55 protein-coding genes (1 of these 55 running past the window's edge) are annotated in these 54,497 nt (G+C 64.6%); 26 read left to right on the plus strand and 29 right to left on the minus strand.

The window, feature by feature from the left end; all coding sequences use genetic code 11:
• Window positions 1–215: 215 nt before the first annotated feature.
• The 3 genes from hemP to ACVOLV_RS05120 all read left to right on the plus strand — a co-directional run bounded on the left by hemP (window position 216) and on the right by ACVOLV_RS05120 (window position 3,782).
• Entirely contained in the window at window positions 216–410 is a 195-nt protein-coding gene (gene hemP / locus ACVOLV_RS05110; RefSeq protein ID WP_282273037.1) for a hemin uptake protein HemP, read from the plus strand.
• 150 nt (window positions 411–560) lie between these two features.
• A complete protein-coding gene (locus tag ACVOLV_RS05115) occupies window positions 561–2,765 on the plus strand; it encodes a TonB-dependent hemoglobin/transferrin/lactoferrin family receptor (RefSeq protein ID WP_481553458.1) in 2,205 nt (734 codons plus the stop codon).
• Window positions 2,766–2,855: 90 nt separating this feature from the next.
• On the plus strand, window positions 2,856–3,782 hold the full coding sequence (locus tag ACVOLV_RS05120) for a DUF6607 family protein (protein WP_481553459.1): 927 nt from the start codon (window positions 2,856–2,858) through the stop codon (window positions 3,780–3,782).
• A gap of 167 nt (window positions 3,783–3,949) precedes the next feature.
• On the opposite strand, the gene ACVOLV_RS05125 is transcribed toward ACVOLV_RS05120, so the two are convergent.
• Window positions 3,950–4,303, minus strand: coding sequence for a DMT family protein (locus tag ACVOLV_RS05125; protein WP_303748945.1), 354 nt, complete (start codon window positions 4,301–4,303; stop codon window positions 3,950–3,952).
• 163 nt (window positions 4,304–4,466) lie between these two features.
• Here ACVOLV_RS05125 and ACVOLV_RS05130 point away from each other — a divergent pair, with 163 nt between their 5' ends.
• The 10 genes from ACVOLV_RS05130 (at window position 4,467) to ACVOLV_RS05175 (ending at window position 12,471) form a co-directional block, all read left to right on the plus strand.
• Complete coding sequence (locus ACVOLV_RS05130; protein WP_057630720.1) at window positions 4,467–5,180, plus strand: response regulator transcription factor; 714 nt, start codon at window positions 4,467–4,469, stop codon at window positions 5,178–5,180.
• A gap of 136 nt (window positions 5,181–5,316) precedes the next feature.
• Window positions 5,317–6,579: a sensor histidine kinase gene (locus ACVOLV_RS05135; RefSeq protein WP_481553460.1), complete on the plus strand. Its 1,263-nt coding sequence runs from the start codon at window positions 5,317–5,319 to the stop codon at window positions 6,577–6,579.
• A 147-nt stretch (window positions 6,580–6,726) separates the two neighbouring features.
• A complete protein-coding gene (locus ACVOLV_RS05140) occupies window positions 6,727–7,107 on the plus strand; it encodes a diacylglycerol kinase (protein ID WP_481553461.1) in 381 nt (126 codons plus the stop codon).
• A gap of 54 nt (window positions 7,108–7,161) precedes the next feature.
• Window positions 7,162–7,911, plus strand: coding sequence for a TerC family protein (locus ACVOLV_RS05145; RefSeq protein ID WP_481553462.1), 750 nt, complete (start codon window positions 7,162–7,164; stop codon window positions 7,909–7,911).
• Window positions 7,912–8,177: 266 nt separating this feature from the next.
• Complete coding sequence (locus ACVOLV_RS05150) at window positions 8,178–8,810, plus strand: LemA family protein (protein ID WP_481553463.1); 633 nt, start codon at window positions 8,178–8,180, stop codon at window positions 8,808–8,810.
• A gap of 10 nt (window positions 8,811–8,820) precedes the next feature.
• Complete coding sequence (locus ACVOLV_RS05155; protein WP_481553464.1) at window positions 8,821–9,723, plus strand: TPM domain-containing protein; 903 nt, start codon at window positions 8,821–8,823, stop codon at window positions 9,721–9,723.
• Window positions 9,723–10,214 (plus strand): TPM domain-containing protein, encoded by a 492-nt coding sequence (locus ACVOLV_RS05160; RefSeq protein ID WP_481553465.1) that lies wholly within the window; start codon window positions 9,723–9,725, stop codon window positions 10,212–10,214. The genes ACVOLV_RS05155 and ACVOLV_RS05160 overlap by 1 nt, the downstream gene beginning before the upstream one ends.
• Window positions 10,215–10,280: 66 nt before the next feature.
• Window positions 10,281–11,189 carry a prolipoprotein diacylglyceryl transferase gene (gene lgt, locus ACVOLV_RS05165; protein WP_481553466.1) on the plus strand — a complete coding sequence of 303 codons (909 nt, stop codon included), beginning with the start codon at window positions 10,281–10,283 and terminating at the stop codon, window positions 11,187–11,189.
• Window positions 11,186–11,980, plus strand: a complete 795-nt coding sequence (locus tag ACVOLV_RS05170; protein ID WP_481553467.1) for a thymidylate synthase — start codon at window positions 11,186–11,188, stop codon at window positions 11,978–11,980. Before lgt ends, ACVOLV_RS05170 begins: the two co-directional genes overlap by 4 nt.
• A complete protein-coding gene (locus tag ACVOLV_RS05175) occupies window positions 11,980–12,471 on the plus strand; it encodes a dihydrofolate reductase (RefSeq protein WP_481553468.1) in 492 nt (163 codons plus the stop codon). The genes ACVOLV_RS05170 and ACVOLV_RS05175 overlap by 1 nt, the downstream gene beginning before the upstream one ends.
• Before the next feature lie 194 nt (window positions 12,472–12,665).
• On the opposite strand, the gene ACVOLV_RS05180 is transcribed toward ACVOLV_RS05175, so the two are convergent.
• From ACVOLV_RS05180 to ACVOLV_RS05225, 10 genes are all read right to left on the minus strand, one after another.
• Window positions 12,666–13,307 (minus strand): DUF1287 domain-containing protein, encoded by a 642-nt coding sequence (locus tag ACVOLV_RS05180; RefSeq protein WP_481553469.1) that lies wholly within the window; start codon window positions 13,305–13,307, stop codon window positions 12,666–12,668.
• Window positions 13,304–14,365 (minus strand): symmetrical bis(5'-nucleosyl)-tetraphosphatase, encoded by a 1,062-nt coding sequence (locus tag ACVOLV_RS05185; protein WP_481553470.1) that lies wholly within the window; start codon window positions 14,363–14,365, stop codon window positions 13,304–13,306. The genes ACVOLV_RS05180 and ACVOLV_RS05185 overlap by 4 nt, the downstream gene beginning before the upstream one ends.
• A complete protein-coding gene (gene apaG, locus ACVOLV_RS05190) occupies window positions 14,365–14,748 on the minus strand; it encodes a Co2+/Mg2+ efflux protein ApaG (RefSeq protein ID WP_481553471.1) in 384 nt (127 codons plus the stop codon). The genes ACVOLV_RS05185 and apaG overlap by 1 nt, the downstream gene beginning before the upstream one ends.
• 49 nt (window positions 14,749–14,797) lie before the next feature.
• Window positions 14,798–15,604, minus strand: coding sequence for a 16S rRNA (adenine(1518)-N(6)/adenine(1519)-N(6))-dimethyltransferase RsmA (rsmA, locus tag ACVOLV_RS05195; RefSeq protein WP_481553472.1), 807 nt, complete (start codon window positions 15,602–15,604; stop codon window positions 14,798–14,800).
• Window positions 15,601–16,581: a 4-hydroxythreonine-4-phosphate dehydrogenase PdxA gene (gene pdxA, locus ACVOLV_RS05200; protein ID WP_481553473.1), complete on the minus strand. Its 981-nt coding sequence runs from the start codon at window positions 16,579–16,581 to the stop codon at window positions 15,601–15,603. The genes rsmA and pdxA overlap by 4 nt, the downstream gene beginning before the upstream one ends.
• A gap of 3 nt (window positions 16,582–16,584) precedes the next feature.
• Window positions 16,585–17,946 carry a peptidylprolyl isomerase gene (locus ACVOLV_RS05205; protein ID WP_481553474.1) on the minus strand — a complete coding sequence of 454 codons (1,362 nt, stop codon included), beginning with the start codon at window positions 17,944–17,946 and terminating at the stop codon, window positions 16,585–16,587.
• On the minus strand, window positions 17,943–20,372 hold the full coding sequence (gene lptD, locus ACVOLV_RS05210; RefSeq protein ID WP_481553475.1) for an LPS-assembly protein LptD: 2,430 nt from the start codon (window positions 20,370–20,372) through the stop codon (window positions 17,943–17,945). Before lptD ends, ACVOLV_RS05205 begins: the two co-directional genes overlap by 4 nt.
• A 96-nt stretch (window positions 20,373–20,468) precedes the next feature.
• Window positions 20,469–21,392, minus strand: a complete 924-nt coding sequence (locus tag ACVOLV_RS05215; protein WP_481553476.1) for a histone deacetylase family protein — start codon at window positions 21,390–21,392, stop codon at window positions 20,469–20,471.
• Between the two features lie 58 nt (window positions 21,393–21,450).
• Window positions 21,451–22,005 carry a cob(I)yrinic acid a,c-diamide adenosyltransferase gene (locus ACVOLV_RS05220; protein WP_481553477.1) on the minus strand — a complete coding sequence of 185 codons (555 nt, stop codon included), beginning with the start codon at window positions 22,003–22,005 and terminating at the stop codon, window positions 21,451–21,453.
• Between the two features lie 14 nt (window positions 22,006–22,019).
• A complete protein-coding gene (locus ACVOLV_RS05225) occupies window positions 22,020–22,601 on the minus strand; it encodes a hypothetical protein (protein WP_481553478.1) in 582 nt (193 codons plus the stop codon).
• Window positions 22,602–22,717: 116 nt separating this feature from the next.
• Between ACVOLV_RS05225 and ubiH the strand changes: the two genes are divergently transcribed.
• Both ubiH and ACVOLV_RS05235 read left to right on the plus strand, forming a co-directional pair.
• Window positions 22,718–23,929 carry a 2-octaprenyl-6-methoxyphenyl hydroxylase gene (ubiH, locus tag ACVOLV_RS05230; protein WP_481553479.1) on the plus strand — a complete coding sequence of 404 codons (1,212 nt, stop codon included), beginning with the start codon at window positions 22,718–22,720 and terminating at the stop codon, window positions 23,927–23,929.
• The gene (locus tag ACVOLV_RS05235) at window positions 23,926–25,104 is read left to right on the plus strand and encodes a UbiH/UbiF family hydroxylase (protein WP_481553480.1); all 1,179 of its coding nucleotides are present in this window, start codon (window positions 23,926–23,928) and stop codon (window positions 25,102–25,104) included. Before ubiH ends, ACVOLV_RS05235 begins: the two co-directional genes overlap by 4 nt.
• A gap of 151 nt (window positions 25,105–25,255) precedes the next feature.
• On the opposite strand, the gene ACVOLV_RS05240 is transcribed toward ACVOLV_RS05235, so the two are convergent.
• The 9 genes from ACVOLV_RS05240 to ACVOLV_RS05280 all read right to left on the minus strand — a co-directional run bounded on the left by ACVOLV_RS05240 (window position 25,256) and on the right by ACVOLV_RS05280 (window position 35,567).
• Window positions 25,256–25,657 (minus strand): EF-hand domain-containing protein, encoded by a 402-nt coding sequence (locus ACVOLV_RS05240; protein ID WP_481553481.1) that lies wholly within the window; start codon window positions 25,655–25,657, stop codon window positions 25,256–25,258.
• Window positions 25,658–25,747: 90 nt separating this feature from the next.
• Window positions 25,748–26,470, minus strand: coding sequence for a hypothetical protein (locus ACVOLV_RS05245; RefSeq protein WP_282273369.1), 723 nt, complete (start codon window positions 26,468–26,470; stop codon window positions 25,748–25,750).
• A gap of 62 nt (window positions 26,471–26,532) precedes the next feature.
• Window positions 26,533–27,438 (minus strand): SMP-30/gluconolactonase/LRE family protein, encoded by a 906-nt coding sequence (locus ACVOLV_RS05250; RefSeq protein WP_481553521.1) that lies wholly within the window; start codon window positions 27,436–27,438, stop codon window positions 26,533–26,535.
• A gap of 250 nt (window positions 27,439–27,688) precedes the next feature.
• Window positions 27,689–28,744 carry a 23S rRNA (cytidine(2498)-2'-O)-methyltransferase RlmM gene (rlmM, locus tag ACVOLV_RS05255; protein WP_481553482.1) on the minus strand — a complete coding sequence of 352 codons (1,056 nt, stop codon included), beginning with the start codon at window positions 28,742–28,744 and terminating at the stop codon, window positions 27,689–27,691.
• A gap of 161 nt (window positions 28,745–28,905) precedes the next feature.
• Window positions 28,906–29,466, minus strand: coding sequence for a nucleoside deaminase (locus ACVOLV_RS05260; protein ID WP_481553483.1), 561 nt, complete (start codon window positions 29,464–29,466; stop codon window positions 28,906–28,908).
• Window positions 29,467–29,734: 268 nt separating this feature from the next.
• Window positions 29,735–32,011, minus strand: a complete 2,277-nt coding sequence (locus tag ACVOLV_RS05265; protein WP_481553484.1) for a TonB-dependent receptor — start codon at window positions 32,009–32,011, stop codon at window positions 29,735–29,737.
• A gap of 237 nt (window positions 32,012–32,248) precedes the next feature.
• Window positions 32,249–32,989 carry an acetoacetyl-CoA reductase gene (gene phbB / locus ACVOLV_RS05270; protein WP_481553485.1) on the minus strand — a complete coding sequence of 247 codons (741 nt, stop codon included), beginning with the start codon at window positions 32,987–32,989 and terminating at the stop codon, window positions 32,249–32,251.
• Between the two features lie 31 nt (window positions 32,990–33,020).
• A complete protein-coding gene (locus ACVOLV_RS05275; RefSeq protein WP_481528420.1) occupies window positions 33,021–34,349 on the minus strand; it encodes a CitMHS family transporter in 1,329 nt (442 codons plus the stop codon).
• Window positions 34,350–34,391: 42 nt separating this feature from the next.
• On the minus strand, window positions 34,392–35,567 hold the full coding sequence (locus ACVOLV_RS05280) for an OprO/OprP family phosphate-selective porin (RefSeq protein ID WP_481553486.1): 1,176 nt from the start codon (window positions 35,565–35,567) through the stop codon (window positions 34,392–34,394).
• Between the two features lie 186 nt (window positions 35,568–35,753).
• Between ACVOLV_RS05280 and ACVOLV_RS05285 the strand changes: the two genes are divergently transcribed.
• The 3 genes from ACVOLV_RS05285 to ACVOLV_RS05295 are packed head-to-tail and all read left to right on the plus strand — an operon-like array spanning window position 35,754 to window position 38,864.
• Window positions 35,754–36,443 (plus strand): response regulator, encoded by a 690-nt coding sequence (locus ACVOLV_RS05285; RefSeq protein ID WP_481553487.1) that lies wholly within the window; start codon window positions 35,754–35,756, stop codon window positions 36,441–36,443.
• Complete coding sequence (locus ACVOLV_RS05290) at window positions 36,415–37,815, plus strand: sensor histidine kinase N-terminal domain-containing protein (RefSeq protein WP_481553488.1); 1,401 nt, start codon at window positions 36,415–36,417, stop codon at window positions 37,813–37,815. The genes ACVOLV_RS05285 and ACVOLV_RS05290 overlap by 29 nt, the downstream gene beginning before the upstream one ends.
• Window positions 37,812–38,864, plus strand: coding sequence for an ABC transporter substrate-binding protein (locus tag ACVOLV_RS05295; RefSeq protein ID WP_481553489.1), 1,053 nt, complete (start codon window positions 37,812–37,814; stop codon window positions 38,862–38,864). The genes ACVOLV_RS05290 and ACVOLV_RS05295 overlap by 4 nt, the downstream gene beginning before the upstream one ends.
• 7 nt (window positions 38,865–38,871) lie before the next feature.
• On the opposite strand, the gene ACVOLV_RS05300 is transcribed toward ACVOLV_RS05295, so the two are convergent.
• Window positions 38,872–39,288: a hypothetical protein gene (locus ACVOLV_RS05300; protein ID WP_481553490.1), complete on the minus strand. Its 417-nt coding sequence runs from the start codon at window positions 39,286–39,288 to the stop codon at window positions 38,872–38,874.
• A 95-nt stretch (window positions 39,289–39,383) separates the two neighbouring features.
• Entirely contained in the window at window positions 39,384–41,165 is a 1,782-nt protein-coding gene (locus tag ACVOLV_RS05305) for a glutamine--tRNA ligase/YqeY domain fusion protein (RefSeq protein WP_481553491.1), read from the minus strand.
• A gap of 104 nt (window positions 41,166–41,269) precedes the next feature.
• On the opposite strand from ACVOLV_RS05305, the gene ACVOLV_RS05310 reads away from it, so the two are divergent.
• The 4 genes from ACVOLV_RS05310 to ACVOLV_RS05325 are packed head-to-tail and all read left to right on the plus strand — an operon-like array spanning window position 41,270 to window position 43,412.
• On the plus strand, window positions 41,270–41,938 hold the full coding sequence (locus tag ACVOLV_RS05310; RefSeq protein WP_481553492.1) for a glutathione S-transferase family protein: 669 nt from the start codon (window positions 41,270–41,272) through the stop codon (window positions 41,936–41,938).
• A 12-nt stretch (window positions 41,939–41,950) separates the two neighbouring features.
• Complete coding sequence (locus ACVOLV_RS05315; RefSeq protein ID WP_481517299.1) at window positions 41,951–42,217, plus strand: putative signal transducing protein; 267 nt, start codon at window positions 41,951–41,953, stop codon at window positions 42,215–42,217.
• 31 nt (window positions 42,218–42,248) lie between these two features.
• Complete coding sequence (gene msrA / locus ACVOLV_RS05320) at window positions 42,249–42,899, plus strand: peptide-methionine (S)-S-oxide reductase MsrA (protein ID WP_481553522.1); 651 nt, start codon at window positions 42,249–42,251, stop codon at window positions 42,897–42,899.
• 3 nt (window positions 42,900–42,902) lie between these two features.
• Complete coding sequence (locus ACVOLV_RS05325) at window positions 42,903–43,412, plus strand: flavodoxin family protein (RefSeq protein WP_481553493.1); 510 nt, start codon at window positions 42,903–42,905, stop codon at window positions 43,410–43,412.
• Window positions 43,413–43,595: 183 nt separating this feature from the next.
• Here ACVOLV_RS05325 and ACVOLV_RS05330 read toward each other — a convergent pair whose 3' ends face one another.
• From ACVOLV_RS05330 to ahpC, 5 genes are all read right to left on the minus strand, one after another.
• Window positions 43,596–44,564, minus strand: coding sequence for a transaldolase (locus tag ACVOLV_RS05330; RefSeq protein ID WP_481553523.1), 969 nt, complete (start codon window positions 44,562–44,564; stop codon window positions 43,596–43,598).
• Between the two features lie 31 nt (window positions 44,565–44,595).
• Entirely contained in the window at window positions 44,596–45,021 is a 426-nt protein-coding gene (rnk, locus tag ACVOLV_RS05335) for a nucleoside diphosphate kinase regulator (protein WP_481553494.1), read from the minus strand.
• A 353-nt stretch (window positions 45,022–45,374) separates the two neighbouring features.
• Complete coding sequence (locus ACVOLV_RS05340; protein WP_481553495.1) at window positions 45,375–46,307, minus strand: LysR substrate-binding domain-containing protein; 933 nt, start codon at window positions 46,305–46,307, stop codon at window positions 45,375–45,377.
• Between the two features lie 79 nt (window positions 46,308–46,386).
• On the minus strand, window positions 46,387–47,979 hold the full coding sequence (gene ahpF, locus ACVOLV_RS05345) for an alkyl hydroperoxide reductase subunit F (protein WP_481553496.1): 1,593 nt from the start codon (window positions 47,977–47,979) through the stop codon (window positions 46,387–46,389).
• A 186-nt stretch (window positions 47,980–48,165) separates the two neighbouring features.
• The gene (ahpC, locus tag ACVOLV_RS05350) at window positions 48,166–48,729 is read right to left on the minus strand and encodes an alkyl hydroperoxide reductase subunit C (protein WP_282267071.1); all 564 of its coding nucleotides are present in this window, start codon (window positions 48,727–48,729) and stop codon (window positions 48,166–48,168) included.
• Window positions 48,730–49,030: 301 nt separating this feature from the next.
• Here ahpC and prmC point away from each other — a divergent pair, with 301 nt between their 5' ends.
• Entirely contained in the window at window positions 49,031–49,873 is an 843-nt protein-coding gene (prmC, locus tag ACVOLV_RS05355; protein ID WP_481553497.1) for a peptide chain release factor N(5)-glutamine methyltransferase, read from the plus strand.
• 33 nt (window positions 49,874–49,906) lie between these two features.
• Here the strand turns inward: prmC and ACVOLV_RS05360 are convergent, their stop codons facing one another.
• Entirely contained in the window at window positions 49,907–50,044 is a 138-nt protein-coding gene (locus tag ACVOLV_RS05360) for a hypothetical protein (protein WP_481553498.1), read from the minus strand.
• 74 nt (window positions 50,045–50,118) lie between these two features.
• On the opposite strand from ACVOLV_RS05360, the gene ACVOLV_RS05365 reads away from it, so the two are divergent.
• Window positions 50,119–51,381: an erythromycin esterase family protein gene (locus tag ACVOLV_RS05365; RefSeq protein ID WP_481553499.1), complete on the plus strand. Its 1,263-nt coding sequence runs from the start codon at window positions 50,119–50,121 to the stop codon at window positions 51,379–51,381.
• A gap of 74 nt (window positions 51,382–51,455) precedes the next feature.
• A complete protein-coding gene (pip, locus tag ACVOLV_RS05370; RefSeq protein ID WP_481537287.1) occupies window positions 51,456–52,400 on the plus strand; it encodes a prolyl aminopeptidase in 945 nt (314 codons plus the stop codon).
• 334 nt (window positions 52,401–52,734) lie between these two features.
• On the opposite strand, the gene ACVOLV_RS05375 is transcribed toward pip, so the two are convergent.
• On the minus strand, window positions 52,735–53,622 hold the full coding sequence (locus ACVOLV_RS05375) for a LysR family transcriptional regulator (RefSeq protein ID WP_481553524.1): 888 nt from the start codon (window positions 53,620–53,622) through the stop codon (window positions 52,735–52,737).
• A 104-nt stretch (window positions 53,623–53,726) separates the two neighbouring features.
• Here ACVOLV_RS05375 and ACVOLV_RS05380 point away from each other — a divergent pair, with 104 nt between their 5' ends.
• Window positions 53,727–54,497, plus strand: partial view of an MFS transporter gene (locus ACVOLV_RS05380; protein WP_481553500.1) — the 5' portion only. The gene runs 663 nt beyond the window's last position; the window shows 771 of its 1,434 coding nt (coding positions 1–771); its start codon is at window positions 53,727–53,729; the stop codon falls past the right edge of the window.

Consider the following 54,497-nt stretch of genomic DNA (forward strand, 5'->3'; position numbering starts at 1 on the left):
GGCTTACGCCGCTCCCACAAATTCCCCAAATCCAACAAACACCGGCCTGAAACCCTGCTGGCAAGGTGCTGCCGAGCATGGCTCGGCACTACGGGTGGAACGATGACCCTGTTTTGCAGGGCTCTGTGGCTATTCGCGAACTTGTTGTAAATAGTTCTTGCATCGTTATTGAGAATCATTATCATCAACTCCGTCCCCAGCACGGAATCACGATGATGTCGGCCCAGCCCGTTATGCTTCGCCCCCGCACCCTCCACCTGCCGCAGCGCCCGGTCCAGTTGTTGCCGGTCGATGGCGTTGTCGATAGCGGCGCCCTGCTCAAGGGCCAACGCGAGATCGTGATCCAGCACGGCGACAAGTTCTATCGCCTGCGGCACACCAGCAACGACAAGCTGATCCTCACCAAATAAGTCGCTGCACGGCCGCGTTCGCCGCAGCCAGCGTTGGCGCGCTTGGCTTCCAGGAACGCACAGCTCTCTCCCCCCTTGGCTACAGTCTGGTTGCTCCGGCAACCGGGCTGCCTGCCAGGGGTTTTGTTCACTCCATGATTCCAGGCCTCCATGATCCGTCCAACTGTCTTGAGTGCTGCCCTGTGGGCGGTACTGTCTCCGGCGCGTGCTGAAAACGTCGCCGCGCCCGTCGCCCATGAGTTCGACCGCGTCCAGGTCACCGCTACCCGTACTGAGCGTGCGGTCAGTGATGTTGCCGCCACGGTCGATGTGATCGACCGCGAGCAGTTGGACAAGCAGTTGGCCAACGATATTTCCGATCTAGTGCGCTACGAGCCGGGCGTGTCGGTCACCCGCAGCGCCACCCGCTTTGGCCTGGGTGGCTTCCGCATCCGCGGCCTGGACGCCAACCGCGTGCTGATCCAGACCGACGGCATTGCCATGCCGAAGAGTTTCAACATCGGCAGCTTCGCCAACAGCAACCGCAACTTCACCGATCTGGAAACGCTCAAGCGCGTGGAAATCGTGCGCGGCCCGGCCAGCTCCTTGTACGGCTCGGACGCATTGGGCGGCGTGGTGGCGTTCGTCACCAAGGATCCGGCCGACTATCTGAAGGACGGCAAGGACAGCTATGTCGGCCTGAAATTCGGCTATGACGGCGAGTGGAAGGGCCTGCTGGCCGGTGCAACCGCAGCGTGGGGCGGTGAGCGTTGGAGCGGCATGGTCAACGTCAACCACCACCAGGGCCAGGAGACGGTCAACAAGGGTGACGTGCGCAGCAAGGACTACACCCGCACCGCGCCGAACCCGCAGGATCGCGATGGCCGCAGCGTGCTGGCCAAGCTGGTGTATGCGCCGGACGAAAGCCAGCGCTTCCGCCTGACCGTGGAAGGCAACGAGGACTCCACCGACACCGACGTGTTCTCCTCGGTCAACGACAAGCACCCGGTAGCGGCCTCGCGCACCACCACCAGCATGAAGGCGCATGACACGCAGAGCCGCACGCGGCTGTCCTTCGCCCATGAAATGGATGCGCTGGATGCCGCGTTCGCCGATAGCCTGAACTGGCAGATCTACAGCCAGAACAGCGAAACCAGGCAGGTCACCGACGAAGGCCGCACCAATGGCAGCCGCCGTCATCGCGCCTTCCATTTCGACCAGCGCGTCTACGGTGCGCAGTTGCAGTTCAACAAGGCGCTGGAGACCGGCTCGGTCGCGCATGCACTGACCTGGGGCTTCGATGGCGCGGTCACCGACATCCGCCAGAAGCGTGATGGCTACCAGGTGCTGGCCAACGGCACGGTCAGCTCCAACATCTCGCCGGACAACTTCCCGGTGCGCGATTTCCCGATCAGCAAGACCACCGAACTCGGTCTCTACGTGCAGGACGAAATGCGCCTGGCTGATGGTCGCCTGTCGGTGGTGCCGGGCTTGCGCGTTGACCATTACCGGCTGAAGCCCGAACTGGACACGATCTTCAGGGAAGACAACCCGAACATGGCGGTGGCCTCGCTGACCAAGACCAGCGTGTCGCCGAAGCTGGGTGTGGTGTGGCGCTTCGACGACCAGTGGTCGTTGTTCGCCGGCTACGCGCACGGTTTCCGCTCGCCGCCGTACAACGATGTCAACCTGGGCTTCACCAACCTGATGTTCGGCTACACCGCCATCCCCAATCCGGACCTGAAGCCGGAAACCAGCAATGGTGTGGAGCTGGGCGTGCGCTATGTCAGCCCGGTCGCCTACATGAGCGTCAGCGGCTACTGGAACGACTACCGCGACTTCATCGAGTCGCAGCGCTATGTAGGCGTCAACGCACAGGGCCTGATGGTATTCCAGTCGCAGAACATCGCTGACGCGCGCATCTATGGCGCCGAACTGAAGGCCGGCGTGGATTTCGGCCAGGTCAGCGATGCGCTGAAGGGCTGGGGCCTGCGCGGCGCGGTGGCATGGGCGCATGGGCAGAACCGTACTGAAGATACGCCGCTGGATTCGGTGGATCCGCTGCGTGGAACGGTCGGCCTGATGTACGACCGCGACGATTGGGGCGTGGAACTGGCTGGCACCTTCGCCCGCCGCAAGGACCGCGTTGCGGTGGCCACGGCGTATCGTCCGGCCGGTTACGGGGTGATGGACCTGATGGCGCATTGGAACTTCGCACCGGGGGCCAAGTTCAATGTCGGCGTGTTCAACCTCACCGATCGCAACTACATCGACTGGTCCAGCATCACCTCGACGCTGGCCGGCAGCAGCAGCGTGATCGATCGCTTCAGCAACCCGGGGCGCACCGTATCGGCCAGCGTCTCGGTGTCCTGGTAAGCAACAACGTTAGCGGTTCCTCCAGGAGCCGGCGAAGGAGCGCATCGTGGCCATGGACGGCCATCCCTTTCATCCACATGAGGAACACCCATGAAGCTGCTTTCCGCCAGCCTGCCGCTGCTGATTCTTGTCAGCACCGCCGCCAGCGCCGCTCCAGCCGATATTGCCCGTGACCACGACAGCATCCTGAAGATGCAGGGTGAGTACACGGTGGACTTCGCCTTCGATGAGACCGTGCTGCTCAAGCCCGGCTACGAACGCGCGTCGGCGATGCGCAGTGGTGGTGATGAAGTGGTGATCGTCGTTGAGGACACCCCGCAGCGCATCGTGCTGCAGCACCTGCTGGTCGATACCAAGAGCGGCCACGTCACCAAGCATTGGCGACAGGATTGGGCTTACGAAGCAGCGCAGCGTTTCGAGTTCACTGCCGAGCAGACCTGGACGGTGCGCGCGATTCCGGCCGCGTTGAACCAGGGTGCTTGGACGCAGTGCGTCTACGAAGTGAGCGATGCGCCGCGTTACTGCGGTACCGGCCGCTGGAGCTACAACAACAATGTGCCGACCTGGACCAGCGACTTGAGCTGGCGCCCGTTGCCGCGCCGCGAGTACACCAAGCGCAGCGACTACAACGCGCTGGCAGTGGTGAACCAGCACACGCTCACCCCGAACGGCTGGACCCACGAGCAGTTCAACACCAAGGTGCAGCGCAATGCGGACGGCAGCCAGGTGGAGATCGCGCGCGAGTTCGGTTTCAACGACTACATCAAGACCACCGAAGTGGACTTCAAGCCTGCACGCGACTACTGGACTGCCACCGCGCCGTTCTGGGCGCAGGTACGCCAGCGTTGGGATGGCTTCCTTGGCCAGCCGCCGGGCGTGCACCTGAAGACCAAGCTCGATGGCATGGCGATGATCATGCCGCTGTTCCAGCAGGCCGAAGAGATCCAGGGCGGCGCGGCAGTGGATACCGGCAAGATCGATGCGGTGTTCGCGAAGTATGTGGAAGCGGCCAAGTAAGTCGGCCTTGCCTGGTTTTTTTATCTTGTGGGAGCGGCGTAAGCCGCGAAGCCATTGCAACATCAGGGGCCAGGAGCTGACCCCTCCCCAACCCTCCCCTTGGCAGCGCCAAAGGGAGGGAGCAAGGGCTGCCGCTCCCACATCCGTCAGGCCCACATGCTCTGGGCTTATTCCTTGAACATCAGCAACGCAGCCAGCAGGATCAAGGCGAACGCCGCCCAGTGATTCCACTTCAGCGGCTGCCCCAGATAAGTAGCGGAAAACACCGCGAACACCACCAGGGTAATCACCTCTTGCATGCCCTTGAGCTGTGGTGCCGAATACACCGCGCTGCCCATACGGTTGCCCGGAACCTGCAGGCAGTACTCGAAAAAGGCGATGCCCCAGCTGACCAGGATCACCGTCATCAGCGGCGCGGTCTTGAATTTCAGGTGGCCATACCAGGCCACCGTCATGAATACGTTGCTGGCAACCAGTAGCAGTACCGGGTACAGATAGGCGGTAAAGGAAGGCGCGGCCATGTCCAGTTTCATCGATGCGGGTCGATAGCATAGGCCGCGGATGCGCAAACACTTGTCCCGAAAAACAAGTTTCAATTGTTACGAATTGAGGCGCAGCGCGTCTTCACACGGAATCCACCAGGAGTGCGGCATCTTTCACAAAGCTGAAGACTAAGGAGGCTCCATGCGACAGACAAAGGAATCGTCCGGGTTGGTACTGGTCGTCGAGGACAACCGCAACATCTCCGAGATGATTGGCGAATATCTGGAAGGCAAGGGTTTCGAGGTGGACTACGCAGCCGATGGCCTGGACGGCTACCGGTTGGCTGCCGAGAACAGTTACGACGTTGTGGTGCTGGACTTGATGCTGCCGCGATTGGATGGCATCGAAGTGTGCAGACGCCTGCGTAACGAGGCGCGCAAGTCAACGCCGGTATTGATGCTGACTGCACGCGACACGCTGGACGACAAGCTCACCGGGCTTGGCTACGGCGCAGACGATTACCTCACCAAACCGTTCGCGATCCAGGAGCTGGAAGCGCGCCTGCGTGCGCTGATTCGACGCGAACGCCGCCAGGTGGGGGCCGAGGTCCTGAAAGTTGCCGATCTGGTGCTGGACCCGGTCAGCATGCGTGCCACCCGTGCCGGCAGCGAATTGCAGTTGTCGCCGATTGGCCTGCGCCTGCTCACCATCCTGATGCGCGAATCACCGCGCGTGGTGACCCGCCAGGAAATCGAGCGTGAGATCTGGGGCAATGGCCTGCCCGATTCGGATACCTTGCGCAGCCATCTGTACAACCTCCGCAAGATCATCGACAAACCGTTCGACCGGCCGCTGCTGCACACCGTGCAGAGCGCGGGTTACCGGATTGCCGACATCGGGCAATCGATGGGGTGACCTGCAGCCGCTTGCTTGGCGCCTGTAGTTGAAGACCGCCGTGGACCATCACAGTCGCGGCGGTTTTTTCTTGTCGGGTATTCCTGCGGTTACGCGGCTTCAGTCCCTATAATCACGCGGGCTTCGAGGGGGGCGCATGCCGTACGGTTTACCGCGCAAGATCAGAAAGGCATTCATCGTGCAGGCGCTGCTGGCAAGTCTGGCGGTGTTGCTTGGTGGCTACCTGATGGCCTTGGTGGTCAAGTACGGTCTGATCAATACGGTCCTGCAGAACGAAGCACAGTACTACTGGCAGCAGAGCGCACAGGCGCCGGGTCTGGCGCCGCCCAATACCCTCAACATCCGTGGTTATCTGCAGCCTGCCGGGCAGGCTGATGCAGCTGTTCCGGCGCCATTGCGCGCGCTGTCACCGGGTTTCCATGAGCTGGAGTCGTCCGATCAACTGGTGCTGGTGGACCAGCAGGCCCAGGGCCGGTTGTACCTGGTGTTCCAGCGCTCGCCAGCGCACCGCGCGGCCATCTGGGCCGGGGTGTTGCTGGTGCTGTTGGCAATCCACGCGGTGTCGTGGCTGACCTATCGCGCCTCGTCGCGGCTGGTGTCGCCGGTCAGCTGGTTGGCGCGACGGGTTTCGTTGTGGGACCCGCGTCATCCCGATGCCCGGGAACTGGCGCCGGAGCGCCTGCCGCCGGAGGTGCAGGGGGAGACCCGCCAGTTGGCGCTGGCCTTGCACGACATGGCCGGCAAAGTCGGCGATCACGTCGCGCGCGAACGCAATTTCACCCGCGATGCCAGCCATGAGCTGCGCACGCCGCTGACCGTCATCCGCATGGCCAGCGACATGGCGCTGGCCGACTCCGGCCTGACGCCACGCCTGCAGCGCAGCCTGCAGCGCATCCAGCGTGCCGGCCGGGACATGGAGGCGGTGATCGATGCCTTCCTGCTGCTGGCCCGCGAGGCGGACGTGGAGCCGCAGTCGGAGCTGTTCGATGTTGGCGAGGTGGTGCGTTACGAGGCTGCCAACGTCGAGGAACTGCTGCAGGGCAAGCCGGTGCAGCTGCGGGTGCTGGTGGAGGGCCAGCAGATGCTGATGGCGCCGCCGCGGGTGATGCACGTGGTGGTGGCCAATCTGCTGCGCAACGCCTGCCTTTACACCGATGCGGGCGAGGTGGAAGTGCGGGTGACGCCCGGCCAGGTGGTGGTCCGCGATACCGGTATCGGCATGGCCAGCGAGGCCTTGGGCCGGATCTTCGAGCCCTTCTACCGCGCCGAGGGCGGTCGCCAACAGGGGGTGGGCCTGGGCCTGCCGATCGTGCGGCGGCTGTGTGAACGCTGCGGCTGGCGGATCGAGCTGGCCAGCCAGGAAGGGCAGGGCACCACCGCAACGGTCTATTACCGCTGAGCCCGGCCGGCCCCGGGCCTCGGTAAGCAACGGCCAGATGTGGCAAAATTGGCGGCTAATCTCAGGCTACCGGTGTCATCTCCATGGGCGGTTGTTCAGGCTCCAGGCTTTTGTTCGGCCGCGCTGCGGCAAACGGCAAGGTGTCGCATGGCTGACCAGATCGGGCATATGCCACGCGGTCCAGCGCGCATCCTCAAGGCGGCACAGTGGTCGTGGCAGGGGCTGAAAGCGGCCTGGCTGCACGAGTCCTCGTTCCGCCTGGAGGTCTGCCTGTTCGTGGTGCTGGCGCCGCTGGCGTTGTGGCTGGGTCAGAGCCCGGTGGAGCGGGTGCTGATGATCGGCTCGATGCTGCTGGTGATCGCCATGGAGCTGGCCAACTCGGCCATCGAAGCGGTGATCGAGCGCTACGGCCCGGAATACCACGTGCTGGCTGGCCGCGCCAAGGACATGGGTTCGGCGGCGGTATTCGTGCTGATGATGAACGTGCTGCTGTGCTGGGGCCTGATCCTGCTGCCGCGCGTTTTCTGACAAGTCAGCTGCCGGGTGGCGCTGATGCATTGGTTTTATTGAAGGATTGATCGCATGTCTCTTGAGTTTCTTGCCGACCCGAACGTATGGGTCACCCTGTTCATGCTCAGCGCACTGGAAATCGTGCTCGGTATCGACAACCTGGTCTTCATCTCCATCGCGGTCGGGCGCCTGCCCGAAGCGAAGCGCCCGCTGGCGCGTCGCGTCGGTATCGCGGTGGCTTGCATCACCCGCATCCTGCTGCTGATCTCGCTGGCTTACCTGGCACACATGGAGCAGAACCTGTTCAACGTGGCCGGCATGGGCATCTCCATCCGTGACCTGGTGCTGATCGTGGGCGGCCTGTTCCTGCTCTACAAGGGCATCAAGGAGATCCGCGAACTGGTTACCGGCGGCGAAGATGAAGACCCGACCACCACCAAGGTGGCGTCGTCGTTCGGCATGGTGATCGCGCAGATCGCAGTGATCGACATCGTGTTCTCGCTGGATTCGGTGATCACCGCGGTCGGCATTGCCTCGCATGTGCCGGTGATGGTCTGCGCGGTGCTGTTGTCGGTTGCGGTGATGCTGCTGGCGGCCAACCCGCTGGGTCGCTTCATCGATGCCAACCCGACCGTGAAGCTGCTGGCGCTGGCCTTCATCCTGCTGGTCGGTGCGGTGCTGGTGCTGGACGGCCTGGACGTGCACGTGCCCAAGCCCTACATCTACGCGGCGATGGGTTTCTCGGTGCTGGTGGAGTGGCTGAACCTGCTGATGCGGCGCAATGCCAAGGCCCACCACGTGCCGGGCTCGGACAACTGGTAAGTGTTTGATCGGCCGGCATCCCCGGCCGAGAACCTGACCTGAAAGGGCCGGCATTGCTGGCCCTTTTTCTTTTGTGGGAGCGGCATCAGCCGCGAAGCAGGCCATCCTTGAGATTGCGGATATCCCCGCAACCACAGCCACGCCTGCTTCGCGGCTGACGCCGCTCCCACAACAGGCTGTCCGGGGGCGCTGCCGCCACCGGTCTTTGCAAACCTTGAACAGGCAACGTGGCATGCTCGGCACTCCAGCCACCCAGGGTCCGACCCATGCGCCAGTACCTTCGCCTGATGTTGCTTGTCATCGCGGTGATTTCCATTTCCGGCTGTGGCTACAACGCCATCCAGCAGAAGGATGAGGCGGTCAAGGCCGGCTGGTCCGAGGTGGTCAACCAGTACAAGCGCCGTGCCGATCTCATCCCCAACCTGGTCAATACGGTGCAGGGCTATGCCCAGCAGGAGCGGCAGGTGCTGACCGAGGTCACCAATGCCCGTTCCAGGGTCGGGCAGATCCAGGTCAATGCCGACGACGCCGATTCGCTCAAGCAGTTCCAGCAGGCCCAGGGCGAACTGGGCAGCGCGCTGTCACGCCTGTTGGTGGTCAGCGAGAACTACCCGACGCTGAAGTCGGACCAGAACTTCCGTGACCTGCAGGCGCAGCTGGAAGGCACCGAGAACCGCATCACCGTGGCCCGCGGCCGCTATATCCAGCTGGTGCAGGACTACAACACCTATATCCGCTCGTTCCCGCAGGTGATCACCGCCAAGATGTTCGGCTATGCGGCCAAGCCCAATTTCACCGTCGACAACGAGGCGCAGATTGCGCAACCGCCGACCGTGAGCTTCGGCAGCCAGCCGGCAGCGCCGCAGCAGACGCCGCCGCAGCCCGCGCCGGCACAGTGAGCCGCGCGCGATGAGCGCACTGCTGCAGCGCTTCAGCTTGCTGCTGTGCCTGCTCGGCCTCGGCTGGGCAGGCCCGACGCTGGCCCAGCAACTGGCGCCGATCCCGCCGCTGGACTCGCCGGTGGTCGATACCACCGGCACGCTTGATGCGGCGCAGAAGCAGGCGCTGGAGCAGCAGGCCATTGCCCTGCAGCAGCGCAAGGGCGCACAGCTGCAGGTGCTGATCGTGCCGACCACCGCGCCTGAGGACATCGCCCAGTACAGCACCCGTGTGTTCGACCAGTGGGCGATTGGCCGCAAGGGGGTGGATGACGGCGTGCTGTTGCTGGTGGCCAAGGACGACAGGCGGGTGCGGATCGAGCCGGGTTACGGCCTGGAGGGTGCCATTCCGGATGCCATTGCCAATCGGGTGATCCAGGAATACCTGGTGCCGCACTTCCGCCAGAACGATTACGCCGGCGGCATCACTGCCGCCAGCGGCGTGCTGGTCAAGATCATCGATGGCGAGGAACTGCCGACGCCGGTCAGCAGCAACCGTGATGGTGGCGGGGGCAGCGGTGATTCGATCTTTTTCTTCGCGATCATGATTGGCGTGTTTGCTTCCACCTTCATGCGCATGCTGCTGGCCAAGCTGCCGCGGCCGATTCGTGGTGTGGTATCTGGACTGGTCGCCGGTGCTGCCGGCTGGCTGCTGTTGTCGGTGGTTGGCGGCGGCATCGCTGGCTTGGTGGCGTTCCTGCTGTCGCTGGGCAAGGGCTCCAGCGGCGGTTTCGCCAGCGGCGGTGGCTGGGGCGGCGGAGGCGGCTTCGGTGGCGGCGGCTTTGGCGGAGGCGGTGGAGGCTTCGGCGGAGGTGGCGGTTGGGGCGGTGGTGGTGGACGTTCGGGAGGCGGTGGCGCCTCGGGGAGCTGGTGATGCGCTGGTTACGACATTTCTTTGCTCCTTCCGCGCATGCCGCATTCCCGGAGGCCAGTCTGGACCGGATCGCCCACGCCATTGCCGATGGTGAGCGTCTGCACAGCGGCCAGGTGATGTTCGCGGTCGAGTCCGATCTGCCGCTGGCACTGTTATGGAACAACACCAGCGCCCGTGCCCGCGCCGAGCATGCCTTCGCGTTGCTGCGCACCTGGGACACCGAAGCCAACAACGGTGTGCTGATCTATCTGCTGCTGGCCGACCATGCCATCGAGATCGTCGCCGACCGTGGCCTGCAGGCGCGGGTGGATGCCGCGCAATGGCAGCTGATCTGCGATCACCTGCGCGAGCAGCTGAACGGGAATACCCGCGAGCAAGCGGTGCTGGCGGCGGTGGCCGAGGTCTCGCAGCTGCTGTCGGCGCACTTTCCACCCGACCCGGCAGGGCGCACCCGCAACGAGCTACCTGACCGCCCGCAGGTGTTCGGCTGAACCATGGGTTGAGTGGCAAGGGCCGCTACCCCGAGAATAGGGGCTGGTTCGCCTGACAGTGCCCGCATGCTCTTTCTTCATGACATAGACCCCATCGCTTTCTCGCTGGGTCCGATCGATGTGCACTGGTACGGCATCATGTACCTGCTTGGCTTTGCCGCTGCCTGGTGGCTGGGCCGCTCACGCATCCTCGCCGGGCGTTTGCCGGGCGTGGACATGAACGGCTTCTCCGACCTGCTGTTCTACGCGATGCTGGGCGTGGTGTTGGGCGGACGCATCGGCTACATGCTGTTCTACGCAACCGCCGACTTCCTCGCCAATCCGCTGATCCTGCTGCGGGTCTGGGAAGGCGGCATGAGTTTCCACGGCGGCCTGCTTGGTGTGTTGATCGCTGGCTGGTGGTGGACGCGCAAGCACAAGCTGCATTTCTTCGACACCATCGACTTCGTTGCACCGCTGGTGCCGCTGGGCCTGGGCTTCGGCCGCCTGGGCAACTTCATTGGTGGTGAGCTGTACGGCAAGTTCACCAATGCAGGTTGGGGCGTGATCTTCCCGCATTCGCCGCTGAAGGATGTTCCGGCTGGATTGCCGGCGATGGAACAGTTGCTGTCCGCTGCGCAGATCCAGCAGGACTATGCTGCCGGCCTGCTCACCCAGTACGCCCGCCATCCTTCGCAGTTGTATGAAGCACTGCTGGAAGGCCTGGTGATGTTCCTGGTGCTGTGGTTCTACTCGATGAAGCCGCGTCCGCGTTACGCGGTGTCCGGCCTGTTCGCGCTGATGTACGGTGGCTTCCGCTTCCTGGTCGAGTTCGTGCGCATGCCCGACAACGGCGTGTACGTAGCGTTTGATTGGTTGACCCGTGGCCAGATCCTGAGCCTGCCGTTGATCGTGCTGGGCTTGGTGTTGCTGGCAATGTCGCGCCGCGCGCCGGTGTTGCAGCCGGTGCTCCCACTGGAAGAGAAGAAGGCATGAAGCACTATCTGGATCTGCTGCAGCATGTGATGGAGCACGGCACCGAGAAGTCCGACCGCACCGGCACCGGCACGCGCAGCGTGTTCGGCTGGCAGATGCGCTTCGACCTCAACCAGGGCTTCCCGCTGGTCACCACCAAGAAGCTGCACCTGCGCTCGATCATCCACGAGCTGCTGTGGTTCCTGAAGGGCGATACCAATATCGGTTACCTGAAGGACAACAAGGTCAACATCTGGGACGAATGGGCCGATGCCAATGGCGACCTCGGCCCGGTCTACGGCAAGCAGTGGCGCAGCTGGGCCACCGCTGATGGCCGGCAGATCGACCAGATGCAATGGCTGGTGGACGAGATCAAGCGCAACCCGGATTCGCGCCGCTTGGTGGTCAGCGCCTGGAATGTGGGCGAGCTGTCGCAGATGGCGTTGATGCCCTGCCACAACCTGTTCCAGTTCTACGTGGTCGAAGGCAAGCTCAGCTGCCAGCTTTACCAGCGCAGCGGCGACATCTTCCTCGGCGTGCCGTTCAACATCGCCAGCTATGCGTTGTTGACGCATATGGTGGCGCAGGCGACTGGGCTGGGTGTGGGCGATTTCGTGCACACGCTGGGCGATGCGCACATCTATTCCAACCACTACGAGCAGGCCCGCGAGCAGCTGTCACGTGAACCGCGCGCGCTGCCCAAGCTGTGGCTGAACCCGGAAGTGAGCGACCTGTTCGGCTTCCAGTTTGATGACATCCGCATCGACGGCTACGACCCGCATCCGGCAATCAAGGCGCCGGTGGCGGTCTGATGAAGCTGTCGATGATTGCCGCGCTGGATCGCAATCGTGGCATTGGTCATGACAATGCGATGCCGTGGCATCTGCCGGATGACTTCAGGCACTTCAAGGCGCTGACCCTTGGCAAGCCGATCCTGATGGGGCGCAAGACCGCGCAGTCGCTGGGTCGCGCGCTGCCGGGGCGGACCAATCTGGTGTTGACCCGTAGCGGCCAGGTGCCGTTTGCCGGCATGCGTGCGGTGGCTTCGTTGGATGAGGCGCGGGCGATTGCTGCCGGCGAGGGCGCCGATGAGTTGTGCGTGATTGGTGGTGGTGAGATCTATCGGCTGTTGCTGGATCAGGCCACTGATCTGCACCTTACCTGGGTGGATACCGAAGTGAACGCCGATACGCATTTTCCGGAGGTGGATCCGGCGCTGTGGCGGGAAGTGGATAGCCAAGCGCATGCAGCCGATGAGCGGCATGCGTTTGCGTTCCGGTTTGTGCATTACGTGCGGCGCTGAGCCGTTCTGAAGCTAAAAAGCTACCCCTCCCCAACCCTCCCCTTGGCTGCGCCAAAGGGAGGGGGTGCGCAAGATGGTGCAGCCGGCGAGATCAGCTCCCTCCCTTTGGCGCAGCCAAGGGGAGGGCTGGGGAGGGGTAGCTCTTCGCACTTTGCTCTGCGCACCAGACTTCCAGAGCCTCGCACCAGAGCCCATCACCCCGGCATCCGGTAGTGCCCAATGATCGTGTGCCGGAACAACAGATCCTGCTCCTGCGTCCCCTGCGCGATGTTGTGCAGCACCAGCGGGGTGCCGTCGTGCAGGCGCTGATCGGAAACGATGCCTACATGCAGCAGGCCATTGCCATTGAGTTTCCACGCCACGATGTCGCCGGCAGCGTAGTCATCAGCGAAGGTACTTATCGGCAACTCCCAGCCTTGCCGCTGGAACCAGCGCATCTGGTTGGGTACGCGGCGGTGGTCGATGTTCCGATCCGCGCGCGCGAGTCCCCATAGCTGCGGGTAGGCAGCGAAGTTCCCGCGCATGTCCTCGTGGATGCGCTGCTGCAGGTCAACACCTTGCGTGCGCAGCGCACGGATCACCACGTCGGTGCAGACACCACGATCAAGCGGTGGATCGCCGTTCGGGTAACTCAGTGAGAAATAGGCCGGGTCGTAGCGGGTGGTTACCCCGATCTGTGCCCGTGCGGCCGCAACCAGCGGAGGTGAAATGACTTGCGGCGCAGGTTCGTTGGCCGCCTGTGGCGGTGGGTTTGCTTCGCTGCCGTCGGGCTGCGGACGGCAGCCCGCAAGCAGTGCAATGACCATCAGCATCAGTGCCGATGGCCAAACCCTCATGCAGCCGGTCCGTTGTTGTCCGGCGTGGGCGTGCTGTTGTTGCCGTTGTTGTTGCCATTGCCATTTCTTCCGCGCGGGCGGTGGCGGCGCGAGCGACGGCGCTGTTCACCGCTGCGCTCGGGGCGAGGGGCTTCAGTGCGCGGCTCGGTCTTGGTCTCGGCCTTCGCCTCGGGCTTTGTTTCAGCCTTGGCCTCGGCACGCGGCTTGCGCGGCGGGTGCTGGCCCGGCACCGGCGCGGGTACGTCGCGGCCCGCTACCTGCACCACGCGCAGGTCTTCACTGTCCAGCTGCAGCGCGGTGAGCTTGCCGCCCCATACCGCGCCGGTATCGATGGCATGCACGCCCTGGGTGATGGTCAGGCCCAGCGCCGACCAATGGCCGCAGACCATCTTCAACTCACGTTCGGCGCGGCCTGGCACTTCAAACCAGGGATACATGCCCTGCGGCTGCGTGCCCGGTGTGCCCTTGTCTTCCATGCCGATGCGCCCGCTGGGGGTGCAGTAGCGCATGCGGGTGAAGATGTTGATGATCGCGCGCGAACGGTCGTAGCCGCTCAGCCCCGGTGACCATGCCGGCTTGTCGCCGTACATGTTGCGGAACAGCTTGCGATAGCCATTGCCATGCAGCTGTTGCTCGACTTCGCGGGCGTGCTTCTCGGCCAGAGCCACGGTCCACTTCGGTGCCAGCCCGGCATGGAACATCATCCAGCCCAGCTCGCGGTCGACGTGTACCAGCTTCTGCATGCGCAGCCATTCCAGCAGCACGTCGCGGTCCTCGGCCAGCACGATGCGCTGCAGGTCCGGGTTGACCTTGCGCTGCTCCTCCTCGCTGCGGGCGCCGATGGCCAGCAAGGAGAGGTCGTGATTACCAAGCACGGTGACGCTGTGCTCGCGCAGCGAATGCACCAGCCGCAGCGTCTCCAGCGACTGGCCGCCGCGGTTGACCAGGTCGCCGGCGAACCACAGCCTGTCGCTGGCCGGATCGAAGTTGATCTTCTCCAGCAAACGCTGGGTGACGTCGTAGCAGCCCTGCAAGTCGCCGATTGCCCAGGTCGCCATCAGTGCAGCGTCCTTGGAATGGTCAGCACGAACGGCGCGATGGTGGCGGCAAACTCGGTGCCATCATCGGCCAGCATGTCGTAATGGCCCTGCATGGTGCCGCGCTCGGTACCCAGCATCACCCCGGAGGTGTAGCGGAACTCCTCGCCGGGGCGCAGCCGCGGCTGTTCGCCGACCACGCCTTCGCCATCGACGTGCTCGACCCGGCCTTCGCCGTCGGTGATGCGCCAATGACGGCTGATCAACCGTGCCGGCATGGTGCCGCGGTTGTGGATGCGGATCGTGTAGGCGAACGCAAAGCGCCCGTCTTCAGGGGCCGACTGGTCGTCGATGAAACGAGGCGAGACCTCGATCTCGATCGCGTAGTGGCAGGTGTCTTCCATGGGGAGAGTGTAAGCAAAAGCAGGTGATCGGTTTGCGTGTATGCCGCGCTTATTCCTGCGGCAGGTTGGCAAGCCTGATGAAATCGGCAACTTCCAGCTGTTCAGCGCGCGCATCGCTGCGCACACCGGCGGCTTCGAACTGGGCCTGATCGATGACGCCGTTGAGGGCGTTGCGCAGGGTCTTGCGGCGCTGGCCGAAGGCGGCGCGGACCACATCGGCGAAGCGCTTGCGGTCGTTGATGCCAACCGTAGCCGGATCGCGCGGAATCAGCCGGACCACGGCCGAATCCACCTTCGGCGGCGGCCGGAACGCGCCCGGCGGTACCACGAACAAGGCGCGCACTTCGCAGAATGCCTGCAGCATCACGCTCAGGCGGCCGTAGACCTTGCTGCCGGGGCCTGCGGCCATGCGGTCGACCACTTCCTTCTGCAGCATGAAGGTCATGTCCGAGATCGCGGCGGCATGGTCCAGCGCGTGGAACAGGATCGGCGAGGAGATGTTGTAGGGCAGGTTGCCGACCAGGCGGATCGTGGAACCGGCGGCCAGTTCGGTGAAGTCCACCCGCAGCACGTCGCTGTGGACGATGGTCAGCTCGCCCAGCGGTGCGGCGGCTTCGGTCAGTGGCGCGATCAGGTCGCGATCGAACTCGATGACGGTCAGCTTGGGATGGCGGCGCAGCAACGGGAAAGTGATGGCGCCCTGGCCCGGGCCGATCTCGACCAGGCGGTCGTCGCCCTTCGGGTCGACTGCCATGACGATCTTCTCGACGTAATACTTGTCCGCCAGAAAGTGCTGGCCGAGCTGCTTCTTGGCCGGGGCGGTGAAGCCCGTGCGCGGGGAATGATCTGAATTCATGTGCTGATTTTACGTTGTGCAGCCAGCTGCGCGCATAACGCCGTTGCCGCAAACAGGCTGGAGGGGTCGGCCACGCCCTTGCCGGCCAGGTCCAGGGCGGTGCCATGGTCGACCGCAACGCGCGGGTAGGGCAGGCCCAAGGTGATATTGGTGGCCTGCTCGAAGCCGCTGTACTTGAGTACCGGCAGGCCCTGGTCGTGGTACATCGCCAGCACCGCATCAAAACCGGCCAGTTTGGCGGGCAGGAAGGCGGTGTCGGCGGGCAACGGGCCGATCAGGTCCAGGCCTTGGCCACGCATCTGCTCCAGCAACGGGATGATCAGGTCCAGTTCTTCACGGCCGAGATGGCCGTCTTCGCCAGCATGCGGGTTGAGTCCGAGCACGGCGATGCGCGGCTGCGCCAGACCGAAATCGCGCCGCAAGGCCGTATCGGTGGTGCTGATGACCTTGCGCAGGCTGTCAGTGGTGATGGCGTCGGCGACGTCGCGCAGTGGCAGATGGGTGGTGGCCAGGGCCACACGCACGATGTGATTGGCCAGCATCATCACCACTTCGACGCCAGCCTGGTTGGCCAGCAGTTCGGTGGTGCCGCTATAGGCGATGCCGCCCTGGTTGATCACCGCCTTGTGCACCGGGCCGGTGACCACGCCATCGAGGCTTCCGTCCAGGCAGGCCTGGCCGGCGCCGAGCAGGGCATTGATCACCGCGCGCGCATTGCGCGGATCGGCATGGCCAAACCGGGAGGGGGCAGCGTTGCGGACTTCACGCAGGCGCAGGTCGCCGGGGCGATTGGCATCAGCGTGCTCGGGCAGCAATTGCAGCGGCAGGTTCAGCGCGCTGGCGGCGGCCTGCAAGGTATCCGGGTCCGCAAACGCCAACAGCCGGCAGTCACTGCGCGGCTGTTGGGCAAGACGTATGCAAAGTTCCGGGCCGATCCCGGAGGGCTCGCCCGGAACCAGAGCGAGCTGGGCAGTCATGGATCAGGGCTTGGCCGGCTCTGCCGGGGTGGTTGCCGTGTCGGCATTGCCCTCGGCGCGGTCGCCGCTGCGGAAGCTGACGTAGGCTTCGCCACGCAGTTCCTGCAGGAAGCGGTTGTACTCGTCGTCCAGCTTGCGGCGGCCGATCTGCTCGCGGACCTGCGCACGCTTGTTGTTGTCGCCGACGTCGGTCTGTCGCGAGCCAACGCGCTGCACGATGTGCCAGCCAGCGTCGGTGCGGAACGGGGTGCCCACGCCGTTGTCGCTCAGGCTTTCCACCTGCTTGCCGAAGTCCGGGCCGAAGGCATCGGCCGGGAACCAGCCCAGGTCACCGCCCTGGCCACGGCTGTTGGTGTCGTCGGAGGACTCCTTGGCCACGGCCTGGAAGTCAGCGCCGCCGGCGATGCGCGCACGCAGGGTCTCGATCTTGGCCTTGGCAGCTGCGTCGTCGACCTGGTCGGTGACGCGGATCAGGATGTGGCGGGCGTGGTATTCGGTGACCTTCTGGCCGCCGTCGGCAGCGCCGCTGGCATCACGGGTTTCCACCAGCTTGAGCAGCTGGAAGCCACTCGGGCCACGGATCGGGCCGAGCACGTCGCCGGCCTTCATGGTCTTGATCTGGTTGGCGAACGCGTTGGGGATTTCGTCCGCACTACGCCAGCCCAGATCGCCGCCTTCCAGCGCGTTGGGGCTGTCCGAATAACGGACGGCGGCGGCGGAGAAGTCCAGCTCGCCCTTGTCCAGCAGGTTCTTGACGCCGTCGACCTTGCTCTGGCCGGTGGCGATCTGCTCGGCAGTCGCGCCCTCGGGCAGGGCGATCAGGATGTGTGCCAGATGGAACTGGGCACCGCCGGCGTTCTGCTGTGCCAGTGCGGCATCCACTTCACCTTCGCTGACGCTGATGCGGCTCTGCGCGAAGCTCTGGCGCAGGCGCTGGGTGATGATCTCCTCGCGCACCGAGTTGCTGAAATCGGAGAAGCCAATCCCGTCCTGGGCCAGGCGCTGGCGCAGGCCATCGACCGAGGTGCCGTTCTGCTGGGCAATGCTGCCGATCGCATGATTCAGCTCTTCATCGCTGACGCGGATGCCGCTGCCTTCGGCGCGTGCCACCTGCAGCTTGACCAGCACCAGGCGCTCCAGCACCTGCCGTTCCAGTACGGATTCGGGTGGCAGCTGGGCTTCACGGCCAGCGTACTGGCCCTTGATGTTGGCGACCGCACGCTGCAGTTCGCTCTGCAGGATGACGCCTTCGTCGACGACGGCGGCGATGCGATCCAGCGGTTGCGTCTGCTGTGCAACAGCCGGGGCGGCAACGCCGGAGAACGCCAGCAAGGTGGCGAGGACTGCAGGAAGGGTCTTGGTCATGGAATCTGGTTGGGATCGTAGTCGTCGTCGTTCGCCTCGATGTTGCTTGGCGGAACGAGGTAGAGGTCGTCTCGGTTGTAGCCGAGAATAGCACGGCGCAAGGTGCGGTCCGTGTTCTGTCCAACCGAGCTCAGGCCCTTGAGCACGAACTCGATCTGGAACGAGTTATTGAGGTCACCTTCGCGGTTGCGGACATAACGGCGGGCCAGTGCGCGAACTGCCAGGCAGCAGCTGTCCCACTGCACGCCGCCGATGATTTCCAGCGGCTTGCTGTCCAGCATCGAGTAGTAATAGCGGCCGACGATGCTCCAGCGCGGGTTGATCGGGTACAGGAAGGAGAAGTCCGCCTGCTTGAGCTGTTCCTGGCCGGTGGTCGGATTGCCGCGGTAGCGGTAGCTCAGGTTGATCACGCCGTCGTCGGGCAGCAGGTAGCGGGCACGCACACTGGCCAGGTCTTCCTTGCGGAACTTGGGATTCCACTGGTAGGTGCTGCCCAGGGTCCAGCGGTCGGTCAGCGCCCAGTTGACGTCGGCCACCCAGGCGGACTTGCTTTCGCTCACCACCGGGTCGCCGGGGTTGACGGTGACCTGGGAGTCTTCGAAATAGGTGATCTGGCCAATACTGGCCGACAGCTTCTCGCGGCCGTCTTCCTGGCGGATCAGGCGGGTGGTAAGCGCAGTGGTCAGCTGGTTGGCATCGTTCTGGCGGTCGGCGCCGGTGAAGCGCGAGTCGCGGAACAGCTGGCCCCAGCTGAAGGTGAAGGCACGGGTGTCGAACAGTGGCAGGTCCGACTGGTCGCGGTAGGGCGTGTTCAGGTAGAACAGCCGCGGTTCCAGCGTATTCAGGTAGGACTTGCCGCCCAGCGTGGTCTCGCGGTCGAAGAACAGGCCCATGTCGAGGCTGGCGATCGGCATGCTGCGGCTGGGCGAGGTGTTGCCGCGCAGCTGCTCCGGGGTCGGGTTGGTGATCCCGGCTGCATTCAACTGCTTGAGACGGATGTCGTCGGCCAGGCCACGTTCCAGGTCATAGGCGGTGTAACGCCAGGCCAGAGTCGGGGTGATGTACCAGGCAGCACCGCCCAGCGGCATCGAGACATAGGGCTTGATGTCCAGGCGGGAGCCGCCGTACATGCGGGAGACATCGCCGGTGCGGATGTACTCGCCATCGGCATCGACCATCTTGTGGCGGATGTCATCGTGGGTGAAGCGCACTGCCTCGGCATAGACGCCGGCTTCGAACCAGCGGCCGAAGGATTCTTCCCAGGTGGCGAACAGGCGCGGCTGGCGGCTGTAGGGCAGGGACTCCTCGGTCAGCGTGTAATCGGTCAGCTGCCACTCGTCGGCCATGATGCCGGCGGTCCAGGCGCGGCCGGTGCCATACAGGCCAGCGGTGCTCTGCATGTTGGAAGCAGTGATGCCGTTCAGACGGTTGGCGAAGTCCTCGACATAGCGCTCGTCGCTGACCCAGGCCAGATTGGCGCGCGCCTGCCAGTTCTTGTCGACGTTGTGGTAGCCGTTGTACGACAGCGCGCCGCGATCGCGATCACGCAGTGAGTCGTTCGGCATGTACGAGGTATCGAGCTGGCCACGGCCGCCGGAGTACAGGTAGCGGAACTCGTTGTCCAGCAGCAGGCCACGCTTGCTCATGTAGCGCGGCGTGAGGGTGTCGTCGTAGTTCGGCGCCAGATTGAGATAGATCGGCTGCGCGTAGTCGAAACCGTTGCGCCCGGACATGCTCAGTTTCGGGTAAAGCAAGCCGGTCATGCGGCGGTCGTCGATCGGGAACTTGAAGTAGGGCATGTACAGCACGGGCACCTTGCCCACGCGCAGCACGGCGTTGCGGGCGGTGCCGAAGCCTTCTTCGTTGTCGACGTCGATCTGTGGTGCCACCAGCTTCCACACCGGCTGCGAGGGATCGCAGGTGGTGTAGCTGGAATGGTGCATCTGCCCGGTGGAGCCCTGCAGGTCGACCGAATCGGCCGAGCCGTTGCCGCGACGGGAAACCAGCTGGTAGCGGATATCGCTGATCTTGTGCGAATCCGTTTCCTGATTGCCCTCGGCGCGCTCGGCGACCATCCGGATCGACGAATCTGAGTAACGCACATTGCCTTCGGCGATGTAATTGCCGGACTCGGTGTCCATGCGCAGCGTATCGGCACCCATGAACTGGTCGCCGCGCTTGAGCAGCACATTGCCCTGGTATTGCGGCATGGTGCTGGTGCCGGTGAGTTCGTTGCCTTCGATGTCGGTGGGCAACTGCTCGCGATTGGCAGCAGCGGCGGGGTCCGCCGGCGGGGCCTCGTCGAACGCGGGCAAGGTGTCGGTGGCCGGGCACAGGCCCCAGTTCACCGGCTTCTCGTCGGCCCAGGCGGGCAGGCAGATGGCAATGCCCAAGGGCAGGGGAAGCAGGCGGAGAGCTCGGCGCACGCGGTTCGCATTCGGGGGAAAACGGTCGCTAGCTTGCCGCATCGCCTGCATGGGGGCAATGAACGGCTGCCGGATGGGCCGGGCGGGGTTCATCCATCAACGGGTTGCGAGCAGTTCCTGGACGTGCACGACGCTGCATTCGCGCAGCGCCTGCAGGTCGTAGCCGCCTTCCAGCATGGACACCACCCGGCCGCTGCCATGGCGCGCCGCGAGCGTGACCAGTTCGGCGGTCAGCCAGCCGAAATCCTCGGTCTCGACCATCAGATCGGCCTGCGGGTCACGCATATGCGCATCGAAACCGGCCGAAATGAACAGTAATTGAGGTTGGAAGGCCTCGATCTGCGGCAGCATCTCGTCGGCCCAGGTATTGCGGAAGCGGAAGCCACCACTGCCCGGTGGCAGCAGGATGTTGCAGATGTTGCCAACCCCGCGCTCGCGCATGTTGCCCGAATACGGGAACAGGCCGGACTGGTGGGTGCTGTAGTAGGCGACCTTCGGGTCGGTCTCGAAGATGGCCTGGGTGCCATTGCCGTGGTGCACGTCGAAATCGACGATGGCGATGCGTTCCAGGCCGTACTTGTCGCGGGCATAGGCGGCTGCCACGGCGATATTGTTGAACAGGCAGAAGCCCATCGCGGTATCGGCGGTGGCGTGGTGGCCGGGCGGGCGTACCGCGCAGAACACGTGCTTGCTGTCTTCGCCCAGCATCACCGCGTCCACCGCGGCGACGCCGGCACCGGCTGCGTGCAGGGCCGCGCTGGCCGAGCCGGGCGAGCTGAAGGTGTCCAGGTCGATGCGCCGCAGCGGTGCGGTCTGCACCTGCAGGACCGAGTCGATCAACTCGCGGGTATGCACCCGGGCCAGTTCGCCAAGCTTGGCCGGCGGCGCGTTGCGCCACTCCAGTTGGTCGGGGAATTCGGCCCGTAGGGCGGAAATGACGGCGTGCAGACGCTCCGGCGACTCTGGGTGGTCGATGCCGGGGTCATGTTCAAGGCAGGCAGGGTGGGTGAATACCAGCATGGCCGCACTGTAACCGTCGGCGCCGCGCACCGCGCGGCGTCGTATGGGAGGGGGAGGATCAGCCGCGACGACGTTCGTGGTTCCATAGCACTTCGCCCTGGCCATCGGCCCTGGCAAGTACGCGGGACAACACGAACAACAGGTCGGACAGGCGGTTCAGGTAGCGCACGGCTTCGCCACGGATGTCCTCGACGCGAGCCAGTGCAACGGTTTCGCGCTCGGCACGACGGACGATGGTGCGCGCCAGATGGCAACGCGCCGCGCCTTCACCGCCGGCTGGCAGGATGAAATCCTTCAGTGGCGGCAGGTCGTCGTTGTAGCGGTCCAGGTGCTGCTCCAGCGCGTCGATGTCGGCGGCGTGGATGGCGGCATGGCCGGGGATGCAGAGCTCGCCGCCCAGGTCGAACAGCTGGTGCTGGATGGTGGTGAGCAGGTTACGTATGTCTTCGGGCAGGCTCACCGCCAGCAACACGCCGATGGCCGAATTGGCCTCGTCGACGGTGCCGTAGGCATTGACGCGCAGCGAATCCTTGCCGGTACGGCTGCCATCACCCAGGCCGGTGCTGCCATCGTCACCGGTACGGGTGTAGATCTTGGAGAGACGGTTACCCATTGCCCGGCGTGCCCTTAGTGGGCAACGCGGCCAGCGGCCGACTGCTTGCTGGTGGCTTCAACGGCAAGCTGCACCAGTGCGGCGGCGCCGATGTACATGGCGGCGCTGCGCATGTATGGCAGCAGCCAGTCGCTGTAGTTCTTGGCCCAGCCAGCGAAGGTCGGTTCGGCGACGGAGGCACTGATCCAGTAGAAGCTGCCTTGGGCGATCAGGTGGCACAGCGCGACCGAGCCGATCACGGTGACGGCCAGCAGGCCCAGCGACTTGAGGTTGGCGCTGCGGTAGTAGCGGCGCAGCAGCATGCCGCCGGCCCACATCGCGAAGTAGGCCGGGATCAGCATCCAGTAGGCCGCCGACACGCAGTAGTGCTGCCAGAAGCTCATGCCCTGGTTGGAGATGACCACCCAGTCAACCACCACGGCCAGCGCCATCAGCAGCGGGAACGCCCAGCGGGTCCAGTTGCGCAGGTAGAAGCCGCCAATGAAGAACACTGCCCACGACGCATCCGGGATCGGCGCGAAATGGTTGATGCGGGTGCCGGCCATCAGCAGCAGGAGCACGGACAGGATGAAGGCGCGTTGGACGTTGGCAGTCATGGTGGCGATTTCCGTTAATCAGACCGCCATTCTAGCCGCAGTGGGGGCGAACCGGCGGTTGCACTGCGGTATGGGCCGGCGCGACCCAGCGGGTGAACCCCCGTTATCATGGCGGAATGAGCAAGAACCATGACGTAGTGATCGTCGGTGGCGGGCTGGTGGGTGCCAGCCTGGCCATCGCCCTGGACCGGCTTGGGCTGGACGTAGGCCTGGTCGAGGCAAGCCCGGGCGGTGCGCTGCCGGCGGTGTTCGACCAGCGCAACCTCAGCTTTGCCGCGGCAACGATCAATGCGCTGACCGCGCTGGGGGTGATGCAGAAACTGGTCAACCCCGGTGGGCCGATCCGCCGTATCCATGTCAGCCGTGCCGGCGATTTCGGCCGGGTGCTGATGCAGGCCAGTGATTACGGCCGTGATGCCTTTGGCCAGGTAGTGGTGGCGCGCGACTTTGGCGAGGCGCTGGAAGCCCGCCTGGGCGAGCTGCAGCAGCTGACCCGCTACCGCCCGGCGAAGTTCGTCGGTCTGGGCGCGAGCAGCGAGGGTCGCCGTGAGGTGGTGATTGCCGATGAGGCCGGCGAACAGCGCCTGCAGGCGCGGCTGGTGGTGGGTGCCGATGGCACCCGCAGCGCGGTTCGGCAGGCGCTGGGCATCGATGTCAGCGAACACGACTATCAGCAGACCTTGTTCGTGGCCCGTCTGCGTGCGGCCAAGGCGCCGGACGGCTGCGCCTACGAGCGCTTCACCGATACCGGCCCGACCGCATTGCTGCCGCGTGGCGACCGCCATTACGGTGTGGTCCACGGCGTCGCTCGCGAAGAGGCTGATGCGGTGATGGCACTGGACGACGCGGCGTGGCTGGCGCGGCTGCAGGACGCGGTGGGTTGGCGTGCCGGGCGGCTGCTGGAAAGCGGCCCGCGCAGCGCCTACCCGCTGATCCAGGTATTGGCGCAGAAGCTGGTTGGCGAGCGCGCGCTGCTGCTGGGCAATGCCGCGCAGACCATCCACCCGCTGGGTGCGCAGGGTTTCAACCTCGGTCTGCGCGATGCGCTGACCCTGGCCGAATTGATTGGTGACGCCGCGCAGGACCCGGGTAGTGAGGAGCTGCTGCAGGCTTATGTGGCGCGACGCGGACCCGACCGCGAGCAGACGCTGGCGTTTTCCGATGGGCTTGCCCGTTTGACCAGCAATGCCACGCCGCTGATCCGGCCGCTGCGCAGCCTGGGCTTTGTGGCCGCGGCGCAGGCCCCGGCGCTGCAGTCCTTCCTGGTCGGCGGGGCGATGGGCTTCCGCGGGCAAGTGCCCGAGCTATGCAGGAGTGAGGCGCGATGAGCCGGCGCGGACAGTGGGATGCAGTGATCGTCGGCGGTGGCGTGGTGGGTGCGGCCTGCGCATTGGCGCTGGCCGGGGAAGGCCTGCAGGTAGCGATGGTGGAAGGCCGTGAGCCGCCGCCGTGGTCGCCACAGAAGCCGGACCTGCGTGTCTTCGCGTTTGCTGCCGACAATGCCGCGCTGCTGGAATCACTGGGCGTGTGGAAGCAGATAGACCAAGCCCGCGCCCGTGCGTATCGGCGCATGCGGGTGTGGGATGCGGCCGGTGGTGGCGACCTGACTTTCGATGCCGACACCCTGGGCCGGCGCGAGCTGGGCTGGATCGTCGAGAACGGTTTATTGGTTGATCGCCTGTGGGCGGCGTTGCCGGCCGCCGGCGTACAGCTGTATTGCCCGGCACGCGTGGAGGCGATGGAGCAGGACGCGAAGGGCGTGCGCCTGCGTCTGGATGATGGCCGCCGCGTTGAAGCCTCGATCGCGATTGCCGCCGATGGCGCGGAATCGACCCTGCGCAGCTTGGCGGGGTTGGAAGTGAGCCGGCATGATTACGGCCAGCGCGGGGTAGTCGCCTATGTGGACAGCGCGCTGCCGAACGAAGACACCGCCTGGCAGCGTTTCCTCGATACCGGCCCGCTGGCGGTGCTGCCGTTCGAGCGCAACCGCAGTTCCATCGTATGGACCCTGCCGGATGTCGAAGCCGAGCGCGTGCTGGCATTGGATGAGGACAGCTTCAATCGCGAGCTGACCAATGCGTTTGCCGGGCGCCTGGGCGAGATGCGTTTGGTCTCGGCGCGCGCGGCGTTTCCGCTGCGCCGGCAGTTGGCCAACGCCTATGTCGCTGGGCGTGTGCTGACCTTGGGTGATGCGGCGCACGTGGTGCATCCGCTGGCCGGGCAGGGCGTGAACCTGGGCCTGCGCGATGTTGCGGGCCTGCGTGATCTGGTGCGTGAAGCGAAGCAACGTCGGCAGGACTGGAGTTCGCCGCACCGCCTGCAGCGTTGGGCACGTACGCGTCGCAGCGAGAATACGGTGGCTGCTTACAGTTTCGATGCGATCAACAAGGTGTTCTCCAACGACGAGATGCACCTGACCCTGGCGCGTGGCGCGCTATTGGGCTTGGCGGGCAAGATGCCGCCACTGATGTCGGTATTCTGGAAGCGCGCCTCAGGCCTGTAGGGAATGTAGTGCCGAGCCATGCTCGGCAGAGGCCTTACCAGCAATGCCAAGGTAGTGCCGAGCCATGCTCGGCAGGGGCCTTGCCGATAACGCCCCATGCCGAGCATGTAACGCCCCATGCCGAGCATGGCTCGGCACTACAGGTGACGCTTCAGCGCAGCCAACCCGCCAACTGCTCGCGCGACAGCTTGCCGCGGCGGGCCGTATCCAGCGCATTGAACTCATCAGCCAGGGCCGGATTGGCCTGCGCTTCCTCGCGGCTGATGAAACCATCGCCATCCACATCCATCGCGTCGAAGTCGATGCGGTAATTGCCGATCACGTTGTCCGGCTGGATCGAGCGCACCGTCACCTGGGCCTGATCGGTGGGCATCAGGATCTGCGTGGAGTGGGTGACCTTGCCAGTCGCCAGCGATTGCTCGCGCACATGCACCGGCGCATCGTTCAACGGCATGCTGACCGCGGGCTCAGGGCGCGGCACGGTCTGGGCGTTGGCAGCAACGGGCAGCAGGATGGCGAACGCCAACGGCAGGGCAATACGAAGCACAGACATGGCACGACTCATCGTTGGTGGAAACAGGGCCCGCCACGCGGGTGGCGGCAATTGTGATGGTAGTGCGCCGCAACTGAACAGGCGAGCCGCTCAGCCCGGAATGAACGGGAAGACCAGTTTCAGCAGGCCCTTCAAGCCACCTTCGGCGGTGGAGCTGATCGCCTTCGCGCCCAGGCTGTTGAGCGCCCGCCGCAGATCGACCCAGCGCAGTTGGGTGACGTCCTTCTTCAGCAGGTCGGCGACTTCTTCCGAGGCCGGGGCCAGTTTCTTCAATGCATCCAGTGTGGCCTGCGGATCGGGTTGCAGGTAATTCCAGCGCTCGGCGATGTTGAGCAAGGTGTCGAAGCGTACCGCCACCACTTCACGGTTGCGTTCGTAAACCGGGATCGCGCCGACATCGAGGATGGCCTGCTCGAAGCGCTGGGCGTCATCCGGGTGCTCGATGCGGATGGCGAGGAAGCCTTCCTTGCGGCTGCGCTCGCTGACGTGCTTGGCCCCGGAGCGCAGGTTGGCCTCGGTCAGCACCGCCGCGACGATGCGCTGCAGGGCGCTGTCGCCTTCTTCGGGTACCAAGGCGCGCCAGCGTGCATAGCCATCGCGGCGCAGGCCTTTGACCTTGGCGGGAGTGACCCGCAGCTGCAGCGCGACTGCAGCATTGGAGTCGCTGCGATTGATCGCGCCGTCGCGTTCGATCAGCACGAAGATCAGCAGTTCAAGGTCGCGCTTGGTCAGCGACTGGAAGCCCTGCATCAGGGTCAGGCGCAGAAACTCATTGCCGAAGCCGGCCGGGTCCTTCAGTTCGATGCTGTGCATTGCGGTTCCTCCCATGAGCTACAGCATGCCTGATATGGATTGCAGCAGCTGAGACTGGGCGCTCAGGGCTTGGCTGATGGTTGCAAGCCGTATTCACGGCCAGGGCGGTCGGCTTGGAAGGTCTCCACCGCGCCACGGTCCTGCAGGGTCACGAAGACCTGGCGGCCATCGCTGCCACCGAAGGCGAGATTGCTGGGCTTGCGGCCCTTGAGCGAGACCTCGCGCAGCAGCTTGCCCTCGGGCGAGACCACCGCGATGACTCCTGCATCGTAGCGGGCGATATAGAGATTGCCATCGGCATCGCAGCGCATGCCGTCCATGCCATGCTCATCGAAGCGGATCAGTAGACGCTTGTTGGCGATGCTGCCATCGGCGGCGCGGTCGTAGACCCAGACATTGCGCTGCACGCTTTCGTTGACGTACAGGCGTTGGCCGTCCGGGCTGACCTCGATGCCATTGGTGGTGCCCATGCCGGATTCGAGCAGATGCACATTGCCATCGCGGTTGATGCGCCACAGCTGACCATCATCGGCCTTGGCCCAGTTGGGGTCGCTGGCGTAGATCGTGCCGTCCGGGGCGAGGGCGATGTCGTTGGGCTGGTGCGCGTCGGGAAGATGCGCGAACACGCTGACGCTGGTTGAGCCTGGTGCCACGTGCAGGATGTTGTGACGCGGGTAGTCGGCGATATACATCGTGCCATCGCTGCCGAAGCGGATGCCGTTGCCGATGCTGCCTTCGGGCAGGGTGAGGAACAACGCTGCCTTGCCGGTTTCGTCAACGCGGCCGATGGTGCCGTCCTTGCCGAGGTTGACCACGTACAGCGCGCCATCCGGGCCGGTCGCCGGGCCTTCGATGCCAGTGGTGAAGGTGCCATCGCTGACGAGGTCGCGGGCGATGAAGTTGTCGGCGGCCAGTGCAGTGCTGCTCAGGCTGATGAGCGCGAAGGCGGCGATGCGGGCGCGGATGATCTGGCGAGCGATGGCGGCGACTTCCGTGTTGGTGGAAGCGCGAGTGTGCCAGAGGCATGGGGTGGAGCGTGGGTGTGGTTGCGCGGGCAACCATGGGGGCGGGGCATGTAGTGCCGAGCCATGCTCGGCAGGGGCTTTACCGGCAATGCCCATGCCGAGCATGGCTCGGCACTACAGGGGGCGCTCCAGCTGCAAGCGCAAGCTGCCATTACCCCAACCCCTCTCCCGCTTCGCAGGAGAGGGGCTCTGATCAAAGGCCCTTGGCTCTTGGGGTCACGAATACCGTGATTTCTTCACGGTCGTGATACAGCTGCTTGGCGCGGATGGTCAGCGGCTTGCCGGCTTTGTCGGCAAACAGATCCAGGCATAGACGCGTTTCATCCCAGCGCTTCTTCATCGGCAGCTTGAGGTTGAAGATGGCGTGCTTGCACCAACCTTCGCGCAGCCAGGTGCCCATGCGCTCGGCCACGCGGCGCGGCTGTTCGACCATGTCGCAGACCATCCAGTCCAGCGGCGTCTCCGGCTGCCAATGGAAGCCATCGGCGCGCAGGTGTTCGACCAGGCCGGTATCCAATACATGCTGGCGCAGCGGGCCATTGTCGATGCTGCTGACATGCAGGTGCTGACGGGTCAGCACCCAGGTCCAACCGCCGGGTGCAGCGCCCAGATCGGCCGCGCGCATGCCCGGCACCACCAGCGCTTCACGCTCTTCCGGCGTGAGCAGGGTCATGAACGCTTCTTCCAGCTTCAATGCCGAACGCGAGGGCGCATCCGGCAACAACTTCAAGCGCGGGATACCCAGCAGCCAAGGTGCGCTGTCGCGGGTATCGGAAACACAGACGAAGGCATGCGTGCCATCGACGAACACCACATGCAGGCGCGGCAGCTTGCCGTTGGGCTTGTCGGTGAGCAGGCCACCCTTGCGCAGCGCCGGACGCAGCGCATTGCCGAAGGCGCGGGCCAGGCCGGCCAGCGGCTTGCCAGCGTCCGAGTCGGGGTGCTCCACCCACAGATCGCCAAACCGCTGCTGGCCTTCCAGCGCGGCGATGATCGGGGTGATGCGGTCGCTGGCATCGAGCTGCGGCAGTTCGGCCAGCACGCGCAGCTTCTGGCGGGCGAAGATCAACTCGCGCCAGGGCAGGCGCTGGTCCAATGCTTCGGCCTCATCGGTGACGAACACCACGTAGCCATCGTTGCGCTGGGTGCGGGCATAACCGGCAATGCCGGCATGACCTGCACGGTCGTTCAATTCGCCGGCCAGTTCCGGTTCAAAGCCTTGGCGGCAGTAGCAGAGCAGGCCGGTCATGGAAATCCTTGGTGTGGAGCGGATGGGCTTCTCCTTCTCCCGCCGGGAGAAGGTGCCCGTAGGGGCGGATGAGGGTAGGTGACGCTTCGGTAGCAGACTGCATGAGAACTGCCGGGCCCTCACCCCAACCCCTCTCCCGCAGGCGGGAGAGGGGCTTCAGGTCAGTAGCGTGCGCCGTCGTTCTTGCCGTAGCTGTGCAGTACGGCGCGAGCGTCGTCGCGGTTGATGCCTTGCACGACTTCGATGCCGCGCTTGTTCAGCTCACCGGCCCAATCGGCCGGCAGCGGACCTTCGTCGAACGGGGTGAGTTCTTCCACGTCGGCAGCGCAGGCGCCGATCAGCAGGCGGTCGATGCCGGCCCATACGGTGGCGCCATAGCACTGGCAGCAGGGCTGCGAGGAGGTGGCCAGGGTGATCGGCGACAGTAGCGCGTTCAGGCGCGGGGTGTTGAGCTTCTGCTGGGCCAGCATGTACGCCATGTTTTCGGCATGTGCCAGCGAGGTGGCGTGCGGCACCACCCGGTTCACGGCGGCGGCGATCACCTTGTGGTCGGGGCCGAATACCACCGCGCCAAACGGGCCACCACTGGCGTGTTCAACGTTCAGCCGCGACAGCTCGATGGCCAACGCCACCTTGTCCGCATCGCTGGCATAGGCGCGGTCGCAGTCGACGGCGTCGTGGATCCAGACGGGGAGGGTGAGGTGAACCTGGGCGTGCAGCATGATGATGACCGGCGTTATGGCAAAAAACGGCGGTCAGTTTAGCGGACTGGCGCGCTGGGGCGGGCTTGCTGGTGGGGCTTGTTCAGGTGTGGGAATCAGCCTCGCGCGCGGAACTGGGGCGGAGCCGCACTAAGCCCCCTCCCTTCCGCGCCGCGAAGGGGAGGGTTGGGGAGGGGTTGGCTTTTGCTTTGGGGTTTGCGGATGGCGCGAAAAGCACCCCTCCCCAACCCTCCCCTTGGCATTCGGCCAAAGGGAGGGGGCCAAGCGCTTAGAACTCCGCACCCACCGTCATGAAGATCTGCCGCGGGGCGCTGGCATGGATGGCGTAGCGGGTGCCGGTGGGGTCGGTCGGGGCGAACGAGCTGAGCTGGCCGGCGTAGCGCTTGTTGCTCAGGTTGGTCACGTTCAAGGACACCTTGACGTTCTGCAGGCCCAGGCCCGGGCCGAAGCTGTAGCCGCCGCCGGCATCGAAGGTGGTCACGCCCGCCACCGACTGGTCGTTGGTATAGGTGTAGTAGCGCTTGCCGGTGTACTTGCCGCGCAGGCTGGCGAACCAACCATCACGGTTCCAGCTCAGTTCGCTGGATGCCATGCGCTGCGGCGTATCGACGGTGATCTTGCCGGCCACCGGCACGATCGCACCGCCGGAGACGTAATCGTCCTCATAGGTGGTCTTGTTCCAGGACAGCGCGTTGTACCACTGCAGGCCTTGCGTCGGCTTGAGGATGAAGGTCAGCTCCGCGCCCTGGCTCTTCACCGAGCCGACGTTGATGAAGCGGGTGATGCACTCCGGACGCGTGCCGACTTCGATGCTGGTGCAGGGGTTGAGCGAGAGCAGGCGGTTGTCGAACATCACGTGATATGCCGCCAGCGATGCCTGGTACTTGGCACCGAAGCTGCGGAAGCCGGCTTCGAATGTCTTGGATTTCTCCGGTTCCAATCCTGCGCTGGCGGCAAAGGATTCTGGCGAGACCTGCAGCGGGCCGCCGCTGCCGCCACCGACGAAGGCGGCGATGTTCTCTGCATACGAGGCAAACAGCTCGTTGTTGGCATTGAGCTTGAAGCCGACGCCCAGCTGCGGCAGCAACGACTCCTTTGCGGTCAGCGTGCCCGAGGCGAGCTTCTGTTCGGTGCCTGGCTTCGCCGTTGCACGCATGCGGGTGTTCGGGCTCTTGATGCCGACATCCACGGTCAGGCGCTGATCGAGGAAGCGCATGCGGTCCTGCACGTAGAACTGGCGGGTGCGGATGTCGAAGTCCTGGTCGAACAGGCGACGGTCCGGATTTTTGAGGTAGGTGTCGTCGAGGAACGGGCCGTCGATGTAATAGAAGTTGCGCTCGACGTTGTGATCGTTCTGCTCGAACCACAGGCCGGCTTCCAACTCATGGATGCCGACATTCCAGGACAGCGCTGCGGTCAGACCCTGCCGATCGATGGTGTAGTTGGTGCTGCGGATGGAGATCGGCAGCATGCGGTCGGTGCCCGGGTACGAGGGCTGGCCCGGCGCCCACCAATGGCCTTGGCCACGATTGTCATGGTGGTAGGCAAGCAGCTTGAGGTTGAGCTCGTCACCGAGACGAAGGCTGGCATCGAGCGAGTACAGGTTGTCGTCGCGCAGGGCGCGGCTCTGGTAGTAGGCATCGTCGATGCTGTTGACGCCGCCGCTGAAGGCGCAGCGCGTGGCGTCGAAGGTTGCCGGTGCGCAGTAGGCGGCGGCTACGGCACGGTCCCAATCCGGTGCGTAGATGTTCCAGTCATAGCCCAGTCCGCGCTGCAGCATGCTCTTGGACAGATAGGCGTAGTTGGCCTGGCTTGCCCGCGAGGTGGCGACAAAGGCGCCGAAGCGGTGATCGCCAACATTCCACACCGCCTTGGCATTGAACTGGCGGGTAGTCTGGTTCTGGTGTGGCGCAGCCCACATGTCCGCGTCCTGGTGCACGCCGGAAACATAGGCAGAGAAGCCATTCAGATCACCGGTATCCACGCGCAGGTAGCCGCGGCGTTGGTTGTCATCGCCGACGGTGACGCTGGCGCGGCCTCCGAACACGGTTGATGGATCTTGCGAGAAGTATTGGATCGCACCACCCAGGTTGCTGGTCGAGGCCACGCCAAGCGAGCCTATTCCCTGCGACAACTCGGCGCCGCCCAGGTTCTCGGCGATGATGGCGCGGGCGATGCTCAGGCCGTTGTAGTTGCCATAGCTGTTGTCGCCGAGTGGGATGCCATCGAGCGTATAGCCCAGGCGGGTCTTGTCGAAGCCGCGCAGGCTGATGGTCTGCGATTCTTCGTTGGCACCGAAGGCATCATTGGACTGCACGGATACACCGGGCAGACGATCAAGAATCTTCTGGCCGCTGCTGCCTGGCGGCAACACCTGCTTGTCGACCTCGCCGATACGTTGCACCTGGCGGGTCTGGCCTTGGCCGATCACCGAGATGGTATCCAGTGTCTGCGCGGAGGCGCTGTCGGCTACATCCGCTTCGGCGTAGGCATGGCTGGTACACAGGGCAAGCGTGATGGCGAGGCTGAGGCGCTTTGAAATCATGATCTACCGGTTCCGTGGGAGGGCCGGCGCACGCCGGTAACGGAAGGGTGTCGATACTTTGTTAAAGCTCGTTTACGGTGTCATCCAATTGCGTTGTTTTGCACAGTATTGGTGACGGGCTTCCCGCTTGAGGGAGGCGGAGCCAGGTGTTCTTTGCGATTCTGGTTACGGCTGGCGCAAAAAAAAAAACGCCGCGACAATGCGCGGCGTTCGGTGTTGCATCCTTGGATCGCAACTTCAACCCATGTACAGGCCACCATTGACCGGATAGTCGGCGCCGGTGACATAGGCCGCATCATCGCTGGCCAGCCACGCGCACAGCGCAGCCACTTCCTCGGGCTTGCCTAGGCGGCGGATCGGCACCGAGGCCGCAAGCCGATCGAGCACATCCGGTGGGAAGCTGCTGATCGCCTGGCTGGCGATATAACCCGGCGAAATGGTGTTGACGGTGACGCCGCGCGCTGCGACTTCGGCGGCCAGCGCACGACTGAAGCCATGCATCGCGGCCTTGGCGGTCGCGTAGTTGACCTGGCCGATCTGGCCCTTCTGCGCGCTGACCGAGCCGATGTTGATGATGCGGCCCCAGTTCTGGTTGGTCATGCCATCGACCACCTGCTTGCTCAGGTTGAACAAGGTGTTGAGGTTGGAGGCGATCACCACGTTCCAGTCCTCGCTGCTCATCTGCCGGAACAACATGTCGCGGCTGCCGCCGGAGTTGTTGACCAGCACATCCACTTCGCCCACTTCCGCACGCACCTTGGCGAACGCGGCTGCGGTGGAGTCCCAGTCGGCGGCATTGCCTTCGGAGGTGATGAAGTCGAAGCCGAGTTCGCGCTGCTCGCGGATCCAGTTGGCCTTGCGCGGCGAATCCGGCGCGCAACCTGCGACCACGGTGTGGCCGGCGCGGGCCAGGGTCTGGCAGATGGCAGTGCCTACACTGCCCATGCCACTGGTGACGTAAGCGATACGTAGCGTCATGGTTGTCTCCAATGCGTCAGGTAGGTGCCGCTCAGGCGGCCAGCGGATACAGGGCGAACAGCAGGCTGCCGGCCATCAGAATCAGTGAAATCAGTACGGCCCACTTCAGGGTGAATTTCTGGTGGTCGGCGAAATCGACCTTGGCCAGACCCACCAGCAGGTAGGTCGATGGCACCAGCGGGCTCAACAGATGCACCGGCTGACCGGCCAGCGAAGCGCGTGCCATTTCCACCGGGGTGATGCCGTAGTGGCCGGCCGCTTCGGACAGGATCGGCAGCACGCCGAAGTAGAACGCGTCGTTGGACATGAAAAAAGTGAAGGGCATCGATGCCACGGCGGTGATCACCGCCAGGTAAGGACCCCAGGCTTCCGGAATCACCGACAGGAAGCCGCGCGACATCGCCTCGACCATGCCAGTGTTGGACAGGATGCCGGTGAAGATGCCCGCAGCGAAGATCAGCGACACCACCGACAACACATTGCCTGCATGGTTGACCACGCGACGGCGCTGCTCGGCCAGGTTCGGGTAGTTGATTACCAGTGCGATCGCGAAGCCGACCATGAACAGGATCGGCATCGGCAGCAGGCCGATAACCAGTGCCGCCATCAGCGCCAGGGTGAGGGCGAAGTTGACCCACAGCAGCTTCGGCCGCTTGGTGTCTTCGGCGTCTTCCACGGTCGGCAGCGCATCGCTGTCGTCGGAGACGCTGGCGTCCATCCACGAGCCACCCTGCGGCAGGGCGACCACGCCCAGACGGCGGCGCTCCTTCATGCCCAGATACCAGGCCAGTGCAAGGATGCCGGCACAGGCCAACACCATCGCCGGAATCAACGGCACGAATACATCGGCGGGATCCACATGCAGGGCAGTGGCCGCACGCGCGGTCGGGCCGCCCCACGGGGTGAGGTTCATCACGCCACCGGCAAGGATGGTCACGCAGGTCATGCTCAGCGCGTTCATGCCCAGGCGGCGGTACAGCGGCAGCATCGCCGACACGGTGATCATGTAGGTGGTGGAGCCATCGCCATCGAGCGAGATCAGCATCGCCAGCACGGCGGTGCCCATCACGATCTTCAACGGATCGCCCTTGACGATGCGCAGGATGATGCGCACCAGCGGGTCGAACAGGCCAGCGTCGATCATCACCCCGAAGTAGAGGATGGCGAACATCAGCATCACGCCGGTCGGCGCGATCTTCTTGATGCCGTCGAGCATCATGTCATCGAGGCCGGCACCGAAGCCGCCGATCAGGGCGAACACGATGGGTACGGTAATCAGGGCGACCAGCGGCGACAGTCGTTTGCTCATGATGAGGTACATGAACGTCAGAACCATGCCGAAGCCGAGGATGGTCAGCATCATCTGCAGACTCCTAGTAGAGACAGGACGGGGAAGAGGTGTTTAGAAATCGAACTGCAGGCGGCCGGTGACCGCGCGGGTGTGGTCCACGGTGGTATCGGTCAGGCGGTTGCGGTTGCGGCTGTCGATCAGGTTGAGCATGAAGCGCAGGTTGTCGCGCAGGTACCAGTTGCCGGCCAGGGTCCAGGCTTCGGTGCTGCCGTTGCGCAGGTCGGGCTGGCCATCAAGGTGTTGGTTGCCGCGCATCTGGTCGTAGCGCAGCGCGAGCTCAAACGCGCCGGGCTTGTGGCGGATGTCCTTGATGCGGGCGAAGCGGCCGGTCTTGCGGTCGTAGCTGCGCGATTCGCCGGTGACGAACCAGCTGAGCATGCCGTAGGCCGCCATCACCTCGCCGCGTTGGGCGCCGTCGTCGAAGGTGGCGCCGCTGAATTCGCCCTGCCATGACAGCGGGCCGCGCACCTGCGCGTATTCCAGCGACCACTTGTTGACGTCGGTATCGCGGCCGGCCGAGAAGTCGACCAGGGTCAGGCGGCTTTCATCGGACAGATGGCCGGCCGGGCGTGGGCGGATGCGCAAGGCAGGAACGCCATTCACGCCGGGGTTGTCATAGGCCTCGCGGGCCAACGACAAGCCCAGGTGCAGCACATCGCCAGCGGCCGGGCTCGGTGCCCAGGTGACACGGCCACCCGCAGCGCGGCCTTTCACCTGCCAGGCGTCGATGCTTTCCAGGCTGTAGACGCTGGCTGCCCAGGTCATGTCGCCGGGATTGGCCTGCCACGACGCACCGAGGCGGTACAGCGGGGCCAGGCTGGTGCCGGCGTTGCCGCGCTCCAGGAAGCTGCCGTAGTTGGAACCGGTACGGTCGTCCAGCGAGTAGTACTGCTTGAACTGGCCCACGGTCAGCTTGCCGGCGTCGCCGAAGCTGCGGCTGACATAGACGTCCTTGGCCTCGGGGCGGTCGCCGGAGAAATCGGCTTCCAGCTTGTAGTCGACCACGAAGAACTTGCCTGACACATCCAGCCAGGCGCGACGGATCTCGGTGTCGTCCTTGTTCGGGGTGCCACGGTGGTCATTGTCGAAGCTGGCGAAATCCAGATGCAGGCGGCCGCCGATGGTGGCAGTGACCGGACCTTCGTCTTCTGCGGCCAGCGCTGGAGCGCACAGGCTCAGCAGGACAGCGGCAGCGAGGCTGCGCTTTTGGAAAACACTCAGTTCCACAAACCCTCCCAGGTACGCGCCAGGCGCGCGGCAAACATGGGCACCTGCTGGTGCGTGGCCGCAGTCTGGCCGGGACTAGCTGTCATCCGCCTGTCAGGAGTTTGTGCGGCGCAGCAATGTGCGCCGACACTGCGTGTTTGCGGCTTCCGCGTTAGCATTCGCGCCTTCCCGATACTTTCCACCGCGATGCGCCTGCTGCTGGTTGAAGACAATGCGGACCTGGCCGACGCCATCATTCGTCGCATGCGCCGCAACGGCCATGCGGTGGACTGGCAGGCCGACGGCATGGGCGCGGCCAGCGTTTTGCGCTACCAGAGCTTCGATCTGGTGGTGCTGGACATTGGCCTGCCCAAGCTCGATGGCCTGCGCGTGCTGGCGGGCATGCGCGAGCGCGGCGACAGCACCCCGGTGCTGATGCTGACCGCGCGTGACGGCATCGAAGACCGCGTGCAGGCGCTGGATGTGGGCGCGGACGACTACCTCGGCAAGCCTTTCGATTTCCGCGAGTTCGAGGCGCGCTGTCGAGTATTGCTGCGACGTGGCCGTGGCCAGGCCAGCGAAGTGGTGCAGATCGGCAGCTTCCAGTTCGACAATGCCGCGCACCGGGTCAGTCTGGATGGCGAGGTGATCGAACTGCCGAACCGCGAGTTCCGCCTGCTGGAGATCCTGGTCGGTCGACTCGGACAGGTCGTCGGCAAGGATGAGATCGGCAAGGGATTGTTCGGTTTCGACGACGAAGCCGGGCCCAATGCCATCGAGCTGTATATCGGGCGGCTGCGCAAGAAACTGGCGGCCGCACCAGTGCGCATCAGCACCGTGCGCGGCGTGGGCTATATGTTGGAAGCCAATGACGGCGCTACTGATGGCGACGGCTGAGGTCCGCACGTCAGGTTCATTGCGGCGCACCTTGATGCTGTATCTGGGTGCCTTGCTGGCGGTGTTCGCGGTGGCCTTGCTGTTTGCCGCGCGCGACTACGGGCAGCGTGCGGCGAATCGCTCCTACGACCATCTGCTGGTGTCTTCGGCGCTGTCCATCGCCGATTCGGTGGCATTGGTGGATGGGCAATGGCAGGTGGACCTGCCATATGCAGCCCTGGACCTGCTTTCGATGGCGGAAGAAGACCGCGTGTTCTATCGCGTGGCCGATAGTCGTGGTCGCACCATCACCGGCTACGAGGATCTTCCCCAGGCGCCGCGCCGGAGTGGCAACCAGCCGCAGCTGTTCGATGCCGGGTACAGCGGTGAGACGGTGCGCTTCGTGGTGGTCAAGCGCAGCTTCGCCGCCGCCTCTGCGCAGGGTGAAGTACAGGTGCAGGTGGGGCAGACCCGTCGCGCCCGCGCCGAGCTGGCGCAGGAAATGGTCAACCGCGCGCTGATCGCCATCGGCGTGTTGTCGGCCTTGTTGCTGGCGTTGGTGGCCTTCGGCGTGCACCGCGCGTTCCGCCCGTTGGTGCGTCTGGAGCGCGAGCTGTCGCGGCGCGAACCCTCCGACCTGAAACCGCTGGACTCGCATGTGCCGCGCGAGATGAACCAGATGGTCGCTGCCTTGAACCGTTTCATGGAACGCCTGTCCAGCAGCAACGAAACCCTGCGTGCATTCATGGCCGAAGCCGCGCACCAGATGCGCACGCCATTGGCGGCATTGCGCGCACAGGCGCAGCTCGCCCTGGACGAAGAAGAGCCCGAGGACATGCAGCGCAGCCTGCGTGCGATCGAGCGCAATGCCACCCATATGAGCCGCCTGCTCAACCAGCTGCTCAGCGATGCCAGCGTCATCCACCGCTCCAACCTGCAGCGCTTCGCACCGCTGGATCTGGCTGAAACCGTGCATCAGGCCTTGCATGAAGCCTTGCCGCAGGCAGGGCCGGCACCACGCGTGCAGCTGGCGATCACTACCGGCGCGGTGCAGGTCAACGGTGACGCGCTGCTGCTGCGTGAGGCGATCAAGAACCTGATCGACAACGCGATGAAGTACGGTGGCGACGGCCCGCTGCAGATTGCGCTGACCGTGCAGGACAGGCTGGCGGTATTGACCATCGCCGACCACGGCCCCGGCATCAGCGCCGCCGATGCCGAGCGTGTATTCGAGCGCTTCGGGCGCGGTGAGAATGCGCCTGCCGGTGGTGCCGGCCTCGGGCTGGCCATCGTCAAGCGCGTGGTTGAAAGCCATGGTGGCAACATCGACCTGAGCAATCGGCCCGAAGGCGGCCTGGTCGCCACCATCCATCTGCCGAGGCATGCTGCATGAGCCGCTTGTTGATCCTGTTGTTGGGCGTGCTGCTGGCACCTTCACTGATGGCTGCGCCGGGCGATGTACAACGTTTCCCGGCGCAGGGTGTTGTGACCGAGCAGCTGCGCATCCACGGCACGACGGATATCGAAGTGTTCGCGGTGGTGATCGCCGATTACCAGCGCCTGCATCCGGGCACGGAAGTCGTTTACGAAGACATCATTACCCAGGACCTGTACGCGCGTTTCCTACGCGATCGCAACACCGCGAGCACGCCTGATCTGCTGATTTCCAGCGGCATGGATCTGCAGACCAAGCTGGTCAACGATGGCCACGCATTGCCGCATCGTTCGCCGCAGACCGAAGCCGTGCCTTCGTGGGCGAAGTGGCGCAATGAAGCCTTCGGCATCAGCTACGAGCCGGTGGCGATGGTCTACAACACGCGTGCATTGCCCGCGGCAAAAGTACCGCACACGCGCCGCCAGCTGCTGGACCTGCTGCGTGCCGAAGGCGCACCGCTGCGCGGCAGGGTCGGCACCTACGATATCGAGCGCAGCAGTGTCGGCTATCTGCTGGCGACCCAGGACGCTCAGCGCGGCAGCATCGCCGGCGCCTTGCTGGGCGCATTGGGTGACAACGGCGTGGTGCGCGAGGAGCGTACCGGCGTGCTGTTGGACCAGGTCAGCAGCGGCAAGCTGTCGCTGGTCTACAACGTGCTGGGCTCGTATGCGCAGGCGCGCATCGATGCCGGTGCGCCCTTGGGCATCGTCGAGCCGGAGGACTACACCTTGGTAGTGCTGCGCACGGCGGTGATTCCGCGCAACAGCCCGCACCCGGCCGAGGCCAAGCGCTTCCTCGACTACCTGTTGTCGGCGCGCGGCCAGCAGGTGCTGTCACGCGAGGCGCGGCTGATGCCGATCATCCGCAACGGTGGTGGTGACAGCGATCCAGGCCAGAACCGGCGGCCGATCCAGTTTGGGCCGGGGCTGCTGGTTTACCTGGATGCGCTAAAGCGCCGCCAGTTCCTCGATGCCTGGCGCAGCAGCGTGGAGCCCAAGCCGCGCTGAGCGCGACTCAGCGTGCCGGTGCAGGATTCTCGGTCATGGGCTGGCGCAGCGGATTGCTGCTGTCGGTCGAGGCGCACTGGCCTTTAACGCAACTACAGCCCTGGATCTCGGTGAAACCACAGACACTCATCATGCCCTTGGCCTGGCAGCTGGCCTGCACGCCGGCCGGATCGGTGGGGCTGTTGACGTTGACGCAGGCCGGGTAATAGCCACAGCAGTTGCCGACGTTCTTCACCGTGCAATCGGCATCGACCTTGCAGCTGCTGTCGACCACGACAGGCGTGGCAGCAGGTTTGGCAGGTGTTGATGGTTCGCTCGTAGCGACTGGCGCGGGCGCTTGCGAGGTGACCGGCGCAGTGGCGGCCGGTGAGCTGCAGGCGGTGATCGCAAGCAGCAGGCAGAGCAGTAGTGACAGACGGAACATGGGCGAATCCTGTTCTGGGCACGCGGCCATGGTAGCCGCGTCCCATGTGAGCAGGGGGTTACCGGGCTGTCAGCCGGCAACCCCGCCCATCCCGATCAGGCCGACCAGGTATCGCGCAGGGTCACGCTGCGGTTGAACACCGGCTTGGCCGGGGTGTGGTCGCGGCGATCAGCGACGAAGTAGCCGGTGCGCTCGAACTGGTAGCTCTGTTCCGCTGCGGCCAGGGCTGCGGCCGGTTCGACGTAGCCGGTGACGACCTTGCGCGATTCCGGGTTCAGGTAATCGCGGTAGGTCTTGCCTTCGGATTCGTCGTCCGGGTTGGCCACCGAGAACAGGCGGTCGTACAGGCGCACTTCGGCTTCCACCGCGTGCTGGGCGCTGACCCAATGGATGGTGCCCTTGATCTTGCGGTTGGCGCCTTCCATGCCCGGACGCGATTCCGGGTCCAGCCAGCCACGCAGCTCGACGATCTCGCCGGCATCATTCTTGATCACTTCATCGACGCGGGCGATGCCAGCACCACGCAGGCGCACTTCGCCGCCCGGCACCAGACGCTTCCAGCCCTTCGGCGGCACTTCGGCGAAGTCTTCGCGCTCGATCCACAGCTCGCGCGAGAACGGCACGTCGCGGCTGCCGAAGCTTTCGTCCTTCGGGTGGTTGCTGAAGCTCAGCGATTCCTCGTGGCCTTCCGGCAGATTGGTCAGCACCAGCTTGAGTGGATCGATCACCGCCATGCGGCGTGCCGCGGCGCTGTCCAGGTCTTCGCGCAGGGCACCTTCAAGCACGCTGAAATCGATCAACGAGTTCTGCTTCGAAATACCCACGCGCTCAGCGAACAGGCGCATCGCCGCCGGGGTGTAGCCGCGACGACGCAGGCCCTGCAGGGTCGGCATGCGCGGGTCTTCCCAGCCATCGACCAGGTTCTCGGTGACCAGCGCCATCAGCTTGCGCTTGCTCATCACCGTGTAGTTGATGTTCAGGCGCGAGAACTCGATCTGGCGCGGCTTGGCGGCTTCACGCGGCAGGCCCTTGTCGACCAGCGGCTGGGTCAGCGCGTTGTCGTGGGCGTAGTCGACGTTGTCCACGCACCAGTCGTACAGCGGACGGTGGTCTTCGAATTCCAGCGTGCACAGCGAGTGGGTGATGCCTTCCAGCGAATCGCCAAGTGCATGCGCGAAGTCATACATCGGGTAGATCGGCCAGGCATTGCCGGTGTTCTGGTGCTCGACGTGCTTGATGCGGTAGATCGCCGGATCGCGCAGGTTGATGTTGCCGCTGGCCATGTCGATCTTGGCGCGCACGGTGCGGGCGCCATCGGCGAACTCACCGGCACGCATGCGCGCGAACAGGTCCAGGTTCTCCTCGACGCTGCGCTCGCGGTACGGCGAGGGGCGGCCCGGCTCGGTCAGCGAGCCGCGGTAGGCACGCACTTCCTCGGCCGACAGGTCGCAGACATAGGCCTTGCCGTCGCGGATCAGCTTCTGTGCGGCCAGGTAATAGGCCTCGAAGTAGTCCGAGGCGTGGCGCAGCTCGTTCCACTCGAAGCCCAGCCAGCGCACGTCGTCCTGGATGGCCTGCACGTATTCCGGGTCTTCCTTGGCCGGGTTGGTGTCATCGAAGCGCAGGTTGCAGACGCCGCCGAACTCGCCGGCGATGCCGAAGTTCAGGCAGATCGACTTGGCATGGCCGATGTGCAGGTAGCCATTGGGCTCGGGCGGGAAGCGGGTCTTGATGGCCGTGTGCTTGCCGCTGGACAGGTCCTCACGGACGATCTGACGGATAAAGTCCCTTTTCTCTGATGCCAAGGCATCAGCGGCGCGCTTTTCGGCGGGAGCGTTTTCCGGCGTGGCAGCGACAGCAGGCGTGTTCTCGGACATGGGGGGACGCAGTGTATTGAAGTAAACCGCAAGTTTAGCCGAGCCGGGCGTTGGCTGCCGGGACGGAGCTATGCTGGGCTCTCCTGCCACGTGGATTCGCCCTGATGGACCGCCCCGTTCTGGTGATAGGCAACAAGAACTACTCGTCCTGGTCGCTGCGCCCGTGGCTGCTGCTGCGCCATTTCGGGGTGGAGTTCGACGAGGTGCGGCTGGCCCTGGATACGCCCGGTTTTGCCAGCGAAGTGCTGCAGCATTCGCCGACTGGCAAGGTGCCCGCGCTGCGTGATGGCGCGCTGCAGGTCTGGGATTCGCTGGCGATCTGCGAGTATGCCAACGAGCGCTGGCTGGGCGGACGCGGCTGGCCGGCCGACCTGGCCCAACGCGCCGTGGCGCGGGCAGCGGCGGCGGAAATGCATTCAGGTTTCACCGCGCTGCGCAGCCAGCTGCCGATGAACAGCCGCCGCCAGCCCGATGGCTACCGCTGGGATGCCGCCGCGCAGGCCGATATCAACCGGGTCCGCGCGCTGTGGAGCGAGCTGCGCCGCCAGTACGGTGCGGGCGGCGAGTTCCTGTTTGGTCAGTTCGGCATCGTCGATGCGATGTTCGCACCGGTGGCGGTACGCTTTGACGGCTATGGCGTGGCGGCGGAGGGTACGGCGGGCGACTACCTGCAGGCGTTGTTGGCGCTGCCGGCGCTGCGCGAGTGGCGCCAGGCCGGTGCGGTGGAAACCGAGCAGCTTGCTGCCACTGATGACCTGCGCCGGCCGGTTTGAACGGAGAATCAAATGCAGCTGATCTACCAGACCAATAATCTGTTCGACGCGCATCTGGTCAAGCACGCGCTGGAAGATGCCGGCATCCCGGCCTTCGTGTTCGGCGAGTCCCTGCTGGGCGCGGGCGGCGAGCTCCCCCTGTTCGGCCTGCTGCGGGTCTGCGTACCCGATTCGGCCAAGCCCGAGGCCGAGGAAATCGTCGCTGCGCTGGGCTTGGACGATGGCCCCGCCGACCCCATCTTGGATGACGATGAAGCGCCGGGATTCCTCCCGGCCTGAGGAACTGACCATGTTGGGAATCGGCCAAGGGATATTGGGTATCGGTGCGTTCAAACAGCGCCTGCCGCGCCCGGAAGAAGCGCTGCCGGGGCGGGACACACCGCTGCCGCTGCATAACCAGCATTTCGTCAACGGCCAGCCCTTGCAGGCCGATTTTGCCGGGCTGCAGGTGCTGGACGTGGGCCTGGGCTGCTTCTGGGGCGCCGAGCGCAAGTTCTGGCAGCTGCCGGGCGTGGTGACCACGGCGGTGGGCTATCAGGGCGGCGTCACCCCGAACCCGACCTATGACGAAGCCTGTTCCGGCCTTACCGGCCACACCGAGGTGGTGCGGGTGGTGTTTGACCCGGCGCAGGTGACGCTGGAGACGGTGCTGCGCACCTTCTGGGAAAACCACAATCCGACGCAGGGCATGCGCCAGGGCAACGACACCGGCACCCAATATCGGTCCGCGATCTACTGCCACACGCAGGAACAGTACGACGCGACGCTTGCCAGCCGTGCTGCCTACCAGCAGCAGCTGACTGCATCTGGTTTCGGCGAGATCACCACCGAGATCCTGTTCCCGGCACCGCCGTTCTACTACGCCGAGGATTACCACCAGCAGTACCTGGCGAAGAATCCGAATGGTTACTGCGGGATAGGCGGCACCGGCGTGAGCTGCCCGATTGGCCTGGATGTCTGAGCCGTGAGGGCCCCACCGCGCCGTTTGCTGGTGGTGTGGCACAGCTTTACCGGCGCCACTGCGGCGATGGTGGAAGCATTGGTGCAGGGTGCACGCGCGAGTACCGGTGATGCGGTGCAGGTGATTGCCTTGCGCGCTGCGGATGCGAGTGCCGACGATGCACTGGCAGCCGATGCGGTGGTGTTTGCCACGCCGGAGACATTGGCCTCGATGAGCGGGGCAATGAAGGATTTCTTTGATCGCAGCTATTACCCGTTGTTGGGGCGCTGCGAAGGCAAGCCGTATGCGCTGCTGGTGTGTGCTGGATCGGATGGCCAGCCGACGATTGCGCAGTTGCGCAGGGTGGCGTTGGGTTTGCGTTTGAAAGAAGTGGCCGAGCCGGTACTGGTGTGTACGCAGGCACAGACGGCGGAGGCGATTGTTGCTGAGAAGAAGCTGCCTGAGTCGCAGCTGGCGCGGGGCCGTGAGTTGGGTGCACTGCTCGCAGCAGGGCTGGAGCTGGGAGTGTTCTAGTTTTTGCTCCGGCTCAAGCCCCTCTCCCGTTTACGGGAGAGGGGTTGGGGTGAGGGCGCTCTTGAAGCACGTGGAGCAAAAGCTTTGAAGCTTTAAAAGCTCCCCTCATCCGGCCTTCGGCCACCTTCTCCCGCAGGCGGGAGAAGGGAGGTATCAAGCGTCATGCAGTCTGCTGGGCCAGCCTCAGCCGCCCAACTCATCCGCAATCCGCTGACGCAAGGTCTGCAGATCCTTGGCAAACGCCTCAATACCAGTAGCCAGCTTCTCGGTGGCCATCGGATCGGCCGCCATATCCGCATCGAACTTGGCCTCGTCGATCGCAGCGACGTTCACCGCCTCAGCAGCACCGGCCACCAGTTTGCGCGGCAGCTCGCCGAAGTCAGCATCCAGCTTCTCCAGCAGGTCCGGCGAGATGGTCAAACGATCACAGCCAGCCAGCGCTTCGATCTGCGCAGTCGAACGGAACGAGGCACCCATGACAACGGTGCTGGAGCCGCGGCGCTTGAACTCGGCAAACACGCCGCGCACGAACACCACGCCCGGGTCTTCGTCGATGTTGGCTGGGGTCTGGCCGTTGGCCACGTACCAGTCCAGGATGCGGCCGACGAACGGCGAGATCAGGAAGGAGGCGGCTTCCGAGCAGGCCAAGGCCTGGGTCGGGTTGAAGATCAGGGTCAGGTTGCAGTCGATGCCTTCGGCCTGCAGTACGCGTGCGGCTTCCACGCCGGCCCAGGTGGCGGCGATCTTGATCAGCACCTTGCTGCGCGGCACGCCGGCCGCTTCGTACATGGCGATGAACTCGCGCGCCTTGGCAATCGTGGCCTCGGTGTTGTGTGCCTGGTCGGCATCCACCTCGGTGGAGACGCGGCCCGGCACCAGCTCGGCCAGCATGGTGCCGACGCCGACGGTCAGACGATCGACCACGGCATTGGCGATGGCCTGCTTGTCACCGCTTTGGGCACGGCCCCACTGCAGCTCGCGCTCGATCAGGCCGGCGTAGACCGGCAGGTCGAGGGCTTTCTTCACCAGCGTCGGGTTGGTGGTGCAGTCGACCGGGCGCAGGCGCTTGATGGCGTCGTAATCGCCGGTATCGGCGACGACGACGGACAGTTCACGCAGCTGGGCGAGCTTGGAGGGGGCCTGGGACATCATGGTTTCCTGTTGCAGGTGCGGCGCAGTGCGCTCAGCGGTGGAAATCACCAGCCGCTTCGGGCTGATAGTGAACGGCGGTGACGCGCAGGCGCAGCTGGCGGCCGCCCGGGGCGGTCCAATCGATGGTCTGGCCAACCGACAAGCCCAGCAGGGCACTGCCAACCGGCGCCAGCACGGACACGCGGCCCTTGTCGAAGTCCGCTTCGTGCGGATAGACCAGGGTCAGGGAATGTTTTTCGTTGTGCAGTTCGTCTTCGCAGTCCACACGGGAGTGCATGGTGACGATGCCTTCGGGGATTTCTTCCGGCGGCAGCACCTGCGCGCGCTCAAGCTCCTGCGCAAGGGCAACAGCGGCCGGGTGCCGGCTCAGCGCCGGGGAGTCCAGCAGGGCCTCAAGGCGGGCCATGTCACGGGTGGAAACAACGATGGATGGTGGCAGACCGCTTTGGCTGGTCATGGGAATTCCTTATCTGATTGAAAAGCAAGCAAAAGGCGACGCTTTGTCGGCGCCGCCCGGATTTCGATTGTGCTGGTGAAGCGGGCCGTTGGCGGCCCTGTGAAGATCATGGGGCCGGTGCGGCCCGGATGCAATGTGGGGGAGGGGGGTGTTCAGGTTTTGGGGTGCTACGGAGCTTACCCCTCCCCGGGGGGGGGGGGGGGGGGGGGGGGGGGGGGGGGGGGGGGGGGGGGGGGGGGGGGGGGGGGGGGGGGGGGGCGGGGCTGGGGGCCCCCCGGCCCCCCCCCCCCCCCCCCCCCCCCCGCCGCCCCCCCCCGCGGCGCCCCCGGGGAGGGCTGGGGAGGGGTACGCGCTTAAGCTTGAACCCGCGCGGCTTCAGCATCCGCCTCAAGTAACTCCGCCGGCAGCTGTTTGAACAACTGCGAGAACTGTTCCAGGAACGCGCCCATCGCCGAGCTGCGGCGCCAGACCATGCCGATTCGCCGGTTCGGCTGTGGATTGCCCTCAAACGGGATCAATCTGACGTTCTCCGAGCGCGCCACCGGCGGTTTCACCGCCAGCATCGGCAGCAGGGTGACGCCGACGTTGGCCGCCACCATCTGCCGCAGGGTCTCCAGGCTGGTGGCCTGGAACTCGGATTTCTCCAGCGCACCGGCCATATGGCAGACATCCAGCGCCTGGTCGCGCAGGCAATGGCCATCCTGCAACAGCAACAGGCGTTGGTCGGACAGGTCATCCAGCGTCAGCGAGCGGTGGCTGGTCAACGGGTGGCCTTCCGGCGCGGCCAGCACGAATGGTTCCTCGAAGAGAAACTCGGTGTGCAGCTGCTCGTCGGCGACTGGCAGCGCCAACAGCGCGGCATCGAGCTGGCCGTTGCGCAGCTGCGCCAGCAACACATCGCTCTTTTCCTCGACCAGCAACATCTCCAGCTGCGGGAAGCGCTGGCGGATCGCTGGCACCACGTGTGGCAGCAGGTAGGGGCCGAGGGTCGGGAAAATGCCAAGCCGCACGGTGCCGGCTTCCGGATCGCGGGCGCGGCGTGCGGCTTCCTTCATCTGTTCCACTTCGGCCACGATGCTGCGCGCACGCGCGGCGGCCTCGCGGCCGGCCGGGGTCAGCATCACCTTGCGCGGCGCGCGTTCCACCAGCGGCACGCCCAGCTCTTCTTCCAGCTTCTTGATCTGGGTGGACAGGGTGGGCTGGCTGACGAAGCTGGCCGCAGCGGCACGGCCGAAGTGTTTGTGCTCGGCCAGCGCCACCAGGTATTTCAGGTCACGAAGGTTCATGTCGGGCTCCGCTCATGCAGGCGTCGGCAGCTGCCGGCGCGGTCAAATCAAAGCCCCGCAACGCGGGGCTTTGAGGGCTTCATGCGGTTGCTGCCTCTACCGCTGCAGGCTGCAGCACCGGTGTACGGATCAGATGATCGAAGGCGCTGAGTGCGGCAGTCGAACCGGCGCCCATCGCGATGATGATCTGCTTGTACGGCACCGTGGTGCAGTCGCCGGCGGCAAACACGCCCGGCACATTGGTCTGGCCGCGATCATCGATGATGATCTCGCCGCGACCGCTCAGCTCCACCGTGCCACGCAGCCACTCGGTGTTCGGCAGCAGGCCGATCTGCACGAAGATGCCTTCCAGCTCGACCCGGTGCGAATCGCCACCGACGCGGTCGGTGTAGACCAGGCCGTTGACCTTCTGGCCATCACCCAGCACTTCGGTGGTCTGTGCGTTGAGCACCACCTTCACGTTGGGCAGGCTGTTGAGCTTGGCCTGCAGCACCTGGTCGGCACGCAGCTTGCTGTCGAATTCGAACACGGTGACGTGGCTGACGATGCCGGCCAGGTCGATGGCTGCTTCCACGCCGGAGTTGCCGCCGCCGATCACCGCCACGCGCTTGCCCTTGAACAGCGGACCGTCACAGTGCGGGCAATACGCCACGCCCTTGTTGCGGTACTCGTCTTCACCGGGCACGTTCATCTGCCGCCAGCGGGCGCCGGTGGACAGGATCACCGTCTTGGACTTCAGTGAGGCACCGTTCTCCAGCTGCACTTCGACCAGGCCATCGGCACCGGCCGGCACCAGCTTGGCCGCGCGCTGCAGGTTCATGATGTCCACCTCGTACTCACGTACGTGGGCTTCCAGTGCGGCGGCGAGCTTCGGGCCTTCGGTGTGCTGCACCGAGATGAAGTTCTCGATCGCCATGGTGTCCAGCACCTGGCCACCGAAACGCTCGGCGGCAACACCGGTGCGGATGCCCTTGCGTGCGGCATAGATCGCCGCCGCCGCACCGGCCGGACCACCGCCCACCACCAGCACGTCGAATGCATCCTTGGCCTTGATCTTCTCGGCCTCGCGGGCAACGGCGCCGGTGTCGAGCTTGGCGACGATCTGCTCCAGGCTCATGCGGCCGGAGTCGAACATCTCGCCACCCTGGAACACCATCGGCACCGCCATCACCTGGCGCTGTTCCACTTCCTGCTGGAACGTACCGCCCTCGATCACCGTGGTGCTGATCTTCGGATTCAGGATCGCCATCAGCGCCAGCGCCTGCACCACGTCCGGGCAGTTGTGGCAGGTCAGCGACATATAGACGTCGAAGCTGTACTCGCCGTCGATCGCGGTGATGCTGTCGATGACTTCCTGCGCGACCTTCGGCGGATGGCCGCCGGTCCACAGCAACGCCAGTACCAGCGATTCAAATTCGTGGCCAAGCGGCAGGCCGGCGAAGCGCACGCCGTGGTTCTGGCCTTCGCGAGCGATCACGAAAGAGGGCTTGCGCACATCGTTGCCGGAGGTATCCAGGGTGATCTTGCCGCCACCGGCCGCGACGATATCGTCAAGCAGGCCGCGCATGTCCTGGCTGGCGCTGCTGTCGTCGAGCGAGGCGATCAGGCGCAGTGGCTGGCGCAGCAGGCCCATGTACTGCTGCAGCTGGGTCTTGAGGCTGTCGTCGAGCACGGTCAACTCCTTGGTTGAGGCAAAGCGGGGGAGTGACGCCCCTGCGTGAAGCGGGGCGCCAGTAAAAATGTAGGGGTGAACCGCAGCGGGCTGCGTGGCGTGCGGGCGTGGTGCTGGCTGGCATCAACACGCTGCGGTTCACCCCCACGCCCGCCGCGAGGGCGGGGTGGGAGCGGGTACGACTTGTTAGATCTTGCCGACCAGGTCCAGCGACGGGGTCAGGGTCTTTTCGCCTTCCTTCCACTTGGCCGGGCACACTTCGTTCGGGTGTGCGGCGGTGAACTGGGCAGCCTTCAGCTTGCGCAGGGTCTCGGACACGTCACGGGCGATCTCGTTGGAGTGGATCTCCGAGGTCTTGATCACGCCTTCCGGGTTGATCACGAAGGTGCCACGCAGGGCCAGGCCTTCTTCTGCAATGTGCACGCCGAAGGCGTTGGTCAGCTGGTGGGTCGGGTCGCCGACCAGCGGGAACTTGGCCTTGCCCACGGCCGGCGAGGTTTCGTGCCACACCTTGTGCGAGAAGTGGGTATCGGTGGTCACGATGTAGACCTCGGCACCGGCCTTCTGGAACTCGGCATAGTTGTCAGCGGCGTCTTCGATCTCGGTCGGGCAGTTGAAGGTGAATGCTGCCGGCATGAAGATCAGGACCGACCACTTGCCCTTCAGCGATTCGTCGGTGACTTCAATGAATTTGCCGTTGTGGAACGCATTGACCTTGAACGGCTGGACCTGGGTGTTGATAAGGGACATGAAGTTTCCTCTTGGGTGTAGGGCGGGGTGAATCGTTGGAGCAAAGACTAATAGGCAGAGACTAATAAAACAAATGAATTGGATGCATCGTATCAATAGATAAAGCCTATCAATCGGTGCTCCAGAACTGCCTCAAGGCCTGATATCGGGTGCTTTGCGGGCTTTCCAAGCCATCGAGAGCCAAGCTGAACGGCGCGGCATAGACCGGATTAATCCCAAGGCGAGGATCATGGCGGTAGGCAGGGACGGATGTGCTGACTATCCTCGCCCTCCTGAAAACCGCTAGCGAAGAGGTAATGCAGTGTCCACGTTGAAGGTTGCCGAGCTGTTGCGGGAGGCCGCTGCACGCCTGCCGGGTGAAGATGCCCGCCATGAGGCCGAGCAGTTGCTGATCCACGTGCTGGGCGTGGAGCGGGCCTGGTTGTTCTCGCATGCCACCGACGAGGTGGAAGCCGACGCCCTGGAGCGCTTCGAGGTGCTGCTGACCCGTCGTGCCGAGGGCCATCCGTTGGCCTATCTGACCGGCCGTCGCGGCTTCTGGACCCTGGACCTGCAGGTCAACACCGCCACCCTGATCCCGCGCCCGGAAACCGAGCTGCTGGTCGAGCAGGCACTGGCACGGCTGCCGGCCGATGGCATGGTGCGGGTGGCCGACATGGGCACCGGCAGCGGCGCGGTCGCCTTGTCGATCGCCAGTGAACGGCCATTGGCCACGGTGATGGCGACCGATGTGCTGGGCCCAACTTTGGCGATGGCGGTGAAGAACGCACAGGCGCACGGTCTGGAGAACGTGTGGTTCCGGCGTGGGCACTGGTACACGGCGCTGGGCGCGGATCGCTTCGACATGATCGTCAGCAACCCGCCGTATATCGCTGCAGGTGACCCACATCTGGTGCAGGGGGATCTGCGTTTCGAGCCGCCGCCGGCCTTGGCGTCTGGCGCGGATGGCTTGGATGCGATCCGCGAGATTGTTGCCGGTGCGCATGAGCATCTGGTGCCCGGTGGCTGGTTGCTGCTGGAGCATGGCTGGGATCAGGGCGAGGCGATCCGCGCGCTGCTGGAGCAGGCCGGGTTTGTGGACGCGCAGACGGTGCAGGATCTGGAGCAGCGTGATCGGGTGACGCTGGGGCATTGGCCGGGTTGAGGTTGTTGTCGCTGCTGTTGCGCTTGCTGCTTGTCAGCTGGTCATTCCCGCCTTCGTAGGAATGACAGCATCGAGAAGCGGAACCAAAGCCAAAGCAGAGCCAAAGCAGAGCCAAAGCCAAAGCAGAGCCAAAGCCAAAGCAGAGCCAAAAGTACTGCTCAAGCTGGTCATTGAAGCCATTTCCTGTCCGTATCACGCACCCCGGGATCTCCCGTAGCATCGCCATTTCCAAGCCGGGGATGCCGATGATCCGTACCGCGTTCGCTGCCGTATTACTGGTCACGTCACTGGGCTGCGCGGCGACGCCAGCCAGCAGCAAACAAGCGCCGCTCCATCCCTTGCGTGAGGGCTCGCCGGTGCAGGATGACTTCGCCGATCTGGCGCCCCTGGGTGAGGCCATCGGCGACAAGCGCATCGTCATGCTTGATGAGCTCACCCATGGCGAAGGCAATATCTACGAGAGCAAGGTACGCACCGTGCGCTACCTGCATGAGCGCAAGGGCTTCGATCTGCTGGTGCTGGAAAGCGGCCTGTTCGATGTCACCCGTTTATGGCGATCACGGCTACCGCTGCGTACCAACGCGCCAGGCAACATCTTCTACATGTATGCCAACAGTGCCGAGGTTTGGCCGCTGTACGACTATCTGGATGCGCAACGTGATACGCCGGATGCGATGCAGCTGGCTGGCTTTGATGGTCGCTTGAGTGGCGGACTCTCACGCCGCCAACTGGTGCCGCAGCTGCGTGAACGCTTGCTGCGGCAGCCACTGGATGAAATGGCACGGCAACGCCTGCAGCTGCATCTGCAACAGGTACAGCAACTGCTCGATGGCAAGCTGGCAATGGCGGACGTCGGCGTACGCCAGCGCTTTCTCGATGATTCGCAGTGGTTGCTGCAACTGCTGCCAGCGCCGGACGCCGAGCACGGCGACGATGTGTTCAACAGCGATGGTTTCTGGCGGCGCATCAACGCCAGCCTGCAACGCATGGCTGAAGTGGCCTGGCAGATGCGACCGTTCGACGAACACGATCCGGTCATGGCCGCCAACCTGCAATGGTTGCTGGAGCAGGCCTACCCGGGGCGCAAGGCCGTCGTCTGGGGGCATTACGCCCATCTGAACAAACTCGGTGGCTACCGCGATGGTCATCCGCGTGGATTTCCGGTAGTGGACAACGTGACCCGCGCTTTGCCGCCTGCGCTGCAGAAGCAGACCTATGTGTTGCATTACGCAGGCGCGCGAGGAAGTTATCTCGACTACATCGATCAGCAGGTCCGCAAGGTGGATGCGCAGCCATCGCAGCTCGAATCGCGCTTGACCGCGAAGGCGTCGGTCGCAGCGGTATTCGTCGATCTGCATGCAGGCAGTTTGCCGGGCGAGGAGGATCCGGCCAGCCGGCTGTGGGGCATGGACTATGCCGACGAATTGACCCTGCCCGAAGCACGTCAGCGCTTCGACGGCATCTGGTTGCTGGATGGCATCACCCCGGCGACGTATGCGACGCCCTGATGGGGCGCTGTGGCGCAGACAAGACCGCAACAACGCTGCGTTAAACTAACCGTCCTGTTCCCAGCGAGGCTGCCATGCGCACGCTCTACCCCGCCATCGAGCCCTACGACACCGGCACGCTCAAGGTCGACGACCGCCACACGCTGTACTTCGAACAATGCGGTAATCCCAACGGCAAGCCGGTGGTGATGCTGCACGGCGGCCCCGGTGGCGGCTGCAGCGACAAGATGCGTCAGTTCCACGACCCGGCCAAGTACCGCATCATCCTGTTCGATCAGCGTGGCTCGGGCCGTTCCACCCCGCATGCCGATCTGGTCGACAACACCACCTGGGATCTGGTCGCCGACATCGAGAAGCTGCGCGAGAAGCTCGGCGTCGACAGTTGGCAGGTATTTGGTGGCAGCTGGGGTTCGACGCTGGCGCTGGCCTATGCCGAAACCCACCCGCAGCGCGTGACCGAGCTGGTGCTGCGCGGCATCTTCATGCTGCGCCGCTGGGAGCTGGAGTGGTTCTACCAGGAAGGCGCCAACCGTCTGTTCCCGGATGCCTGGGAGCACTATCTCAAGCCGATCCCGGCGGTCGAACGCCATGACCTGATCTCGGCCTTCCATCGTCGCCTGACCAGCGATGACGAAGCCACGCGCCTGGCTGCCGCCAAGGCCTGGAGCGTGTGGGAAGGTGCCACCAGCTTCCTGCATGTGGACGATGACTTCGTCAACAGCCACGAAGACCCGCAGTTCGCGCTGGCCTTCGCCCGCATCGAGAACCATTACTTCGTCAACGGCGGCTTCTTCGAAGTGGAAGACCAGCTGTTGCGCGACGCGCACAAGATTGCCCACATCCCGGGCGTGATCGTGCACGGCCGTTACGACGTGGTCTGCCCGTTGGCCAATGCCTGGGAACTGCACAAGGCCTGGCCGAAGGCGCAGCTGCAGATCAGCCCGGCGTCCGGCCACTCGGCATTCGAAGCCGAGAACGTCGACGCACTGGTACGCGCCACCGACAGCTTCGCCGGCTGATAAGCGCGCCCCTGTAGTGCCGAGCCATGCTCGGCAGGGGTTGTCCAGCAAACCAACAAATGCGGGAGCGACGTCAGCCGCGAAGCTGGGAACAATGATCCATCGGGCACTTCTGCCATCTGGACATCTACGAGCTTCGCGGCTGACGTCGCTCCCGCATTTGTTGGTTTGCTGGACAACCCCTGCCGAGCATGGCTCGGCACTACATGCGTCCTGCTTGATCAAAAAATCATCAGCGGCTGCAAAGGTCTGGTGTACAAGGCTTGTGCGGGCTTATCCACAGCTTGTGTAACCGTCAGGGCACAGCCTGTGTGGACAACATGGCATAGCGGTTTCACCATTCGCCGGCCAACAGAGCCTCTGCCAGCACCTTCAACTTGGGCGATACCTGCCGCGATGGCGGATAGACCAGCGACAGTGCACGGGTTCGTCCTTCATGGGCCTGCAATACGCGCTGCAGGCGCCCATCGGCCAGGGCGTCGGCCACGGCGAAGTCCATCACCTGGACGATGCCAATACCAGCCAAGGCGGCCTCCACCAATGGGTCGCCGCTGTCGAACACCATCCGCGTCGGCGGGGTGAAATCGTGCATCTGTCCATCCAGTGCTCGGAACTGCCAATCCACCAGGCGCCCACTGCGCAGATTGCGCACCGCCAGGCAGGTATGTTCGTGCAGCGCTTCCACCGTTGTGGGCTGGCCATGGCGGGCGAGGTAGTGCGGCGCGGCAACCGTTACCCAGCGCAGCGGCCGCAACGGTCTTGCCACCATCCGTACATCGCTGATCGTGCCGGTGCGCAGGGCGGCATCGAATCCCTCGTCGGCCAGGTCGACCAGACGGTCATTGAGCACCAGTTCGAACTGCAGTTGCGGATGCGCGGCGATCAGCTTTCCGGCCAAGGGCACCAGCACCTTGCGGCCGAACATCGAGGGCGCGGTCAGCTTCAATACGCCTGAGGGAACGCATGGACGATCACCCAACTGGCGCTGTGCATCTTCCAGTCCACTCAGCAATGGCTGGCAGTGTTCGACGAACTGGCGCCCATCCGGGGTCAGGCTGACGTTGCGGGTATTGCGGTGGAGCAGGCGCACCCCCAATGACTGCTCCAGCCGGCTGATCGCCCGCGACAGGCCGGATTGGCTCAGGCCAAGCTGGCCGGCGGCAACGGTGAAGCTGCGGGCATCGGCAACCTGCACCAGCATGCGTACGGCGTTGAGGTCCATGGCGTCCATTGATGCAAATCCGCATTGCACATATGTGTGTATCCTGATTTATCTGCGCGACGTCATCAATAAGACTGTGCACCCCGCGCTTCTGGATTCAGGCAATGCAGGTTTCACCGTCTCCACTTTCCGCCACACCGCGGCTGGCGCTTGCGCTGCTTGCCACGGCGCAGCTGATCATCGCCCTGGATGCGACCATCATCTTCGTCGCCCTGCATGACATGGGGCGCGCGCTGCAGATCAATGCGCAGCAGCTGCAATGGGTGGTCAGCGCTTACACCGTCGCTTTCGGCGGCTGCCTGTTGCTGGGTGGCCGCGCGGCGGATCTGCTCGGCAAGCGGCGTTTCTATCGGCTGGGCATGGCCTTGTTCGCATTGGCTTCGCTGGTTGGCGGCTTCAGCAGCAGCGCTTGGCTGTTGGTGGCGGCACGGGCGGTGCAGGGCATTGGCGCGGCCTTGTTGTTCCCGGCCACCCTGGCCTTGATCAATACGCTGTACGCCGAAGGCGCGCCGCGCAATCGCGCGCTGGCGATCTGGAGCATGGCCAGTGCCGGTGGTCTTGCATTGGGGACGTTGCTCGGTGGCGTGCTGACCCAGCAGTTCGGCTGGGCATCGGTGCTGCTGGTGATCGTGCCGATTGCCGGGGCCTGTGCAGTGTTGGGTGGCTATTGGTTGCCGGTGGACGGCCCGCGTGCGCGCGGCCGCTCCTTCGATCTCGCCGGCTGTTTCACGGTGACTGTCGGCGGCAGCTTGCTGGTCACCACCTTGGTGCAGGGGCCGGAATGGGGTTGGGCAGCGCCGATAACGCTGGCTTGCCTGCTGCTGTCGCTGTTGTTGCTGGCAGCATTCGTGCTGATTGAACGGCGCAGTGCCGAT

Source organism: Stenotrophomonas sp. STEN023 (assembly GCF_056760135.1).

What these genes read in the sequence shown, in the direction of transcription:
- ACVOLV_RS05240 (WP_481553481.1), bottom strand. Translation starts at nt 25,657, where the DNA reads ATGTCTGTGCTTCGTATTGCCCTGCCGTTGGCGTTCGCCATCCTGCTG.
- ACVOLV_RS05170 (WP_481553467.1), top strand. Translation starts at nt 11,186, where the DNA reads ATGAAGCACTATCTGGATCTGCTGCAGCATGTGATGGAGCACGGCACC.
- ACVOLV_RS05160 (WP_481553465.1), top strand. Translation starts at nt 9,723, where the DNA reads ATGCGCTGGTTACGACATTTCTTTGCTCCTTCCGCGCATGCCGCATTC.
- ACVOLV_RS05155 (WP_481553464.1), top strand. Translation starts at nt 8,821, where the DNA reads ATGAGCGCACTGCTGCAGCGCTTCAGCTTGCTGCTGTGCCTGCTCGGC.
- ACVOLV_RS05180 (WP_481553469.1), bottom strand. Translation starts at nt 13,307, where the DNA reads ATGAGGGTTTGGCCATCGGCACTGATGCTGATGGTCATTGCACTGCTT.
- ACVOLV_RS05175 (WP_481553468.1), top strand. Translation starts at nt 11,980, where the DNA reads ATGAAGCTGTCGATGATTGCCGCGCTGGATCGCAATCGTGGCATTGGT.
- ACVOLV_RS05275 (WP_481528420.1), bottom strand. Translation starts at nt 34,349, where the DNA reads ATGCTGACCATCCTCGGCTTCGGCATGGTTCTGACGTTCATGTACCTC.
- ACVOLV_RS05135 (WP_481553460.1), top strand. Translation starts at nt 5,317, where the DNA reads ATGCCGTACGGTTTACCGCGCAAGATCAGAAAGGCATTCATCGTGCAG.
- ACVOLV_RS05140 (WP_481553461.1), top strand. Translation starts at nt 6,727, where the DNA reads ATGGCTGACCAGATCGGGCATATGCCACGCGGTCCAGCGCGCATCCTC.
- ACVOLV_RS05340 (WP_481553495.1), bottom strand. Translation starts at nt 46,307, where the DNA reads ATGAACCTTCGTGACCTGAAATACCTGGTGGCGCTGGCCGAGCACAAA.
- apaG (WP_481553471.1), bottom strand. Translation starts at nt 14,748, where the DNA reads ATGGAAGACACCTGCCACTACGCGATCGAGATCGAGGTCTCGCCTCGT.
- ACVOLV_RS05360 (WP_481553498.1), bottom strand. Translation starts at nt 50,044, where the DNA reads ATGACCAGCTTGAGCAGTACTTTTGGCTCTGCTTTGGCTTTGGCTCTG.
- ACVOLV_RS05310 (WP_481553492.1), top strand. Translation starts at nt 41,270, where the DNA reads ATGGACCGCCCCGTTCTGGTGATAGGCAACAAGAACTACTCGTCCTGG.
- ACVOLV_RS05305 (WP_481553491.1), bottom strand. Translation starts at nt 41,165, where the DNA reads ATGTCCGAGAACACGCCTGCTGTCGCTGCCACGCCGGAAAACGCTCCC.
- rlmM (WP_481553482.1), bottom strand. Translation starts at nt 28,744, where the DNA reads ATGACCGGCCTGCTCTGCTACTGCCGCCAAGGCTTTGAACCGGAACTG.
- ACVOLV_RS05185 (WP_481553470.1), bottom strand. Translation starts at nt 14,365, where the DNA reads ATGGCGACCTGGGCAATCGGCGACTTGCAGGGCTGCTACGACGTCACC.
- ACVOLV_RS05245 (WP_282273369.1), bottom strand. Translation starts at nt 26,470, where the DNA reads ATGCACAGCATCGAACTGAAGGACCCGGCCGGCTTCGGCAATGAGTTT.
- ubiH (WP_481553479.1), top strand. Translation starts at nt 22,718, where the DNA reads ATGAGCAAGAACCATGACGTAGTGATCGTCGGTGGCGGGCTGGTGGGT.
- ACVOLV_RS05260 (WP_481553483.1), bottom strand. Translation starts at nt 29,466, where the DNA reads ATGCTGCACGCCCAGGTTCACCTCACCCTCCCCGTCTGGATCCACGAC.
- ACVOLV_RS05315 (WP_481517299.1), top strand. Translation starts at nt 41,951, where the DNA reads ATGCAGCTGATCTACCAGACCAATAATCTGTTCGACGCGCATCTGGTC.
- ACVOLV_RS05205 (WP_481553474.1), bottom strand. Translation starts at nt 17,946, where the DNA reads ATGACCAAGACCCTTCCTGCAGTCCTCGCCACCTTGCTGGCGTTCTCC.
- ACVOLV_RS05300 (WP_481553490.1), bottom strand. Translation starts at nt 39,288, where the DNA reads ATGTTCCGTCTGTCACTACTGCTCTGCCTGCTGCTTGCGATCACCGCC.
- ACVOLV_RS05295 (WP_481553489.1), top strand. Translation starts at nt 37,812, where the DNA reads ATGAGCCGCTTGTTGATCCTGTTGTTGGGCGTGCTGCTGGCACCTTCA.
- ACVOLV_RS05235 (WP_481553480.1), top strand. Translation starts at nt 23,926, where the DNA reads ATGAGCCGGCGCGGACAGTGGGATGCAGTGATCGTCGGCGGTGGCGTG.
- pip (WP_481537287.1), top strand. Translation starts at nt 51,456, where the DNA reads ATGCGCACGCTCTACCCCGCCATCGAGCCCTACGACACCGGCACGCTC.
- ACVOLV_RS05220 (WP_481553477.1), bottom strand. Translation starts at nt 22,005, where the DNA reads ATGGGTAACCGTCTCTCCAAGATCTACACCCGTACCGGTGACGATGGC.
- ACVOLV_RS05225 (WP_481553478.1), bottom strand. Translation starts at nt 22,601, where the DNA reads ATGACTGCCAACGTCCAACGCGCCTTCATCCTGTCCGTGCTCCTGCTG.
- ACVOLV_RS05130 (WP_057630720.1), top strand. Translation starts at nt 4,467, where the DNA reads ATGCGACAGACAAAGGAATCGTCCGGGTTGGTACTGGTCGTCGAGGAC.
- ACVOLV_RS05265 (WP_481553484.1), bottom strand. Translation starts at nt 32,011, where the DNA reads ATGATTTCAAAGCGCCTCAGCCTCGCCATCACGCTTGCCCTGTGTACC.
- ACVOLV_RS05365 (WP_481553499.1), top strand. Translation starts at nt 50,119, where the DNA reads ATGATCCGTACCGCGTTCGCTGCCGTATTACTGGTCACGTCACTGGGC.
- hemP (WP_282273037.1), top strand. Translation starts at nt 216, where the DNA reads ATGTCGGCCCAGCCCGTTATGCTTCGCCCCCGCACCCTCCACCTGCCG.
- rnk (WP_481553494.1), bottom strand. Translation starts at nt 45,021, where the DNA reads ATGACCAGCCAAAGCGGTCTGCCACCATCCATCGTTGTTTCCACCCGT.
- ACVOLV_RS05120 (WP_481553459.1), top strand. Translation starts at nt 2,856, where the DNA reads ATGAAGCTGCTTTCCGCCAGCCTGCCGCTGCTGATTCTTGTCAGCACC.
- ACVOLV_RS05290 (WP_481553488.1), top strand. Translation starts at nt 36,415, where the DNA reads ATGACGGCGCTACTGATGGCGACGGCTGAGGTCCGCACGTCAGGTTCA.
- lgt (WP_481553466.1), top strand. Translation starts at nt 10,281, where the DNA reads ATGCTCTTTCTTCATGACATAGACCCCATCGCTTTCTCGCTGGGTCCG.
- ACVOLV_RS05285 (WP_481553487.1), top strand. Translation starts at nt 35,754, where the DNA reads ATGCGCCTGCTGCTGGTTGAAGACAATGCGGACCTGGCCGACGCCATC.
- ahpC (WP_282267071.1), bottom strand. Translation starts at nt 48,729, where the DNA reads ATGTCCCTTATCAACACCCAGGTCCAGCCGTTCAAGGTCAATGCGTTC.
- pdxA (WP_481553473.1), bottom strand. Translation starts at nt 16,581, where the DNA reads ATGACTGCCCAGCTCGCTCTGGTTCCGGGCGAGCCCTCCGGGATCGGC.
- ACVOLV_RS05375 (WP_481553524.1), bottom strand. Translation starts at nt 53,622, where the DNA reads ATGGACCTCAACGCCGTACGCATGCTGGTGCAGGTTGCCGATGCCCGC.
- ACVOLV_RS05150 (WP_481553463.1), top strand. Translation starts at nt 8,178, where the DNA reads ATGCGCCAGTACCTTCGCCTGATGTTGCTTGTCATCGCGGTGATTTCC.
- ACVOLV_RS05125 (WP_303748945.1), bottom strand. Translation starts at nt 4,303, where the DNA reads ATGGCCGCGCCTTCCTTTACCGCCTATCTGTACCCGGTACTGCTACTG.
- phbB (WP_481553485.1), bottom strand. Translation starts at nt 32,989, where the DNA reads ATGACGCTACGTATCGCTTACGTCACCAGTGGCATGGGCAGTGTAGGC.
- ACVOLV_RS05115 (WP_481553458.1), top strand. Translation starts at nt 561, where the DNA reads ATGATCCGTCCAACTGTCTTGAGTGCTGCCCTGTGGGCGGTACTGTCT.
- rsmA (WP_481553472.1), bottom strand. Translation starts at nt 15,604, where the DNA reads ATGAATTCAGATCATTCCCCGCGCACGGGCTTCACCGCCCCGGCCAAG.
- ACVOLV_RS05330 (WP_481553523.1), bottom strand. Translation starts at nt 44,564, where the DNA reads ATGATGTCCCAGGCCCCCTCCAAGCTCGCCCAGCTGCGTGAACTGTCC.
- ACVOLV_RS05215 (WP_481553476.1), bottom strand. Translation starts at nt 21,392, where the DNA reads ATGCTGGTATTCACCCACCCTGCCTGCCTTGAACATGACCCCGGCATC.
- ACVOLV_RS05145 (WP_481553462.1), top strand. Translation starts at nt 7,162, where the DNA reads ATGTCTCTTGAGTTTCTTGCCGACCCGAACGTATGGGTCACCCTGTTC.